This is a genomic window from Serratia sp. K1WW1 (assembly GCF_055790865.1).
The window spans coordinates 3917754-3975424 of sequence record NZ_CM147697.1 but is presented as its reverse complement, the minus strand read 5'-3'; the positions used below and the strand labels follow the sequence as shown (position 1 = coordinate 3975424).

Sequence of the window (57671 nt, the reverse complement as noted above, 5' to 3'; positions counted from 1 at the left end):
TATCCTGACCCAATCCTCGGTGCGTATTATCATTGCGCTGGGCGTGGCCGGGCTGATCGTTACGCAGGGGACAGACCTTTCCGCCGGGCGTCAGGTAGGGTTGGCAGCGGTAATTGCCGCGACCCTGCTGCAATCGATGGATAACGTCAACAAAGTGTTCCCGCATATGGAAACCTGGTCGATCCCGCTGGTGATCTTGCTGGTTTGCGCCGTTGGCGCGGTGATTGGCCTGGTCAACGGCTTGATTATTGCCTATCTCAACGTGACGCCGTTTATCACCACGTTGGGTACCATGATCATCGTTTATGGGATTAACTCCCTGTATTACGATTACGTGGGGGCTTCACCGGTGGCCGGTTTCGATCCGAAATTCTCCACCTTTGCCCAAGGGTTCTTGCGATTCGGTGACTTCAAGCTGTCATATATCACCTTCTACGCCATTATTGCGATCGCCTTTGTCTGGGTGCTGTGGAATAAAACCCGCTTCGGCAAGAATATCTTCGCCATCGGTGGTAACCCGGAAGCGGCGAAAGTCTCTGGCGTCAACGTCCCGCTGAACCTGATCATGATTTATGCGCTGTCCGGGGTGTTCTATGCCTTTGGCGGTTTACTGGAAGCGGGCCGTATCGGTAGCGCCACCAACAACCTCGGCTTTATGTATGAACTGGATGCTATCGCGGCCTGTGTGGTCGGTGGAGTGTCGTTCGCCGGTGGGGTAGGTACGGTGCTGGGCGTGGTGACTGGGGTGATCATCTTTACCGTCATCAACTACGGCCTGACCTATATAGGCGTGAACCCTTACTGGCAGTACATCATCAAGGGTAGCATTATCATCTTCGCGGTAGCGCTGGACTCCCTGAAGTACGCCAAGAAAAAATAAGTCTGTTTTGCGCTTTACGATAACGGCCAGCATCTGCTGGCCGTTTTGCTTTTGCTATGTAACACGGCAGATATGCCATCTTACTGTTATTCCATTCGTCGCTGTTCCCCCTCACCCCAACCCTCTCCCCAAAAAGGAGAGGGGGCAGAACGGAGCTGCGTTCAGGGACAGGAGTTTATTTGTGGCCATGACGCATTCGGTGTTGTGGTCAGACGCAGGAGTTAATCTGTGGCACGTACGGTCCCCTCTCCCTGTGGGAGAGGGCTAGGGTGAGGGGCAATCGCTTAAGCGTGAGGTGAAACTCAGCTCTTCTTCTGCTGCTGAGCCTTAACCTTTTCTGCCGCCAGCTTGTGCTCCAGCTCTACCAACTGCTCCGGCGACACCGCCGGATAACCCGGTGCATCTTCCGGCACCTTGTGCATCGCAGATATCGGGATTAATGGGCCAAGGAAGCGGGGCTCACGCTTGAGGATATACAGATCGGTCAAGGCTCCCAGGCGGGCAAAGATCTCGCGCACGCGCACCGTCATCATATTTTTTGGCGAAGGTACCGCATAGCATTGCGCCTGGATGCCCATATGCAGGGCGATAAACAGGGCGCGCTCGCAGTGGAATCGCTGGGTGATGATGATGAAGTCGTTGGTATCGAACACCTTGCGCGTACGGACAATGGAGTCGAGGGTACGGAAACCGGCATAGTCGAGCACGATATCGCTAGGCGCAACGCCAGCGGCCAGCAGATCGCGGCGCATGGTCATCGGTTCGTTGTAGCTTTGCTGGGCATTATCGCCGCTCAGCAGCAGGTACTTCACCTTGCCGCTGTTATAGACGTTGATCGCCCCTTGAATACGGTAGCGGTAATATTGGTTAAGCACTCCGGTACGGTAATATTTGGAGGTGCCAAGCACCACCCCCACCTGACGGTGTGGTAGCGTTTGCATTTCTTCGTAAATGTAAGGCGCGGTTTTCCAGCTTATCCAGCGATCGAGCGCGATAGCCGACAGCATCAGCACCGAAATGATGATGAACAGGCTGATTATCAGGCGTTTCCACATGTTGATGCCTTGCGCGAACGAGGGCTAAAGTAAGACTCAAGGCTACTTTACCTGCCCGGCAGACGCAAGCAATGAGCCGTTTACCGCAGTGGTTACGCTGTATTTTTCAGCATATTCCTGTCTTGGTATGAGAATCGGGCCTGACTAACAGGCCCGGTGAGGTACTTAGAACGAGGTACGCTTGTAGATACGATACTGCGGGCGCCAGAAGTTATGCTCGATGGCTTTAGACAACGCCTCTTCCGACGTCACCACTGCTACACCCTGCAACTGGGCGGCTTTGCCCACTTCCATCGCGATGCATTTGGATACGCCTTGAATATCATCGATATTCGGCAGCAGTGCGCCGTGGCCGTCGGTAGCCAGCGGAGAACAGTCGGCCAGGGCACGGCTGGCGGCCATCAGCATGGCATCGGTGACCCGTTTTGCCCCTGCAGCCAATACGCCAAGGCCAATCCCCGGGAAGATATAGGAGTTGTTGCACTGGGCAATCGGGAACAACTGGTCTTTATAGGTTACCGGTGAGAACGGGCTACCGGTGGCGACCAGTGCGGCACCGTCGGTCCAGTTGATGATATCTTCTGGCCGGGCTTCCACGCGGGAAGTTGGGTTGGACAGCGGCATCACGATCGGGCGTGGGCAATGCTTGTGCATCTCACGGATCAGCTCTTCGGTAAACAGCCCCGGCTGACCAGAGACGCCGATCAGCACGGTCGGCTTGGCGTTGCGCACCACTTCCAGCAGGGAGATCGCATCGCTTTCCACCTGCCATTGATCCAGATTGGCACTTTTCTGCACCAGCTTGCTCTGGAAATCGAGCAGGTTCGGCAGCTTATCCGTCAGCAGGCCAAAACGGTCAACCATAAACACGCGAGAGCGGGCTTCTTCTTCGCTCAGCCCTTCAGATTTCATCTGGGCGATGATCTGTTCGGCAATCCCACAGCCTGCGGAGCCTGCCCCCAGGAAGGCGACGGTTTGATCGCGCAGTTGGCTGCCAGCGGCACGGCTGGCGGCAATCAGGCTGCCCAGCGTCACGGCGGCGGTGCCTTGAATATCGTCGTTGAAGCAGCACAGCTCGTCACGATAGCGATTAAGCAACGGCGTGGCGTTGTTCTGGGCGAAATCTTCAAACTGCAGCAGCACGTTCGGCCAACGACGTTTCACCGCCTGGATGAACTCTTCCACAAAGGCGTGATATTCGTCGCCCGAAATACGTGGATGACGCCACCCCATATAGAGCGGATCGTTCAGGCGTTGTGGGTTGTTGGTGCCCACGTCCAGCACCACCGGCAAGGTATAGGCCGGGCTGATGCCGCCACAGGCGGTGTACAGGGAGAGCTTACCGATCGGTATGCCCATGCCCCCGATGCCCTGGTCGCCCAGGCCAAGGATGCGTTCCCCGTCGGTGACCACAATCACCTTAACGTTCTGCTTGGTGGCGTTTTGCAGCATATCGTCGATGCGATCGCGGTTCGGGTAGGAGATAAACAGCCCACGTGCGCGGCGATAGATGTCGGAGAAATGCTCACAGGCTTCGCCCACGGTTGGCGTATAGATGATGGGCATCATCTCGCTCAGGTGCGAATCCAGCAGGCGATAGAACAGCGTTTCGTTGGTGTCCTGGATATTGCGCAGGTAGATGTGCTTGTCGTTATCGTTCTTGAAATCCTGATACTGACGGTAAGCGCGTTCCACCTGTTCTTCGATGGTTTCTATCGCTTCCGGCAGCAGGCCGTGCAGGTTGAAGTTACTGCGCTCTTCTTCGGAAAAGGCGCTGCCTTTGTTCAGTAACGGGAACTCCAACAGAATGGGGCCAGCGTAGGGGATGTAGAGAGGGCGTTTGCTTTCGTATTCCAGTTCCATCAGTTTTACTCTTTGCCTAGGGTAAGCTTTATTACTGCCGATCCTAAGATATCGGCAAAATATGTACAGCATTTGTTAGTAAATAATGAGGAATTGTCGCTTGTTGCTGGTTTTTTAGCCGGATTGCGGCGGAGCACGGTGGCTCCGCCTGAGGGATCAGAAGGTCACGCGTTGGACGTCTTCGCAGCCCAAGGCCGCCAGGGTGGCGCGGGTGGCATCCCACTGCGTCAGGATTGCTCCTTCAGCTTCGGCCAATACGGCACGGCGTACTTTCTGGCAATCACCACCGGAGACATTCATCAGGATCAGTGCGGCCTGCAATGGCGGCAGGCTAGGGTTGAACGCGGCGTTTTCTGCATAGCGGCCAGCGTAAACCTTGCCGTCTTCGGCTTCCAGCGCTACGCCGCTATGGGCGGTGCTGTAAGGGGCATGGCTGCGGTTGGCGGCATCCAGGGCCGCTTTCGCCAGTTCATCATCCAGCGTCAGTTGGAAACCGTGATCGACCGGATCCATCAGCAACTCGCTGATTTGCAGATCTTTCGGGCCGAAGGAGTAAGGCAGGTAATCACCCAGCGTGGCGGTTGCCCGTGCAGGCAAGTGGATCTCCAACTCGGTACCGCTGTTAAGCTCATTCATAAATTGGCGGCAGTGGCCGCAAGGCGAGTAGTTGACGGTGACCGCAACCAGTTTGGCTTCGCCGCGCAGCCAGGCATGCGTGACAGCGCACTGTTCCGCGTGCACGGTTTGTTGCATAGGCGCACCACGGAATTCCATGTTGCCACCAAAATACCAGTTGCCGCTGACGCCACGCGCCACCGCCCCAACGTGGAAATGCGAAATCGGCGTTAACGAGCAGGCCGCCGCCAATGGCAGCAGAGCAAAGGCCAGAGCATCGTCATCCAACCCGCACTGTTGCTTGATCGCCGCAATCTGCTCGGCCTTGAACATGGCTGCGAAATCAGGTGCATCTAAATAGGGCAGCAGGGCGGATTGCAAGGCCGCAGGCAATTCGCTGTAGGCGGAGTGAAAGCGAGAATGCATAAGGAAGTCTCTCTACAAGTTAACGGGTTAACATTCTAGGCAACCGGCCCACAATAAAGTGTGACTAATATCTATTTTTTAATGAAACAACTGCAATGAAACTTATAAATGCGAGACGTGTCGCAGGTTTTTAGCCGTTAACCAAACAGCCGCAGTAGTATCGGGAACACGAACGGCGCGGTCAGCGAAGTGATAATCCCGCAGATAACCAGAGCCAACGAACTGAATGCGCCCTGTTGGTAATCCATTTCTACGCAGCGTGCTGTACCCAACGCATGCGAAGCGGTCCCCATCGCCAAACCGCGCGATGAATTGGTGTTGATCCGCAACAGACTAAGCAGAGAATGGCCGAAAACCGCCCCCAGAATACCGACAAAAATCACGCACACCGCGCTGATGGCCGGGATGCCGCCAATCGACTCGGCTACCGCCATGGCTATTGGGGTCGTCACCGACTTTGGCAAGATCGAGGCGGCAATTTCAGGTTTGGCCCCCATCAGCAGGGCAATGGCACCGCCGCTGATCATTGCGGTCATGCTGCCAATAAAGCAGACGGTGATGATGGATTTCCAACGCGCGCGGATCTGATGGATCTGCTCGTATAGCGGAAAAGCAAGGGCGACCACCGCCGGTTGCAGCAGATCGTTGAGGATTTTGCTGCCTTGAAAATAGCGTTCATAAGGAATGCCGGTCAGCAACAGCAGCGGGATAATCACCGCCATCGAGACCAATAATGGGTTCAGCAATGGCATGTGGAGCTTTTGTGCCAGCTTGCGTGCCGCGTAAAACACCACCAGGGTCAGCGGTAAAGACCACCAGATATTTTGCATCATTGCTCATCCTCCGCATTTTTTGCTTTACCGAGGATGGGACGCTCGCGATGGAAGTAATGTGAAGTATAGCCAACCACCACAAACACCAGCAGCGTACTGATCAGGCAAGACACGATCAGCGGAGCCAGATCGTCAACTATCTGGTCGTAATACTTCATGATGCCGACGCCGATTGGCACGAACAGCAGCACCATATAACGGATAAACAGATGGCAGCCAGGCTTGACCCATTTGGCCGGTAAAATTTGTGAGGAGAGCAGGGCAAACAGGATCAACATCCCGATAATACTGCCGGGGATGGCGATCGGCAGCAGCGCCGCAATGGCGTTACCGGCGAACAGGCTGAGGTAGATCAGCACGATCGCCCTGACATATTTCCAACACAGGTTAAATAGGTTGCCCATAGTGCATTCTCGTTGATGTTGACGTATTCATCATACAATTAAACTGTGAGCTACGCCACAAAACGCATCATGAATTCTCGCTATGCCTATCATGCCATTTTGGCAAGATTGTGGCCCGCCTTAAGTGTAGCGGGCCAGGCTATTCCGCGCTGCTTAGGCTGGCAAGCGGCTTTTGCTGTTCCGCCAACCGATGGCCGAGGAAGAAGAACAGTAGGCTGAACAACGCGGCGGCGATCAACACCAGGAACATTACTGGCGGTGGCGCATAGCTCAGCAGGAAACCGCACATCACCGGGTTGATGGCTCCCCCCAGATTGCTTAGGCTCTGCACGCCGTAATAGCTGCCTTTCAGGTGCTGTGGGGCGATAAAGTCGATAAACATATATTCAACCGGAATGACGATGATTTCCCCCAGGGTGAAAATCGCCATGGCCAGCACCCATAGCCATATCGAAAGGCCTGCCAGCATAAAGCCGATCAGCCCCAGGACGAAGAACAGCGTGCCCAGCATCAGCCAGCGCAGCATGTTGTCCTGGCGCATACCGCGGCTCAGCAGATACTGCAGGGCGATCACGATGCAGGCGTTGACGATCATCACCACGCCAATCACTTTGTAAGCAAATTCGGCATCGCTAACGATGATCAGATACTGCGACAGATAACCGGTAAATTGGCCAAATACCACCGCGCCTAATGTGCTGCCAAGGGTGAAATAAATCAGCCGCCGATCGCCGCGCAGCACATTCAACGTCTGGCGGAAGTTGAGAACCGACGGTGGAGTGTTGCCGGTGTCTTCTATCGGTGGCGATGGATAGCTGCGCAGGCGGAAGCTCAGGGTTATCACAGTCAGTAACGCCAACCCGCCGGACAGGTAGAACGGCAGCAGTGGGCTGTAACCGGCTACCATCACGCCCAATGATGAGCCGACGGCCCAGCCGACGTTCACTAGCGTATAGTTGATCGAGAAGGCCTTGATACGCTGATTTACCGGCAGCCAACTGGCAAAGCAGGCCTTGATGGCGATGCTGAGCACCGCATAAGCGGTATGTAGGATGGCCAGCACCAGGATAACGCCAGCGGGGTGCGAGACCCATGGGATAGCAAAAAAGCTCAGCGAAAATAGCAGGATGGCCAGCAGGATCAACGGATTTTTATTAAAGCGATCGACCAGATAGCCGCCATAAAAGCTGCTGATGATGCCGATAGTCAGGCTGACGCCCAAGATAATACCCACGCTTTTCGGCAGCAGGTGGAAGTGCTCGGTCAGGTAAATGGTGATAAAGGGCAGCGTGACACCACGGCCTATGGTCAGCACCAGCGAACTTGCCAGCAATATCTTAATCAGTGGGGGGAATCCCTTCATAACCAAACCTGTTGATGCATACAGTTATTACGTCAATGCAACTACAGTAGCTTATTTTGTGGTGCTGAGAAGGGGCGAACGGAAAAATTGTTTAAAAAAAAGAGGCTACGTCTGTAGCCCCTCGGTAAAACAGCATTATTTACCGGATTTGGCCTGCAGGGTGGCAAACCAGGGTTGGATGAAGTCTTCACTGCTGCCCCAGCCTGTAATAATTTTACCCAGCGAAGCTACGTTGATTGGACCGGTCTGGCTGACCAGCAATGCCTGCGGGATGGCGGCGGCCTTAAACTGATAGGTGGCAGGCGTTGGCTCGCCTGCTAGCTTGTTGGCAATCAGGCGCAGGTTGACGGCTCCGATCAGCTTGGTATCTACCGCGACGCTGACCTTCCACGGGCTACCGGCTTCGCGCATCAGTTGCAGATCCTGGTTGGAGATATCGATGCTGTAGAGCTTGATCTCGGTGCGGCCATTTTCTTGCAGCGCCTTATAGGCTCCCTGGCTGAAGGCATCCCAGGTGCCCCAGATGGCATCAATTTTACCTTTCGGGTATTTGGCCAGCACCGCCCCCACTTTATTGGCGGTATCGCCCTGAACGTCGGATGAAACTGCCCCTATTGATTCCAACTCATGAATGCCCGGGTTTTGCTTGAGCAATTGCTGGTAAGCGGCCTGGCGGCGCTCCATTGGCGGGAAGCCAGCAACCCACAGCTTGATAATGTTGGCCTTGCCGTCGAAGTCTTTAATCAGTTGGCCGAAGGATTCATTGGCCAGCGAGGCATCATCCTGTTGGGAAACGGTGACGCCGGGGATCTCGCCGCTAACGTCGGTATCAAAGGCCGACACCGCGATACCTGCCGCGGCGATGCGCTTAACCAGATCGGTGGAATAGGGCGCGCGGCCTTGAGAAAGAATGATGCCGTCATACTTCTGGCTGATGGCCTGGTTAACGAAGTCCTGAAAACGCGCGTCATCGCCGTTGCTCAGGAAGGTATCGACCTTGAAACCGAGCTTGCGCCCCTCCTGGATTGCTCCGGCCAAAAACTGGGTGGTGTTGTCATCGGAACCCAGGTTACGGATCACAGCCACGCGGATCTGCCCTTGATGCTGGGCAATAGCGTCAGGAACGGGGGCAAGCGTGGCTTCAGCAGCCAGCAGGGGCAGGCTGGTCAGCAGGCTGAGGGCGAGCAGTGAGGTCTTTATCGTTTTCATTATTGGCTCCGAAGCAGGTGAAGAGTTCCCGGTAAAATTGGATATGTAGATATCTTTACGTCTGGACGTCTATTTTATGCGATGCAGCATCATAACCAGATACCCGGCAATTGGGAATCCACCGGCTTATGAATTTTTCTCAGGTGATATAACGATTGGTTTGGATGGGGTACGCAGTTTTGGCAGGAACCGGGAGATCGACGGTGCTGGTGGCGCTAATCTTGGCTGATGAAGAGTGCAATCACGCTGATTAAGGCGCGCCGTTTAAGATCTGATATGACAGAGGCAGAACAAGCTTTGTGGCTGCAGCTGCGCGATCGCCGCTTGGCGGGGTTTAAGTTTCGACGGCAATTTCCGGTTGGGCCTTTCTTTGCTGATTTCGCGTGTTGGCAGGCGAAGCTGATTGTTGAGCTGGATGGTGGTCAGCATACGGCACAGGTGGCTTATGACCAGCAGCGCACAAGCTTTCTAGAACGCCAGGGATTTACCGTGATTCGTTTTTGGAACGATGAGGTTTTACTTAATTGGGAGGGCGTGAGACAGGTGATTTTATGGAATTTGCAGCGCAAGATATCCCCTCATTCTGGCCGTTGAGATTGCCCCTCACCCCAACCCTCTCCCACAGGGAGAGGGAGCTGCCCGGAGCAAATAGTTAGCCCGTGCTGCTTCGGAAAGAAATGAATAAGAAGAAAGGCTGGGTATGACTCAGAGAAATCAACGAACTCGATAGGTATTACTAGATCGGAAGGAAATGGATAAGAAGAAAGGCTGGGTATGACTTAGAGAAATCAACGAACTCGATAGGTATTACTAGATCGGAAAGAAATGAATAAGAAGAAAGGCTGGGTATGACTCAGAGAAATCAACGAACTCGATCAGTCCCCTCTCCCTGTGGGAGAGGGTTAGGGTGAGGGGACTTTTCTCGATATTATAGAAGCTTACTTAACCTGCATACCAGGCTGTGCGCCGCTGTCCGGGCTGAGCAGGAAGATCTCCTTGCCGCCAGGGCCAGCCGCCATCACCATCCCTTCGGAAACGCCAAAGCGCATTTTGCGCGGCGCCAGGTTGGCCACCATAATCGTCAAACGCCCTTCCAGCAGTGAAGGATCGGGGTAGGCAGAGCGAATACCGGAGAAGATCTGGCGTGATTCGCCACCCAGATCCAACTGCAGCTTCAGCAGCTTGTCGGAACCTTCAACAAACTCGGCGCTCTTGATCAGCGCGATGCGCATATCGACCTTGGCGAAGTCGTCAAAGCTGATGGTGTCCTGGATCGGATCGTCCGCCAGCGGTCCGCTGACAACCTTCTGGCTGGCGGCCAGATCTTCTTTTGATGCATTTACCATTTCATTCACTTTGTCGAGATCGATACGGTTGAACAACGCCTTGAAGGTGTTCACCTGATGGCCCAGCAGCGGCTGCTCAATGCCATCCCAGCTCAGTTCGCAGTTGAGGAACGCTTCGGCACGTTCGGTCAATGCTGGCAGTACCGGCTTCAGGTAGGTCATCAGCACGCGGAACAGGTTGATGCCCATCGAACAGATAGCTTGCAGATCGGCGTCTCGGCCTTCTTCTTTCGCGACTACCCAAGGAGCCTGCTCATCGACATAGCGGTTGGCCAGATCGGCCAGCGCCATGATTTCGCGGATCGCCCGGCTGGTTTCACGGCTGGCATAGGCCTGCGCAATGCTGGTGGCAGCATCAACAAAGGTCTGGTACAGCGCAGGGTCGGCCAGGTGATCGGCTAGCTGCCCGGCAAAACGCTTGTTGATAAAGCCAGCGTTACGGGAAGCCAGGTTGACCACTTTGTTCACGATATCCGCATTCACGCGCTGCACGAAGTCTTCCAGATTCAGGTCGATATCGTCGATGCGTGAAGAGAGCTTGGCGGCGTAGTAATAACGCAGGCAATCGGCATCCAGGTGCTTGAGGTAGGTACCAGCTTTAATGAAGGTGCCGCGCGACTTGGACATCTTGGCGCCGTTCACCGTCACATAGCCGTGCACAAACAGGCTGGTTGGCTTGCGGAAATCGCTGCCTTCCAACATTGCCGGCCAGAACAGGCTGTGGAAGTAGACGATATCCTTACCGATGAAGTGATACAGCTCGGTAGTGGAGTCTTTACGCCAGAACTCGTCGAAATCCAGATCGCCGCGCTTGTCGCACAGGTTCTTGAACGAGCCCATGTAACCGATTGGCGCATCCAGCCAGACGTAGAAATACTTGCCTGGGGCATCCGGAATTTCGAAGCCGAAATACGGCGCATCGCGGGAGATATCCCACTGTTGCAGGCCGGATTCGAACCATTCCTGCATCTTGTTTGCCACCTGCTCTTGCAGCGCGCCGGAGCGCGTCCAGGCCTGCAGCATGTCGCTGAAAGCGGGCAGGTCGAAGAAATAGTGCTCAGAATCACGCATTTCCGGGGTAGCGCCGGAAACCACGGATTTAGGGTCGATCAGCTCGGTTGGGCTGTAGGTTGCGCCACAAACTTCGCAGTTATCGCCATATTGATCCGGAGATTTACATTTCGGGCAGGTGCCCTTCACAAAACGATCCGGCAGGAACATGCCTTTCTCGGGATCGTAAAGCTGAGAAATGGTGCGTCGCTTGATATGACCGTTCTCTTTCAAGCGGCCATAGATCACACCTGACAGTTCACGGTTTTCTTCGCTATGGGTCGAATGATAATTCTCATAGCTGATGCCAAAACCGGCGAAATCCTGTTGGTGCTCGCGGCTCATTTCCGCGATCATCTCTTCTGGCGGGATACCCATCTGCTGTGCTTTGAGCATGATTGGCGTACCGTGCGCGTCATCCGCACAGATGAAATGAACTTCGTTGCCGCGCATTCGTTGGTAACGAACCCAGATATCTGCCTGGATGTGCTCGAGCATGTGGCCGAGATGGATGGAACCATTTGCGTACGGTAGCGCGCACGTCACCAATAATTTTTTCGCGACTTGAGCCATAATGAAAAGTTGCTTTCTTTAATGAGTGAAAAGGGTCTTTGATGTTACCCGATCGCGCTCTCTGCTGCTAGGGCGGTTTCTTTCGGGTTATACGAGCGAGTTACCCTGCAGTTCTGATATGCTTATCGGGTTGCTACCCATTCAAAATCAAGGAGCCGGGATGAACGCCAAATCCCCTGAGCAGACCAACCCTGAAGTTCTGCGCGCCCTGGTGACCGGAGTATTGGCCGCCTTCGAACACCCGACGTTAAAAAACAACCTGACCGCACTGAAAGCTATTCACCACTGCACGATGTTGGACAATGTCCTGCATATTGAATTGGTCATGCCGTTTGCCTGGCAAAGTGGATTTGAGGCGCTAAAAGAATCGGTAAGCGCCGAACTGCTACGCGTGACCGGCGTTCAGGCTATCGAATGGAAGCTGAAGCACGATATCACCACCTTGAAACGCGCCAACGACCAGGCCGGGGTGAAGGGGGTGCGTAACATTATTGCCGTCAGCTCAGGCAAAGGCGGGGTGGGGAAATCCAGCACCGCGGTCAACCTGGCGCTGGCACTGATCGCCGAAGGTGCCAAAGTGGGGATCCTGGATGCGGACATTTATGGCCCGTCGATCCCCAACATGCTGGGCACTGAACATGAACGCCCAACCTCGCCGGACGGCCAGCATATGGCTCCGATCGTGGCGCACGGTTTGGCGACCAACTCTATCGGCTACCTGGTGACCGACGACAACGCCATGGTCTGGCGCGGGCCGATGGCCAGCAAGGCGCTGCTGCAACTGTTGCAGGATACGCTGTGGCCGGATCTGGATTATCTGGTGCTGGATATGCCGCCGGGGACAGGGGATATCCAACTGACCCTGTCGCAGAATATCCCGGTGACCGGTGCGCTGGTGGTGACGACACCACAGGATATCGCCTTGCTTGATGCCGCTAAAGGCATTGTGATGTTCGAAAAGGTGCATGTGCCGGTATTGGGCATCGTTGAGAACATGAGCATGCATGTGTGCAGCAACTGTGGTCATCACGAGCCAATTTTCGGTACCGGTGGGGCAGATAAGCTGGTGCAGAAATACCATAGCCGCCTGTTAGGGCAGATGCCGTTGCATATCTCGTTGCGTGAAGATCTGGATCGCGGACAACCGACCGTGGTCAGCCGCCCGGACAGCGAGTTTGCCGAGATGTACCGTCAACTGGCGGGGCGCGTTGCGGCTCAGATGTACTGGCAGGGGGAAGCTATCCCTACCGAGATCTCCTTCCGCGCTCTGTGATTGCCCTGCATTAAATTGTTAGTTTAGTGCTCTCGTCTGCCCCTCACCCCAACCCTCTCCCACAGGGAGAGGGAGCTGTATGGAGTCGTGTGGGGAAAGGGATTATTCTTTCGACATTATTGTGTTTAGTTGCTGAATTAACGTTGTGGCACGTTCTATCCCCTCTCCCTGTGGGAGAGGGTTAGGGTGAGGGGTCATTAACGACTCTGAGGTGCTGAAACCTGTGGTTTTTTGTGCAAATCAGCCCGGACAAATGGTTTTTCTACCGGCGCAATAGTCACGGCAATCCTTTCCAGTAACCCCTGGGTCGGTGCCGCAGTACCTGAATTGATCAGGACAAGGGGCAGGGCCAGCGTAACCGCGATTTTGCGGTAGGACAGCCGTGGTGGCAGCGTGCCACGTTGCAGCATTAAGAAGGTGCTGCTGACGATAAAGCCGAGCGCCAGGCCGGTGATCACCTCAGAAGTAGAATGGGCATGGATCACCAAACGTGAATATCCTACCGCGGCGGCCAACAGATAGCCGACGATCACCGCGGTGCGCCTGACCGGCGACGAGAAACGCCCACAGAGCAACCATAGCAACACTGGCCAGATACTGGCAGACAGGGCCGAGTGGCCGCTGAACCCGGTAAAATCCCAGTGGCGGCTGCCGATACCCCAGCCCATAAACGCCAGCTTCGATACGCAAACTACGGCACCCACGCCGCCAAACAGCAGTATCCATTGCCAGGTCGGTTTTCTGCTGGTGGGGGACAGGAGTAAAATAATAAAGACGATGGCTGCGCAGGGCAGCAGCAGCATGCTGTCACCAAAGAATGTCAGGAAATGCCAGTTCATGTATGGTTTTACTCTAAGAAATAGGATCGAAGACGGTCTTGATGATGGCGTGAATTGTACCCTGAGTCGCCGATTTGCAGTAGCGTAAAAAATCTTAAATCCCCCGGCAAAAGATACTCGGCATGTCAATTACGCCGGTTTGTGGGGATTATCTCCCGCCTTACCGTCTAAACGCTGGCGCCAAAGGCACTAACTCCCTATAATTAGCGTGTTTTACACCCCTTTCCCCACATTGAAATCAGGTCTTTAATTTTATGACTGACAAGTCGCATCAGTGCGTCATTATTGGTATAGCTGGCGCATCAGCCTCCGGAAAAAGCCTTATTGCCAGTACGTTATACCGCGAACTCCGCGATCAGGTTGGCGATCAACATATCGGTGTGATCCCGGAAGACAGTTACTACAAAGACCAGACGCACCTGACCATGGAAGAGCGGGTCAAAACCAACTATGACCACCCCAGCGCCATGGATCACAACCTGCTGTTCCAGCATCTGCAAATGCTGAAATCCGGCCAGGCGATTGAGCTGCCGCTGTATAGCTACACCGAACATACGCGTAAGAAAGAGACTATTCATCTCGAGCCCAAGAAAGTCATCATCCTGGAAGGGATCCTGTTATTGACGGATATCCGCCTGCGTCAGGAAATGAACTTCTCGATCTTTGTCGATACCCCGCTGGATATTTGCCTGATGCGCCGTATGAAGCGCGACGTGAATGAGCGTGGCCGCTCCATGGATTCCGTGATGGCGCAGTACCAGAAAACCGTCCGCCCAATGTTCCTGCAGTTTATTGAGCCTTCAAAGCAATACGCCGATATTATCGTACCGCGCGGGGGTAAAAACCGTATCGCGATAGATATCCTGAAGGCAAAAATCAGCCAATTCTTTGAATAAGTCATTAACAGGGCAGCCTGTTTTTGCTGGTCTTTAACGAACTATTTGAGTCCCGACATAGACCTTGAGCCCGTTGTGTGGCAATTTTCGTATAAGTTTATGCGCCTTGATGGAATGGAGAAAATAATGAGACTGTGCGACCGCGATATCGAAGCCTGGCTGGATAACGGAAAACTGGTGATTTCACCGCGTCCTCCCATTGAGCGCATTAACGGGGCCACAGTGGATGTCCGTCTGGGCAATCAGTTCCGCGTGTTCCGTGGCCATACCGCTGCCTTTATCGATCTCAGTGGCCCAAAGGATGAAGTGAGTGCCGCCCTCGACCGCGTAATGAGCGATGAAATCGTGCTGCCGGAAGGCGAAGCTTTCTTCCTCCATCCGGGTGAACTGGCGCTGGCGGTGACGCTGGAGTCGGTCACCATCCCCAACGATCTGGTTGGCTGGCTCGATGGCCGCTCTTCGTTAGCCCGCCTGGGATTGATGGTGCACGTTACCGCACACCGTATCGATCCAGGCTGGCAAGGCTGTATTGTGCTGGAGTTCTATAATTCAGGTAAGCTGCCGTTGGCATTACGCCCTGGCATGTTGATCGGTGCGCTGAGTTTCGAACCGCTTTCCGGGCCTGCGTCACGGCCATACAATAGCCGCCAGGACGCGAAATACAGGGATCAGCAAGGGGCCGTGGCCAGTCGTATTGACAAGGATTAACAGCGAACCGGTATTACGCTGACACGAGGATGGCATGAGAAGACTACTGACGACTTTGGTGATTTTGCTGGTGGTGCTGGTGGCGGGGATGTCTGCCTTGGTGCTGTTGGTTAATCCGAATGATTTCCGCGGCTATATGATCAAGAAGGTTGAGCAGAGCAGTGGCTATCATCTGACGCTGGAAGGCGACCTTCGTTGGCACGTCTGGCCGCAGTTGAGCATTCTTGCCGGGCGAATGACGCTGACGGCGCCAGGGGCTGCGGCTCCGGCGGTCAGCGCAGATAATATGCGTCTGGATGTCAAACTGTTGCCGCTCCTCTCCCACCAGCTTTACGTTAAGCAGGTGATGCTGAAAAATGCCGTTATCCGCCTGACCCCCGACAGCGCAGAGCAAAGCCAGCCCGATGCCCCTATCGCCCCCGGTGGTAACCAGGCGGATGATAGCTCGGGCTCCCTGTGGAAATTTGATATCGACAACCTGCGGGTGGTGGACAGCCTGCTGATCTGGCAGCGAGCCAACAACGAGCAGATTAACGTTCGTGATATCAACTTAACCCTGCAGCAAAATGACCAGCACCAGGCGCAGATCGAGCTTTCCAGCCGGGTGAATCGCGACCAACGCGATCTGAGCTTCAACCTGGCTGCCAATCTCGATCTACAACAGTTTCCCCGCCAGATAGGTGCGCAGGTCACGCAGTTTAGCTACCAGCTTGAGGGCGCAGATATTCTTGCCGGTGCCATCAAGGGGGAAGGGAGCGTACAGGCGGTTTATCAGCAGGCCTCGCAGCAGATTGTCTTGAGCCAACTGATGCTCAGTGCCAATGATAGCCAGTTGATGGGGAGTGCTAGCGCGCAGTTCGGACCAGTGCCTGCTTACACCTTGGATCTCAGCGCCACACAACTCAATCTAGATGCGCTCTCGGGCTGGCAGACAAAAACTCCTGATGAGGCGAAGCTGCCGCAGCCGGTGACCGCATCCCCGGTAATCGCCAATCAGGCGGACGATCCACAACAGAATTTACAGGTGTTACGTGACTTCAACGCGCAGCTCAAGCTGAAGGCGGACCAGGTCACTTATCGCGGGATGTCGGTTAATCAACTGGCGGTGCAGGCAAGCAACCAACAGGGATTAATGACGGTGGCTACGCTGTCTGGCAAGTTGGCCGGCGGTGATTTCTCCCTGCCTGGTTCGATGGATGTGCGAACTGATAAGCCGCTGATTAAACTGCAGCCGCAGTTACGGCAAATTGAGCTGGGCGAGGTACTCAAGGCCTTCGACATGCCATTGGCGCTGACCGGCACGTTCAACATGCAGGGCGATTTGAGCGGCGACCGCCTCAATGCCAAGGCTTTCGAACATCGCTGGCAAGGAACGGCGGAGCTGTCCATGCAGAATGCGCAGCTTCATGGTCTGAATATTCAACAGCTTATCCAGAAAGCCGTGGCGCGTAATGACAGTAGCGTGCGTGGTGAGGATAACAACCAGCGCTACACCGCGGTGCAACAAATGAGCGCCAAGGCCAGCTTGAGCAAGGGGCAGATCACGCTCAGCGAGCTACAGGCAGAGTCGCCAGTGATGCACCTGACAGGCAGTGGTACGGTCAATATGCCTGGCAAACAGTGCGATTTAACCATGAACGTACTGGTCACGGGAGGTTGGCAGGGCAACAATGCGTTAATCGCACAACTGCGCGAAACGCCGATCCCACTGCGCGTCTATGGCCCTTGGGATCAGCTCAATTATCAGTTGCAGGTCGATCAACTACTGCGTAAAAAGCTGCAGGATCGTGCCAAAGACGCCTTGAACAAGTGGGCGGAGAAGAATAAAGGGTCCCAGGATGGCCAGGATCTGAAAAAGCTGCTCGATAAGCTGTAAACCTTATCAAACACTGCCCGCGCTCTCTTTAGGTTGGATGAGCGCGGGTTTGCCCCCCGAACGACAAAATCAATACCTTTGATATTCATCTGGCATACTGCTGATGGCTTCCCTACAATAAGGGATCTGTTAATGAATAAAGCAAGGATTGACGGTGTCAAAAGCGAATTCTAATGCCACCATTGTGGATATTGCCCGCCGAGCCAACGTGACCAATATCACTGTCTCCCGTGCTTTTAATAAACCCGAACTGGTAAAGTCTGAAACGCTCGAGAAAATTCATGCTATTGCCAAAGAGCTTAATTATGTTCCCAATGCTTTCGCTCAAGGATTAAAGAAAAGCAGCAGCCAAATTATTGGCATTGTTACCAGCAGCATGTATAACCCTTTCTACTCCAACCTGATCCAAACCGTATCGCGCATTGCCCGCATGCAGGGCTATCAGATTATGCTGTTTGATACCGACGGCAGCGAAGAGGCTGAAATGCAGGCGGTACAGGCGCTGTTCGGTTATAAGGCTCGGGGCATCTTGCTCTCTGCCGTACGCGACGATCGCCACTATCAACCCGCCTACCTTGATCAGGCCGAACGCTATCATACTCCGCTGATCCTGATCGATAGGGACATTTATAATCAACAGCTTAGTGGCGTGTTCCTCAACAACCAAGAGATTGGCAAACTGGCCGGGAAATATCTGGCCGAGCAGCCGGAAAGTAATATCCTGATCCTGGGTGGCCCGGCCGACTCGGAAATTACCTTGGCACGAACCCAGGGGATTCTTGATGCTCTGGAGGAGAAGGGGAGTAAAATCACCATTATCAATGGCGACTATGATTTTATTTCGCAGGCGGCACGGGTAAAAGAATATCTTGCCGATGAACGGCATCAGCCGGATTATATTGTTGGCCTCAACGGCATTATCACGCTGGGTGCTATTTCTTTATGCCATCAGCTGGGTATTTATCATCGGGTGAAATTCTTCTCGATCGATGAACCGCCCAAGGCGCGGGATTATGGGCAACATATTGCCGGGGTTTATCACGATACGCAGGTGCTAGGGGAAATCGCGGCGGAGTTATTATTTAATGCGATTAAAAATAATCACAGCGATCAACCATTAAGACGGGAATTCTTTACCGGGATGTTGCTTGTTGAGTGATGGCCCCTCACCCCAACCCTCTCCCACAGGGAGAGGGAGCTGTACGGTGCGCATACGTAGCCCGCGTAGCTTCGGAAAGTAGGGAGTAAAAACAAGAAAGGCAAGGTCTTACTCAGGGCAATCAACGAACTCGATCGGTCCCCTCTCCCTGTGGGAGAGGGTTAGGGTGAGGGGTAATTCGCTGAATTATCAGGCTAATTCCATCCCATTACTGCCCATAGTAAGCATTTTTACCGTGCTTGCGTAAAAAGTGCTTATCCAACAGCGCGGGTTGCATGGGTGGGATAGCCGGAGTCAATTGCCGCGTGGCCATCGCCATTGCCGCCACTTCCTCCATCACCACCGCGTTATGCACCGCATCCGCCGCCGTTTTTCCCCAGGCGAACGGCCCATGAGAATAGACCAGCACCCCCGGCACCTGTTGCGGATCGCGCTTCGCCTGTTGGAACGTCTCGATAATTACCTGGCCGGTTTCTCGCTCATAGTCGCCAGCAATCTCGTCCTCGCGCATGGGGCGGGTGCAGGGAATGTCACCATAAAAATAGTCGGCATGGGTGGTGCCCAGAGCCGGGATAGCCTGGCCAGCCTGTGCCCAGATGGTGGCATTACGGCTGTGGGTATGGACGATGCCGCCAATCTCGGGAAAGGCGCGATACAGCGCCAAATGGGTATCGGTATCCGAAGACGGTTTACGCTGCCCTTCCTGGATCACTCCGTCCAAATCCACCACCACCAAATCGTCTACCGTCATCAACTCATAGGCGATCCCCGAAGGCTTGATCACCACCAGCCCCTGCTGGCGATCGATCGCCGACACGTTACCCCAGGTAAAGGTCACCAAACCATAGCCCGGCAGGCTGAGATTTGCCGCCAATACCTGCTGTTTCAACTCGCTTAACATGTGATGCCTCCCTGTTTCATCTGCTGCTCGATCCAGCTCTTGGCCTGGGTGATATGCTGGATATCCTGGCCATCGTTGCGCGTCCACATTTCCAGCAGGAATGGGCCGCGATAGTTGAGCCGGTTTAACACGCCAAACGTATGGGCAAAGTCCACGCAGCCGCTGCCGAAAGGTACATCGCGGAATTGCCCTGTGGTGCCAGGCAGCACCGGTAAGGTGTCTTTTAAATGGATGGCGGTGATCTTGTCGATGCCTTGCTCCAGCTCAAAATCGACGTCATTGCCCCAGGCGCTGAGGTTGCCGATATCGGGATAGACGGTAAACCACGGGCTTTCAATCTGCCGGGCAAACTCGCGCCATTTGCTGATGCTGTTGATAAAGGTGGTATCCATGATCTCCACGGACAGCATCACCTGTGCCTTGGCCGCCAGCTCTACCGCCCATTGCATACCTTCGATAAAACGCTGGCGTGTATGGCGATCGGCAGTTTCGTAATAGACGTCATACCCCGCTAGCTGAATATTCCTGATCCCGACGTCGACGGCGAAATCCAACGCCTTTTCCATCAACGTGCGCGCCTGCTGGCGGATGGCGGCATCATGGCTGCCAAACGGATAACGACGGTGGGCGGATAAACACATGCTGGGCACTGTGATACCGCTGTCAAAACGCGCGTTGATCAGCGCCAGCCGCTGCTGACGATCCCAGTCCAGGCGCTGCTGACGCTCTGGCTGCTCATCAATGGAGATCTCCATAAACTGGAAACCCAACTCGCTGGCGATACCCAGGCGTTGTGCCCAATCAAGATCCGCTGGCAAGGCTTTTTCGTACAGCCCAAGTGAGACGGTATTAGTGGTTTGCATGCTGGTTGGCCTCATTTAATGCTTGGGCGATATTCAGGTAGCCCGCAAAGCGATCGCGTAAGCGTCGGTTAGCCGCCGCGTCGGGATAATAGGTGTGTACTTCAGGCTGAATGACCTGCACGGCTTCGGTAAAGCTGCTGTACTCCCCGGCACCAACGGCGGCACAGATCGCCGCAGCCCGGCAACCGCTTTGCTGGATATTCACCACCTCCAGCGGCAAATTACCGGCGTTGGCAAACATCTGCATCCAAACGTCGGACTGCGTGGGGCCGCCGGTCATGCGAATACGCTCTACGCGTGGATTTAGCGCCACCAGGCGATCCTGATGAACCAGATGAGAGAACACGATGCCCTGATAGATCGCATGCACGATATCGGCCATATCATGGTGCCCGCTCAGGCCAATCAGCCCGCCCGGCAGACTGCTACCGAGGTTGGAGCCGAACAGATAGGGCAGGAATGTGATGTCGCTCGGTTGCTTGCTACGTTCTTGTACCCAACGGTTGAACTGCGCATAGCGCTGATGATCGTTGTCGCAGAACTGCCGTAAGAACCAGGCCAGATTACTCGCCGAGGTTGGGCTGCCTTCGTGAACAAAGTAGCGGCCCTCCATGCAATAACGCCCCCAGGCAAAGGGATGGGAGGAGGGGAGGAGGTCCTCCGTCACACAGGTGGCGATCGACCAGGTACCCGCCACGGCACTCAGGGTGCGATCGTCGACCACTCCCGAGCATAAGGCCGCACCAACCACATCAAACAGGCCGCCATACACCGCCGTTCCTGCGGGTAATCCGCATTGGGCAGCGGCAGTAGCGGTCACTTGCCCGGCAAGCTCGGCGGAACCTAGCAGCGGCGCGGTTTTATCGGCCACTTCCTCAATGCCGAAAGCTGCCATCAATACTGGGTCGTAGGCGGCTGTTTGCTGGTTGAACAGGTTGCTGCCGGAGATGTTGGTGATCTCAGCCGTCGTAACACCGGTCAGGCGAAAGCGCAGGTAGTCATGAGCCATCAGCACCCGATCAATCGCCTCATATTGCGCGGGCTCATGCTGTTTCAACCAACGTAACAGCACAGCCGGATGGCTGTTCCAGATGGGTTGCAGGCTACGCGGGTAGGTGACGGCTTCGATACCCTGCTGTTGTAACTCAACCACCATCGCCCCGGCACGAGTATCCGAAGAAACGATACCGTTGCGGACTGGCTGGCCCTTTTTATCAATGGCATATAGCCCTTTACCGTGTGATGAGAAGCTTACGCCACGCACTCGCTCGCCGGTTATATCTGCGAGGCTGAGTACTTGGCGAATGGTTTGGCAAAGGTCACACCACAAAACCTCCATCTCACGCTCAGAAAAACCGGGCTGTGGGGAAATGGTTTCCCCATCACACTCTGCTACGGCAATTTCCTCACCGTTAGCCCGGTATAGACCCGCCTTGATCAGCGTGCCGCCAATATCAATGCCCAGAAAATATCCCATATCGGTTCTCCCTAGCTTATTTACGGCGGCTGGAACTGAGGTAGATAGCGGCGAGGATAATGCCACCCTTGACCACGTTCTGAATGTAAGGCGATACGCTCATCAGGTTGAGGCCGTTATTCAGTACGCCAAGCATCATGGCGCCGACCAGCGTGCCGATAATGGCGCCTCTGCCACCGGAGATGGCGGCCCCACCAAGCACTACGGCGGCGATGGCATCCAGTTCAAAACCTTCACCGGCGTTGGGCTGCCCGCTCATCAGGCGTGAAGTGAGTACCAACCCAGCCAGTGCGGCGGTCGTTCCGCTCACCACATACACCAGGACTTTGTAACGGGGTACGCGAATACCGCTCAGGCGCGCGGCCTCTTCGTTGCCGCCAATGGCGTAGACATAGCGGCCAAACGGCAGGTGGTTAAGCATCAGGTAGGCCAGAATATAAACGCCGACCATGATCAGCACCGGTACTTGAATACCCAATACGGAACCGCGGCCGAAGAAGGAGAACATGTCCGGCAGGCCAGAAATCGGGTAGCCGCCGGTGTACAGCAGTGCCAAACCACGGGCGATACCCATTGAGGCCAGGGTGACGATAATCGGTGGCATGCGCAGATAGGCAATGCAGGCACCGTTTGCCAGGCCAAATAGGGCGCCGATCGCTAAAGCGGCGACCATCGCCAGAGGAATAGGGATCCCTCCCAGCATCAAGCCAGCGGCAATGGAACCGGACAGTGCCATCACCGGCCCGACCGAGAGATCGATGCCCCCAGTCAGGATTGCGCAGGTCATGCCCACCGCAATAATGGCGTTGATCGACACCTGACGTGCCACGTTGGTCAGGTTGTTGACCGTCAGGAAGCTGTCATTAAGCCCGCTCATCAGCAGGAACAGAATGGCGAAGCCGATAAAAGGCAGCATCGCGGGGTGGTGCAGCAACTTCTCCCAGCGCTTGCCGAGGCTCTGCTTCTGGGCCGCGTGGGTAGGTGGGGATTGTTCAATTCCGATCATAATGCACTCCCGGTTGCATGAAGCATGATGTTATGAGACTCGATTTCATCCCCTGCCAATTCGGCAACAATGTGGCCGCCACGGAACACCAGCACGCGATCGCAAACGCCGATGATTTCCGGTAACTCGGATGAAATCATGATGATAGAAATGCCTTTCTGCGTGAGCTGTTGCATCAGCTGATAGATTTCGGATTTGGCGCCGACGTCAATGCCACGGGTAGGCTCATCAAAAATAAGGATGTTGCAGTCATTGTTCAGCCAGCGGGCAATGACCACTTTTTGCTGGTTGCCGCCGCTCAGGGTGCTGACGGCGGTATCCGCATCCGGGGTTTTCACGCCTACCGCACGGATCAGGCGCTGAACGATATCGTCGTCCTTGCGGGCGTTAACAAATATCTTGCCGAACCGCTCATGGCGGTTAAGGGTGATGTTCTGCGCCACGGAAAAAGGCAGCACCAGCCCCTCGGTTTTACGGCTTTCCGGCAGCAGGCCAATGCCTTGCTTCAATGCTAATGCCGGGTTACGCAGGGTGGTTGGTTGCCCGCCAAGGGTGACCTGCTTGCGATAGCAGGCGCTGGCACCGATCAGCGCGGAGACCGTCTCGGTACGGCCCGAGCCCACTAATCCGGCAAATCCCAGGATCTCGCCTTTGAACAGGTGGAAGCGATCTTCCTGCTGATGCTTGGTGCGCTGAATGCTGGCTTCCAGCAGGCGAACCGAGGTATCGACAGGGTGCGACTTCACCGGGAAGGCATTTTCGATTTTGCGCCCGACCATCAGCTTCACCAGTTCATCCACGTTGGTATCGGCCGTGGGCAGCGTTTGCACATAGGTGCCGTCGCGCAAGACGGTGATCTGGTCGCAGATAGTGAAGATTTCATCCAGGTGGTGCGAGATGAAAATCATGCCGACGCCCAGCAGTTTCAGATCGTTCATTACGCTGAACAGGTGATCGGCTTCACCTGGCGTCAAGGTGGCGGTAGGCTCATCCAGCACCAGTATGCGGGCGTCCAGCGACAGCGCCTTGGCAATCTCGACAAACTGCTGCTGCGCCACGCTCAACTGCGCCACCGGGCAATCCAGATCGATATTCACCGTCAGCCGCTTGAAAATAGCCTCGGCTTTTTTTCGCATGGCTTTGCGATCTAATAATCCCCAGCGGTTCTTGATTTCCCGGTTGAGGAAAATATTGTCCAGGGCGTTCATATAAGGAATAAGTGAGAATTCCTGAAATATGATCCCCACTCCGGCGTTAATGGCCTGCCGATAATTATCAAACTGGCGGCTGGTACCCTCCATGATTATTTCGCCCGAATCCGGTTGGTGAATACCACACAGAATTTTCACCAACGTCGATTTACCGGCTCCGTTTTCCCCTAGCAAGGCGTGTATTTGGCCGTGTTGAATGGTGAGGTCAATACCGTCCAACGCCTTCACGCCCGGAAAGGACTTCTTGATCTGTTTTAATTCTAATAACGCCGTCACGGTTAACTCCTCCGGGTCTTATACCCACCGTTGCGAAATGGGGCGGGTACAAACCTCAACCGGCTCGTTGTGTTGTAGGGGCGCCGTCTTCTGCGCCCGCTTTGATAATCAATGCGTTGGTTTGAGGCAAACTACACATTCAGCAGCATTGCCGCGTGGTCATCAAACTCGAGACCGGGCGTTTACCAGCTAAAACCTTTGGCGTTGCTGCTGTCGATCAGCTTCACTTTCACCGGAATGGTGCTCGGCACGTTGGCACCCCAGTAGCGGGCCAGGGCAATCCCCAAGGCAATGCGTGCCTGGTCGCGTGGGAACTGGGCGGAGGTGGCGATAAACGGTGAGTTCGGTTTCAGGATCTCCTTAATCGCTTCAGGCTGGCCATCGACGCTGACTAGCTTGACCTTGGCACCGTTACTCTCAATGGCTGCCAATGCGCCCAGGGCACCTACGTCGTTGACGCTAAAGATACCGGCCAGATCGGGAGTAGATTGCAGCATGTTTTCGGTCACGGTCAGTGCGGTATCACGCTCTTGCTTACCGTTCTGTTTAGTGACAATCTTCATTTCCGGGTGCTTTTTAATGGCATCTTCAAAACCGCGGACGCGTTCCAGGATCGGCACCACCGGGATACCGTCCAGGATCGCCACTTTGCCTTTGTTGCCCAGGGATTTGGCCAGGTATTCACCCGCCTGGAAACCGGCATCATAGTTTTCCGAACCGACAAAGGAGTCCAACGGGCCTTCGGCCTGGGCATCGATCGCCACGACCACCGCTCCGGCCTTGTGGGCCGAGATCACCGCCGACTGCACGCCAACCGAATCTGTCGGGTTAATCAGTAAAATATCGACTTTCTTTTGCAGCATATCTTCCACATCATTAATCTGCTTTGAGACGTCATGATGGGCATCCGCAATATACAGCTTGGCGCCAATATCACCGGCGGCCTGCTCTAATGCCTGTTTCATGGAGACAAAATAGTCGTTATTCATTTCCTGGAATGAAACGCCAATGGTGATCTGTTTGGCTAATGCCGATTGGCTGGCCAGCAGCATGCCGCCGGCGAGCATCACGGGTAAGGTTTTCTTGAATAATGAAAACATAGTTTATTCTCCTGTTGTAGGGGCGGTATTTTTCTTTCAGTGTTATTTATAATAATTAGGTCGTTATCGGCCAGAAGTCGGCCTCGCCATCAAAGGGCGTTATCATTGTTTGCTTAAAACTAATCACTCAATATTAAGGAACTAAAATAACCTTGATGGAATCCGTTGAATCGGCCAGGGCGAATGCCTGATCCCACTCTTTTAATGAATAACTGTGGGTTACTACGCCTTTGGAGGTCACCAGACCGCGTTCAAAAAGATCGATGGCAATTTCATAGCTGTAAGGTGCCAGGTGCGCACCGCGAATATCCAACTCTTTGCGATCGCCGATGATTGACCAGTCAACGGTGGTTTCCTTGCCAAACACGCTGAACTCGACAAAGCGGCCGAGCTTACGGATCATCTGCAATCCTTGGGTAACCCCAATCGGTGCGCCGGTTGCTTCGATGTAAACATCACAGCCGTAGCCGTCGGTTAACGCCTTGACGATTTTATCGGCATCTTCCTTGAGCGGGTTGATGACCACGTCGGCACCGAAGGCTTTTGCCAGTTCCAAGCGTTCGTCGATGGCGTCGATCACGATCAGCTTTTTCGGCGTCTTCAACTTGGCAACTTGCACCATACACAGACCCAACGGCCCGGCACCGGCCAGCACTACCACGTCGTCTAACTGGATATCCCCACGGGCAACGGTGTGGATGGCACAGGCCATCGGCTCGATCAGCACGGCATCTTCATGGCTGAGGCTTTCCGGGATCTTGTGCACGATGGCGTTGGCGGAAAAACGCATGTATTCCGACATTCCCCCCTCGGCCACATCCTTTTGGAAGCCGTAGATATTGTGCGTCTCACACATCCAATAGCTGCCGGACTTACAGTAACGGCACTCCCAGCAAGGCACGATCTGCTCGGCAATGACGCGTTCGCCGATCTTGTACTTCTGCTCTGTGCCTTCTCCCATGGCAACAATGCGGCCGTAAAATTCGTGGCCGGGCACGACCGGCGGTTTTACCCAAGGGTTTTCACCCCAAAACATCTGGGCACCGTTTTTACATTTACAATCGCCGGCACAGATCCCGCAGCCTTCAACCTTGATCACCAACTCCTTGGCTTTAGGTAGCGGGGTAGGGACTTGTTCAAACCGGTAATCCTGTGGGCCATGGCAAACCACCGCGCTCATCTTTTCGGGTAACTGACTCATTTTCCTCTCCATTATCATGCTAGATAGCGATACGAAACCAATGTTGACGTTGTCATTTTTAGGAAAATAAAAAGGTTAATATTTATTTAAGTTATATTTTTCATAAAGTTGTGAATAAATTTTAACATCCGACTAAAAATGACAACGTGAACATTGGCGATCATATAACCAAACTAGAGAAAACATTTGTTTGATCAAACTCACACATTGTTAACATCTGGCGTAAAGATTCTACAAATTCAGATCATGATCACAATGTTATGTCGGCTGTATGTAAGATAGGGGAACGCTGTGGTCATTTAAATTATTGAAATTAAATCAATTATTATTCGGCTGGATGGTCAGTTGGCTTGCTCTGGGCTGTCTGGCTGTTGCTTACGGTATCTACCCGCCCGGTGGAAGGCTATCGCCAAAGCGACCTGGCTTGGAATTTCACGATTTGTTGATAGTTTCCCCCCGCAACATTGATGAATGTCATAATATCCTGTACTGATTTTCGGCAGAGTGTGGCGTTATTCGGCTGCTATCGGGCGATGAGCTGAAATAAAATAATTAAATCGAGGAATAATAATGGAACTTCTGATTGGAGCCTTGGTGGCGGTGTTCGTTGGCCGTTACATCATCAAAGGCTATTCTGCCACCGGGGTGTTAATGGTTGGTGGCCTGGTGCTGCTGGCGGTGAGTGCATTTATGGGCAAAAATCTGCTGCCCGCCAGTGCGACTTCGACCGGCTGGCGCGTCACCGATATTTTCGAATATGTCAAAATCCTGCTGATGAGCCGCGGTGGCGATCTCGGCATGATGATCATGATGCTGTGTGGTTTTGCCGCCTATATGACGCACATTGGCGCCAATGACGTGGTGGTCAAGCTGGCCTCCCGCCCATTGCAGATGATCAACTCCCCGTATTTGCTGATGATTGCGGCTTACTTTGTTGCCTGCCTGATGTCACTGGCCGTCTCTTCAGCGACAGGGCTGGGTGTGCTACTGATGGCAACGCTGTTCCCGCTGATGGTTAACGTGGGGATCAGCCGCGGTGCAGCGGCAGCTATCTGTGCTTCTCCTGCAGCCATTATCCTTTCGCCTACTTCGGGTGATGTGGTGCTGGCCGCCAAGGCGGCCGAAATGCCGCTGGTGGATTTTGCCTTCAAAACCACGCTGCCGATCTCTATCGCCGCCATTATCTGTATGGCGATTGCCCACTTCTTCTGGCAGCGCTATCTCGACCGTAAAGCCAACGAACAGCACCACATCATGGACGTGAGTGAAATCACTACCAACGCGCCCGGTTTTTACGCCATCTTGCCGTTTACCCCGATCCTGGGGGTACTGGTCTTTGATGGTAAATGGGGGCCGGAGCTGCACATCATTACCGTATTGGTGATTTGTATGTTCTTGGCCGCGGTGATCGAGTTTATCCGCAGCTTCAACGCAAAAACGGTGTTCGCCGGTTTAGAAGTGGCTTACCGTGGCATGGCCGATGCGTTTGCCAGCGTGGTGATGCTGTTGGTCGCGGCTGGGGTGTTTGCCCAAGGTTTGAGCACCGTTGGCTTTATCAGCGGTTTGATCAGCCTGGCACAGTCGTTTGGCACCGGCGGTATCATCATGATGTTGGTGCTGGTGGTGATCACCATGCTGGCGGCGATGACGACCGGCTCTGGTAATGCGCCGTTCTACGCGTTTGTTGAACTGATCCCGAAACTGGCGGCACAAATGGGGGTAAACCCGGCTTATCTGGTGATCCCGATGCTGCAAGCTTCCAACCTGGGCCGTACGCTCTCGCCGGTTTCTGGCGTAGTGGTAGCGGTTTCCGGTATGGCAAAAATCTCACCGTTCGAAGTGGTGAAACGTACCTCGGTACCGGTGATTGTCGGGCTGGTGGTGGTGATTGTGGCGACGGAGTTGCTGGTGCCAGTGCACCTGTAAGCTATGTAGGCATGCTGTGCCGGTTTGATATCAATGCTGGGCACCTCAAGCGGGTGCCCAGCATTTATTTACTCTTCGTCCTCTTCGTTAGGGGTTACTAACGGCGTGATCTTCACCTTCACGATGCGGTGGCTACTGATTTCCAACGGTTCAAACAGATAGTCGCCAATCTTCAGCTGTTCCCCTTCGCGTGGAATGCGCTGGCAGTGCTCCATCAGCAACCCTGCCAAGGTATGATATTCCCGCTTTTCTTCTATCGGCAGTGGCACATACAGCACCAGATCTTCCAGCGGCATATGGCCATTGGCAATCCAGCAACCTTCGCTGGTTTGCTGGATATCATGGCGTGCATCAACCTCTTCATCGGCCTCTGGCAGATTACCGGCGATGGTTTCCATCACGTCGGTTAACGTCACCACCCCTTCGACCGAACCAAACTCATCCACCACAAACGCAAAGTGGGTTTTGGCCTGGCGGAACTGCTCCAACGCAGACAGCAGCGTTAACTGCTCCGGGAAGATCAGCGGCTGGCGCACCAAGGCCCGCAGATCCAGCGGTGATTGCTGCAACTGTTGTTTCAGCACGTCAATGGTGTGTATCACCCCTAATGGCTCATCGCTGGCGCTATTTTCGGTTACCACGATGCGCGTATGCTGGTTTTTCTCCAACAACTGCGTCAATTTATCCAGCGGGCCGTTAAGCCCAAGGTATTCCACATCGTGCCGCGAAGTCATGATACTGCTGACGGTACGCTGTGCCATGCCCAGCACCCGCTCGATCATATGGCGTTCCTGCTGGTTGAAGATTTCACCATTCTCGTTATAGCTGTCTGCCAGCAGATGTGCCGAATGGCTGTCGATCTCTGCCTCTTCGTGCTTGCCGCTTAACATGCGCAATACGGCTTCTGCGGTACGCTCACGCAAAGGCCGCACCTTGGAAAGGAAACGGCGGCGGTTAAACTGGGCAAACTGGTTCAGAGCTTCGATCATCACCGAGAAACCGATCGCTGCGTAGAGATAGCCCTTCGGAATGGCATAGCCAAAGCCTTCGGCCACCAGGCTGAAACCAATCATCAGCAAGAAGCTGAGGCATAGAATAACAATGGTTGGGTGGGCATTCACAAAGCGCGTAAGCGGTTTGCTGGCCAGCAACATCAAACCAATGGCGATACATACTGCGATCATCATCACGGCCAGATGATCGACCATCCCGACGGCGGTGATCACCGAATCCAGCGAGAAGACGGCATCCAGCACCACAATCTGCGCGACCACCGGCCAGAAACGCGCACCTTTGCGTGTCCCATGGTGTTCTTCGTCTTTACCCTCCAGCCGCTCGTTCAGCTCCATGGTGGCTTTAAACAGCAGGAAGATACCCCCGACCAGCATTATCAGGTCGCGGCCACTGAAAGCGTGCCCCATGGCCACAAAAAGCGGTTTGGTCAAGGTAGCGAGCCAGGATATCGAGGCAAGCAGCGCCAGGCGCATTACCAGCGCCAGCAAAAGACCGACAATGCGGGCTTTATCACGTTGTTTCTTGGGTAATTTCTCCGCCAAAATGGCGATAAAGATCAGGTTGTCAATGCCCAGTACGATTTCCAGTACAACCAGGGTGGCCAAGCCGGCCCAAATTGTTGGATCTGCGATCCATTCCATACGCCTAATTTCACCTTTTAGTTCGACGGCTTATGCCGCATTGAGAATGATGGACGCTGAGGGAGGGGATTTCAACATTAAATCCGCACTGGGTGCGGGTAATCTATGTTAGTAGAATAATTAGACAGTGTCAGGATCTGGTCATTGGGGGTAAGCACCAGAAAACATAGAACAAATAGCTGTTTATAAATTCCGCGCTTAGATAATAAGCATTATAATCAATTTGTTATAAAGTAGTTAAACGAGTAAAATCTTAAAAATCGAGTATCCTTAGTAGTCTTATTCTGAAAAGGTCTTAATGCAGCCACTAAGACTTGTTTCACCGGGTCATTAGTATAAGAATCTTAGCATCCTATAAATGATAGCAAGACTGACCACTTGGCCAGGAAGGCACTGCCTTTTCCTTACTCTGCGACTTGCCTCTCATTAAATTCTGAACAGAACCTCAGGTTCATCTACGAGCGTGGAGTCTGCTGCACGCTTGTCAGTTCAAACATTGTCTACAGTGCATTGGTAGCTGCAAGCCAAGGGCGGTAGCGTGCCTAAAACGTCACTTTAAGATTGTAATTTATTGATTTTTATATTTAAAAATTCATTGTGGCGTAAGGCTCTACCACTTTTCCTGGCTCTGTTACACTTACTTGTTATTTGTCGGTGGAAAAAATTCATGCAAAAAAGATTGAAGGCCGTTATCCCAGTAGCAGGTTTGGGCACTCGTATGCTGCCCGCAACCAAGGCGATCCCTAAAGAAATGCTGCCTGTGGTCGATAAGCCACTGATTCAGTACATCGTGAGCGAATGCGTTGCGGCGGGCATCAAGGATATCGTACTGGTTACGCACTCATCGAAAAACGCGATCGAAAACCACTTTGATACCTCCTTTGAGCTGGAAGCGACGTTGGAAGCTCGAGTAAAACGCCAGCTGCTTGCCGAAGTACAAAGTATCTGCCCGCCAGATGTAACGGTGATGCAAGTGCGCCAAGGGCAAGCCAAAGGGCTGGGTCACGCGGTGTTATGCGCTCAACCGATGATTGGGGATAACCCATTTGTGGTGCTGCTGCCGGACGTGTTATTGGATGACTCTACCGCCGATCTGCAGAAAGAAAACCTGGCCAAAATGATCCAGCGCTTCGAGCAAACCGGCTTTAGCCAGATTATGGTCGAGCCAGTACCGGAAGAGGATGTTTCCAAATACGGTGTGGTCGATTGTGGCGGCGTGGCGTTAGCCGCTGGTGCAAGTACGCCTATGACCGCGGTGGTAGAGAAACCTGCGCGGGAGGATGCGCCATCTAATCTGGCCGTAGTGGGGCGCTATGTCCTCTCTGCCGATATCTGGCCATTGCTGGAGAAAACGCCTCCGGGAGCTGGCGATGAAATCCAACTGACCGACGCCATTGCCATGCTGATGGAGCAGGAAACGGTAGAAGCTTTCCATATGAGCGGCAAATCCCACGACTGTGGTGACAAACTGGGCTATATGAAGGCGTTTGTACAGTATGCCCTGCGCCACCCTTCCGAAGGCGAAAACTTCACCCAGTGGATGAAACAGACCCTGAACAGCAAGTAATTGCCTGAGCCGGTTAGCACGACCACGAGATTTTAAGAGGAACACCATGTCGATGAAGTTGAAAGCCGTCATTCCTGTTGCTGGTCTGGGTATGCGCATGTTGCCTGCGACCAAAGCGATCCCGAAAGAGATGCTGCCGATCGTTGATAAGCCGTTGATCCAATATATCGTCAACGAATGCGTGGCTGCCGGGATCAAGGAAATCATTCTGGTTACCCACTCCTCCAAGAACGCGATCGAAAACCATTTCGACACGTCTTATGAGCTTGAGGCGATGCTGGAAGCGCGCGTGAAGCGTCAGTTGCTGGATGAAGTTAAATCCATCACGCCGAAGGGCGTAACCTTGATGCACATCCGCCAAGGGCAGCCGAAAGGGTTAGGGCATGCGGTACTGTGTGCCAAACCACTGGTAGGTGATTCACCTTTCGTGGTGGTGCTGCCGGACGTGCTGCTGGATGACGCCAAAGCGGATATGCACAAAGACAACCTGGCGCACATGATTGCCCGCTTCGAAGATAACGGGCTGAGCCAGGTACTGGTGCAGCCTGCGGATGAAAACGTGCTGTATGACTACTCGGTGGCGGAATGTGAGACTACTACCCTAAAACCAGGGGAAAGCTCGCGCATGACGTCGATTATTGAGAAGCCAAGCCGTGAAGTGAAACTGAAATCCAATTATTCTGCTGTTGGCCGTTATGTGCTCTCTGCCGACATCTGGCCGATTTTGGAAAAAACTCAGCCAGGCGCCTGGGGCCGAATTCAACTGACCGATGCGATTGCTGACCTGATGAAACAACAGACGGTAGAAGCGATGGAACTGGTAGGGGAATCGTTCAACTGCGGTGAAAAACTAGGCTATCTCCAGGCCTTTGTGACCTATGGCCTACGCCACCCAACGCAGGGCAAAGCCTTCCGTGAATGGGCCGAGCAGCTAAAATTGTAGTAATTTGTACTGAAAAAGAGCAGAAAAATCTTTATAGTTAGGGGCCTGCGGAAATCTCGGCGGGCCTTTTGACTTGTCCGAGACAGTTCGCACATGAAAACACTCCTGATGCATGCGCCACTCACTACGAGTCTGAGAGACATCTTAGCAAACCCAGACTCAACGTTTGCTCAATGAGTGCTTTCATGCGTGTATCGCAGGACTGCCGTACATAGCGCAAACAAAAAAATTTTGCTAAGCACCACCCCAGGCGGCCACGGTTGGCCAGGTGTTTAGCGTTGCAAGTTTACTTACTTTGAAAGTGATGAAAATTCGATGGCAAAGAAACAATGGAAGCTGATACCGCTACTGGTATCAATCAGTGTGATCAGCGGCTGTACCGTGGTCCCTGGCACCCACCTCTCTACCAGCGGTAAAAATGTTGTTAAGCAGGAAGACAGCGATTTTAATCTGAACGAACTGGTCAATATCTACCCGATGACGCCTAGCCTGGTTGATAAAATGCGACCAAAGCCGGTCTCTGCGCAAACCAACCCTGTCTTGGAACGTGAACTTCAGAGCTATGAATATCGCATTGGTGTGGGCGATGTATTGATGGTTACAGTTTGGGATCACCCAGAGCTAACCACCCCCGCAGGACAGTACCGTAGCGCCAGTGACACAGGCAACTGGGTAAATGCAGATGGTACCATCTTCTACCCATATATTGGCAAGGTGAAGGTTGCAGGGAAAACAGCTAGCCAAGTGCGAAACGAAATTGCCAGCCGGTTAGCGCAATATATCGAAAGCCCACAGGTCGATGTAACTATTGCAGCTTTTCGCTCACAGAAGGCCTATGTGACAGGCGAGGTGGCAAAATCGGGCCAACAGCCGATTACCAACGTGCCGCTAACCGTTATGGATGCAATCAACGCAGCAGGTGGGCTTGCCGAGAATGCTGACTGGCGTAACGTGGTGTTAACACACAATGGCAAAGAGCAGCGTATATCGCTTCAGGCACTAATGCAGAAGGGCGACCTGATGCAGAACCATTTGCTTTATCCTGGTGATATTCTTTACGTACCACGCAATGACGATCTAAAAGTCTTTGTGATGGGTGAAGTGAAACAGCAGACGACCCTGAAGATGGATCGCAGTGGCATGACACTGACTGAAGCGCTGGGCAATGCTCAGGGGATGGATCAAGCAATCTCGGATGCTACTGGTATCTTTGTTATTCGCCCATTACATGGGACTGAAGGAAGTAAACTTGCCAGTATTTATCAGTTAAACGCGTCTGATGCGACCGCATTAGTGATGGGGACTGAGTTCCATTTGCAACCGTATGATATTGTTTATGTCACGACTGCGCCAATTGCGCGTTGGAACCGTGTAGTTAGTCAGCTAGTACCAACAATCAATGGATTCAACAATCTCAGCGAAGGCGCATTACGTATTCGCAATTGGCCATAGTCGACAAATAGGTAGACTGAGTAGCAATTATGTTTAGTTCAATTCTGGTCGTATGTGTCGGTAACATTTGTCGCTCCCCTACCGGGGAGCGGCTGTTAAGAGAAGCGTTACCTAATAAAAAAGTAGATTCGGCGGGCATAGGTGCACTAGTAGGTAAACCAGCTGATGCAATGGCAACCGAAGTGGCTAGTCTGCATGGTGTGTCTCTTGATGGACATCTGGCTAGACAACTGACAGGCACTATGTGTCGTGAGTATGATCTAATCTTGGTTATGGAAAAAGGTCATATAGATGCGGTTTGCCGTTTTGCTCCAGAGGTGAGAGGGAAAACAATGCTTTTTGGTCATTGGAATGAACAAAAGGAAATTCCGGACCCTTATCGTAAAAGTGCTGAGGCATTTGAATTTGTATATACTTTGCTTGCTGACTCCGCTCAGAAGTGGACACAAGTATTAAATCGCTAAACAGAGATGACGATGACTGAAAAAAATAGGGCTGTCTCTACTGCCAGCAAGGAAAACGACGATATTGATCTAGGGCGTTTGATTGGTACATTGATTGACCACCGCTGGTTAATTATTGGAATTACTACTCTGTTCGCCGTGATTGGTATAATTTATAGTCTATTTGCAACACCAATTTATCAGGCCGATGCAACAATACAGGTTGAACAAAATGTAGGTAATTCGCTTGTCAGCAACTTTTCACAAATGTTACCGAGTTCACCTCCTGCATCCTCAACAGAAATTGAAATAATTACATCAAGAATGGTAGTTGGGAAGACGATAGAAGATCTTAATCTTGATACTGTTGTAGAGCAAAAGTACTTCCCTATTTTTGGTCGTGGTTGGGCAAGGTTAATGGGGAAAAATGCAGGGGAAATTGCTGTATCTCGAGTTACTATTCCGCAAAGTATGGTTGAGCAATCGCTAGAGCTTACTATTATTGATAAAGACAGTTATTTAGTTAGTTATGATGGTCAAGAAATAATAAAAGGAAAAGTTGGGACGTTTGCTTCGGGTGGGGAAGTGTCTCTTCTTGTAAGTGAAATATCTGCCGATGCTGGAACTGTATTTGAGATTAACAAACTATCAAAGCTAGCCGCTACGTTGCAACTTTTAGATACTTTGACTGTTGAAGATAAGGGAAAGGATACAGGTATTCTTTCGATTACTTTAATGGGGGACAATCCTGAAAAAATAAAGAAGACGATCGACAGTATAAGTAGTAACTATCTTATGCAGAATGTTGAGCGTAAATCGGAAGAAGCTGAAAGGAGTTTAGCTTTCTTAAAGGAACAGCTTCCGATGATCAGAGAGTCGTTAAATACTGCCGAGGACAAACTTAATCGTTTCCGTAAGGAAAATGATTCTGTTGATCTTTCTCTTGAAGCTAAGTCAGTGCTAGATACAATAGTTGGCGTTGAAGCTCAGCTTAATGAACTAACATTCAAAGAGGCAGAGATCTCTAAATTGTATACTAAGGAGCATCCGGCTTATCGTTCTTTGCTTGAGAAAAGAGTTACATTGCAACAAGAGAAAAATAAACTAGATAAGCGAGTTGGGAAAATGCCAGCAACGCAACAGGAAATTTTGCGTTTAACTCGCGATGTTGATGCAGGTAAAGAAATTTACATGCAGCTGTTAAATAAGCAACAAGAGCTATCTATTACTAAGGCAAGTACAGTTGGTAATGTGAGGATTATCGATCCAGCAGTTGTTCAGCCAAAACCAGTTAAACCGAACAAAAGCTTGATAGTACTAATTGCAACTGTAGTCGGCGGTGTTGTCTCAGTAATGGCTGTTCTAGTAAAGAATATGCTTCATCGAGGGATTGAAAGCCCAGACCAATTAGAAGAGAAGGGTATAAACGTATATGCAAGTATACCTTTATCAGAATGGCAACAGAAGAAAGACAGTGAGTTGATTCTTCGTAGCAATAAAAAGAGTAATACTCGCTCAAAAACACTTCTCGCTGTTGGAAATCCAACCGACTTGGCTATCGAAGCCATCAGGAGCCTTCGTACTAGCCTGCACTTTGCAATGTTGGAGTCTAAAAATAACGTCCTGATGATTTGCGGTGCTAGCCCAAATATTGGTAAGACATTTGTTACAATTAACTTGGCTGCGGTCATTGCGCAAACAGGATTACGAGTCTTAACCATCGATGCTGATATGAGAAAAGGCTATTCTCATACTCTTCTGAATATGCCATGGAAAGATGGACTTTCAGATATCTTGTCTCAGCAAGTCTCAATAGAATCTGCTATTAAAAAAACAGAAGTTAAAAATTTAGACTTCATTTCACGTGGGACAATACCTCCAAATCCGTCTGAATTATTGATGGGGGCACGGTTCAATGAACTCATTGAATGGGCCGAAAAGAATTATGATATTGTTATGATTGATACTCCTCCAATTCTCGCGGTTACTGATGCTGCCGTTATTGGACGTTTGGTCGGCACAAGTTTATTGATTGCCAGATTTGCTGTTAATACAGTGAAGGAAATGGAAGTAAGTATACAACGCTTCAACCAGAATGGAATAGACATTAAAGGCGTTATACTTAACGCAGCAGAGAAGCGCGCTAGTAGTAGCTATGGATATGGGTACTATCAATATGAGTACCAATCAAAAGAGTAAGTAAAATCGTTCGAGTGAAAAAGCGATACCGAATATTCGGTGTCGCTTTGTAAAGGATTATGTTGAATTTTGTACTGTACTAGCTATATTTGTTAGTTTGAATCAAAAGAAACGTTATATATCGCCTTGGTTAAATACTATGCCTTTTTTTTGATAATGGTTGCTAGTAAATAAATATGTAGTAATATTCGTATATTTTTCGCATAACCTTTAAACTATGCCTCCTATTTTTAAGTGGATGTCTTCTTTATAAGGTGATCGATTGCAGCATGAAAATTATTATTGTAAATACACTTTACCATCCGTTCAAAATTGGTGGCGCAGAGGTTTCAGTTCAATTACTAGCTGAAGAGTTGGTGCAAAAAGGTCACCATGTAAGAGTTATATGTTTACATAACCTTAAAGAAAGGCACAATGAAAAAATCAATGGGGTTGAAGTAGTATATCTTCCGCTTAAAAATATTTATTGGCCATTTGATGATAATAAAAAGGGCAAGTTAAAAAGACTGTTATGGCATATTATAGACTTGTATAATATTCTCATGGCCAAGGCAGTGTCTAAAGAAATTGAATATTTCAAACCAGATGTGGTTCATACAAATAATATTGCTGGTTTTTCTGTTGCCGTATGGGCTGCGATAAAAAAAAGTGGTATAAATATAAAACTGGTTCATACATCTCGTGATTATTATTTATTTCATCCAAACTCTACAATGTTTCATAAGGGTAGGAATATTAAGCCTGATGAAAATATTGTGCATTTTTGGTCGTTTATAAAAAGAGCTGCCAGCAAGAATGTAGACAACTATATTGGTATCAGTAATTTCATCAAAAACTTCCATGTAGAGAATGATTTTTTCCCTAATGCCACTTCCACTTTTATATATAATGCAGTAGAGAAACCATCGTTCAATGCTACTGAGTCAAAATCACTACGATTTGGGTTCGTTGGTCGACTAACAAAAGATAAAGGTTTTGATGTATTTTGCCAATTGACTGACCATTTTAAAAAAGATTATCCAGATGCCAGTTTTAGTGCGGCAGGCCGATTTTCAAATAATGATGGTTCAGAAGAATTGCAGATTTTGGCTCATAAGACAGGTGTAAATTTATTAGGGTTCGTGCCTATAAACAAATTCTTTGAGCAAGTTGATGTAGTTGTCTTACCTATAAAGTGGCGTGAACCATTTGGCCGAGTTGTAGTAGAGTCTGCGTTAGCAAATAAAATTGTTTTGACCAATTCAGTTGGTGGAATTTCTGAGTTAAAGTGTTTTTTTTCAAAAATAAAATTTATTGAGGATTTAGGAAAAATAGAATTAAACGTAAAAAGTGACTCAATAAATAAAGACAAGATATTTACGCGCAGTGAAATTGCTAACAAGTATATTGATGTTTATATAGAGTGATTTTTCTGTAGGGTGGCGATTAATCTATAGCAAGTTGTGTTGGTCGTGTATAGTGAAAACTATAGAATAGTAAGCAATTATTTTAAACAACTGAACAATGATTCCTGTTTGTGACGTTTACTTGTCATTATCAAAAGATAGACAGTGTAGCACGGATATTACTTGTTTTTTATAGTGTATATCGATAAGAGCATAGATAATGAAAAAAATACTAATAGATAATCGATGGAATGGAACTGGCGGGATAGGAACTTTTGCTCATGAGGTCAATAAGATAAATGCTTATGACGATGCAGGATTCTCGGGGGCACCGTACAGTCCTCTGGATTTTATTAAAACAAGCATTAGGCTCTTAAAAAAAAGAGGGCGTATTATATTTTTTCCAGGTTATATACCGCCAATTTTTTCTCAAGATGATTTCGTTTTCACGATTCATGATCTTAATCATTTGGATAGAAAAGAAAATGCCAGCCTCTTTAAAAAATTATTTTATCATTTAGTAATACTCCGAGGGTGTAAAAAAGCAAAATATATTTTCACAGTATCTAATTTTTCTAAAAATAGAATAGCTGAATGGTCTGGAATAGATATTAATAAAATTATTAATGTAGGCAATGGAGTATCGGAAGAGTTCAAACCATATGGTGAGACTTTTAATTATGGGTTTGAGTATATTCTGTGTGTTAGTAATAGAAAGGCGCATAAGAATGAATTAAGAACACTTCTGGCATTCAAAAATGCTAATTTATCTCAAGAAATAAAACTTTTATTTACTGGTAAATCATCAGAAGAAATCAACAAATACATAAAAGAACTAAACTTAACGGATAGAGTTTGCTTTTCAGGTTATTTAAAACAAGAAGAACTACCAAAATTATATCGAGGGGCAAAAGCGCTAATATTTGTTTCTTTATATGAAGGCTTTGGTTTACCGGTAGTTGAGGCCATGGCCAGTGGTATTCCAGTTATCACCTCTACAACGACGTCTCTTCCAGAGGTAGCTGGTGAGGCTGCACTACTTGTTGACCCAACTAATACTCAGGCGATTTCAGGAGCAATAGAAGAAATTTATTACAATGAAAAAATAAGGACTAGACTTATTGAACGTGGACTAAATCAATCCAAAAAATACTCATGGGATATAACAGCAAGAAAAATCAGCGAAGTACTATCAAAAATATAATGGAGCTATGACATGAAAAAAAATTTCAATATTGGTATCGTAGCTGATTGGTTAGTTACATACGCTGGCGCTGAAAAAGTTTTAGCTGAACTTTTTAATATATATCCTGAAGCGACATTGTATTCGGTAATTGATTTTCTATCTGATAAAGATCGTGAGAAAATTGGGGGGGCAAAAGCAAAAACTACTTTTATTCAGAAATTACCATACGCAAAAACCAAGTATCAAAAATATCTGCCAATATTACCTTTTGCTATTGAACAGTTAGATGTCTCTTGTCATGATGTCATTATTTCTAGCTCACATGCTGTAGCAAAAGGAGTATTAACTGGCCCTGATCAATTACATATTAGTTATGTTCATTCTCCTATTCGCTATGCATGGGATCTTCAGCATCAATATCTAAAAAATGCTGGATTGAATAGTGGTTTAAAAGGTATTATGGCCAAATACTTTCTTAGCAAAATGAGAATATGGGATTACCGTACCGCTAATGGTGTAGACCACTTTATTGCTAATTCTCATTTCATAGCCCGAAGAGTAAAGAAAGTTTATGGCCGAAGTGCAGATGTTATATATCCACCAGTTAATGTGGATAGGTTTATTATGAACGAAAAGAAAGATGAATACTATCTTACTGCCTCCAGGATGGTTCCATACAAGAGAATTGATTTAATTGTAGAGGCTTTTAGTCATATGCCGGATAAAAAATTGGTCGTTATTGGTGATGGCAGTGAGATGAAAAAAGTTAAAAGCTTAGCGGGAAGGAATGTTGAAATTCTGGGGTATCAAGATGATGACACTTTGATTAATTATATGAAAAATGCAAAAGCATTTGTGTTTTGTGCTGAAGAGGACTTTGGTATTACCCCAGTTGAAGCCCAAGCATGTGGTACCCCTGTTATAGCATTTGGAAAAGGGGGAAGTCTTGAGACTATAATACCAATCGGGAATCGTAATTCAACTGGCGTTTTTTTTGAAATTCAGAATTTGAAATCTATTATAAATGCTGTTGAATTATTTGAAAATAATCAACACGAGTTTAGTCCACTAAGTTGCAGAAAAAATTCAGAGAGATTCTCTGAACAAAGGTTCAGAATTGAAATGAATGAGTATGTATCCAATAAATGGAATGAGTTTGAAATCGCGAAAAAAATACATTATTAATTTAGTTCAAAGTGATTAACTCAAATTAAAAATTGAAGATTGTTATTTTCCATTACTAACGATGCGTATTTTGAATAGAAATGGTTAGTAGTAAGCTTTTTAAGGCAGCTTGTATGCAAAGAGATTAATATGATAGATTATTTAACCTTATCAAAAAACTCGCTTGTTAAAATATCGTTGGCGGTTATAGATCTGATATCTTTCAATTTATCTATGATCATTTCAATTTTGTTGATTTATGTATTTCTTGATGTTGACCACATTTTTTCTGATCATTCTGATTTTATTTCTTTCTGCTATGCTTATGCAATTCTATCTATAGTATGCGTTGCTTGGTTTTGGATCAGGTTACGACATTATTCATATAGAAAACCTTTTTGGTTTGAACTAAAAGAGATGTTAAGGACTTTACTTATTTTCTCCGTGTTCAGTCTGGCTATAATTGGATTTTCTAAGTGGGAAGTGTCGCGTTACTTCTTGGTGCTTACTTGGACAACAACTTTCATACTATTACCTATTCTCCGTATATCAGTCAAGCATTTACTAAATAGATTAGGTCTGTGGAAAAAACAAACCATCATTATTGGAAGTAAAAAAAATGCACTTGAAGCATATATGGCACTTCAGAGTGAGGAAGTTTTAGGTTTTGATGTTGTGGCTTTTTATTCTGTTTCTGAAACAGATAAAAGCAATATTTCAGGGATTGATATCATCACAGATGAAGAAAAATTATGGGCGATGGTAAGTCCTAATGAAACCCAATTTATTGTTGCTCTAGAATTTGATGAGCATCTTATACGTGATTATTGGTTAAGAAAACTTGCGAAGCATGATTGTCGTTCAGTATCAGTAATACCAACATTAAGAGGTGTCCCTCTTTATGGTACTGATTTGTCGTTTATATTCAGTCATGAAGTAATGATTCTAAGAGTTAGTAATAGCTTAGCTAAGCGTACTTCACGATTTATCAAACGTGCGTTCGATATTGTTTGCGCAATCTTAATTATTATTATATTGTCTCCGATTCTTATGTTTATAGCATTTGCAGTCTCACGAGATGGGGGCAATGCTATATATGGACATGAGAGGGTTGGACGTAACGGCAAGAAATTTAAATGTCTTAAGTTCCGTTCTATGATCGTCAACTCTCAAGAAGTATTAGATAACTTACTGAAAAGTGATTTGGAAGCTCGAAACGAATGGGAAAAAGATTTTAAACTCAAAAATGACCCTAGAATTACAAGAGTTGGAAATTTTTTACGTAGAACTAGTCTAGATGAACTCCCTCAACTTTTTAATGTACTACTAGGTGATATGAGCTTGGTTGGACCCCGCCCTATCGTTGAGAAGGAACTTGAAAGATATGCTGGTGAAGTCGATTATTATCTAATGGCAAAACCAGGTATGACCGGACTTTGGCAGGTTAGTGGCAGAAATGATGTTGATTATGAAACAAGAGTTTATTTTGATGCATGGTATGTTAAAAATTGGTCTTTATGGAATGATATAGCTATTCTTTTTAAAACTATTAACGTAGTTTTGAAAAGAGATGGTGCATATTAACTTAGTGCAATAACTATTTATTTAAAAATTTTAGTTGATTACTTATTTTTCAAACTGAAGTTATTTATTATTCGTTTGTCAAATCCGTGCGCGTTTTAGCATGGTCGCAGTATTCGGTGTTGATAAATATAAAATGTCTATTAATCAATGTATATTTAAATAATAAATATTTTATTATTGGAGATGGTATATGAAGAATCTTGCAATAATTCCAGCAAGAGGTGGTTCAAAAGGTATTCCAAAGAAAAACATTAAGGAAATAGCAGGAAAACCATTAATAGCCTGGAGTATAGAACAAGCATTAAATTCTAAAGAAATAGATCGTGTGATCGTTAGCACTGATTGTGAGAGTATTGCGGAAGTTGCGAGAAAATATGGAGCAGAAGTTCCATTTATGCGTCCTGCCCATTTGGCTGTGGATACAGCAGCAACTGAACCATCGTTGGTGCACTGCTTAGAGTGGTTAGCAGTGCATGAAAATTACCATCCCGAACATACTGTGCTACTGCAGGCAACATCTCCAGTTCGTAAGGATGATGCGATTGATCTCGCAGTACGTAAATTAATCGATAAGAAGGCTGATTCATTACTTAGTGTTTGTGAGTTCTGGCATTTTCTATGGGAAAATGAAGATAATCCAAAAGCATTTTATGATTATTTAAATCGTCCAAGGCGACAAGATATTAAGCCTGAAAATATTAAGTTAAAAGAAAATGGCTCTATATATGTGACTAAGAGTGAGGTTTTGCTCTCGACAGGGAACCGCCTTGGTGGAAAAGTAGTTGCGCATAAAATGTTAGAAGAAGAAAGTTTTGAAATTGATACCTTGTTAGATTGGGCTGTGGTAGAAGCTATTTTGAAAAATTGGAGTGGGAAATAAGACATGTTGATTCAAAAAAAGATTTCGGACTTTTTGGTCTTTGAAACAGAGTCTATCATTAAAGCGTTAGAAAAAATAAATGCTAATAAAAAGCGTATTATCTTTGTAGTTACGGAAGATGGTAAACTTTGCGGATCATTTTCCGATGGAGACTTCAGACGTTGGATCACAAATGGTGATTTTGATCTGAGTCGTGAAATATCCGAAGTAATGAATCAAAATGTACGATATAAAAAAGTTGATGCAATACGCGCGGAGATAGATGCACTTTTCACTAACGGCGTTGACGTTGTACCATTGGTTGACGACTATCGTCGATTGGTTGCGGTCGCGCTTGCAAGTGAGAAAGGTCTAACTATTGGCAAGCACACTATTACTGAAACATCACCAGTCTATATTATAGCTGAAATTGGTAATAACCATAATGGTGACATCAATCTAGCTAAAGAATTGGTAGACCTTGCTGTTGGTGCAGGTGCTGATTGTGTAAAGTTTCAAATGCGCGACCTGAACACTTTATATAAAGGTGGGGATGATAAAGATAAATCAGCAGATCTTGGCGCTCAGTATACAATAGATCTGTTACGTAAATTCCAGCTTCCTAATGAACAATTACTTGAGGTTTTTGATTACTGTAAAACCAAAGGATTAACTCCACTATGTACACCTTGGGATTTAAAAAGTTTAGAATTACTTGAAGCGTATGGTATGGAAGCATATAAAGTAGCTTCTGCGGATTTCACGAACCATGAAATGTTAGGAGCCCTTGCCTCAACAGGAAAACCGCTCATCTGTTCAACAGGTATGTGCAGTGAAGCTGAAATCAAAAGTTCGGTAGATTTCCTTAAGGCTCGTGGTGCTGAATTCGTTATTTTGCATTGCAATTCAACTTATCCAACACCTTTCAAAGATGTAAATTTAGCCTATATCAAGCGACTACAGCAGGTCACTGGGAGTTTGGTTGGTTACTCTGGTCATGAGCGTGGGATTTCTGTTCCTATTGCAGTAACGGCTCTAGGTGCTCGTGTTATTGAAAAACATTTCACAATTGATAAAACAATGGAAGGTAACGATCATAAGGTTTCGTTGTTGCCTCCAGAGTTCAAGGAAATGGTTATTCGTATCCGTGAAGTTGAAGAGTCATTGGGACAAAGCGGTGAACGTACTATAACTCAAGGTGAAATGATTAACCGTGAAACACTTGCTAAAAGCTTAATTATTAATCGAGCTTTGAAAAAAGGTGAGGTAATCACTCGCGATATGGTCGAAGTAAAAAGTCCAGGTCAAGGGCTACAACCACTATATTTAGAGCAGTTAGTTGGTAAAAAAGCTAATCGCGACCATGAAAAAGGCGGGTATTTTTACGAGTCTGATTTAAATGAAATCGCGATAGAAGCTAAAGATTATGCTTTCAAACGACCATTTGGAATTCCAGTTCGTTATCATGATTATGGGAAATTGAAAAGCAAATCTAATTTAGATTTTGTAGAGTTTCACTTAAGCTATCAGGATGTTGAACTAGATTTAACTGAGTTTTTCTCAGAACCTGAAAACATTGGCTTTGCAGTGCATAGTCCAGAACTATTTGCCAACGACCATATTCTGAACTTGGCAACTGAAGATGACGTCTATCGGGCGCATTCAATTCAACAAATGCAAAAGGTATGTAACGTAACGCGTGCATTGAAGAAATATTTTCCTAAGACTGAATGCCCTGTTATCGTCCTCAATGCCGGTGGTTTTAATACAACAGGTTTTATTCCTAAAGAATCACGCCAAGTAATGTATGATCGTATTGCTGCATCGTTACAGGAAATAGATCAGGAAGGTGTGGAAATTATCATTCAAACAATGCCTCCTTTCCCTTGGCACTTTGGTGGGCAGAGCTATCATAACCTGTTCGTTGATCCTGATGAGATTCAGGCATTCTGTAAACAACACGGTTATCGTATTTGTTATGATACATCTCATTCGATGATGGCATGTAATTATTACCACTGGGATTTGCATGATTTCACAAGTAAAGTAGGGCCTTTTACAGCACATATGCACATTGTAGATGCATTGGGTGTTGATGGTGAAGGAGTGCAGATCGGTAAAGGTGATGTCAATTTTGATGAGTTGGCGAGTGATTTAGACCTCTATGCACCTGGGGCGCAATTCATTCCCGAAGTCTGGCAAGGGCATAAAAACCAGGGTGAAGGGTTCTGGCATGCTTTAAACTTTTTGGAAAAGTATCTTTAAATGAGCAGAACCGTTCTTGGAGCACTAACTTTATCAATAGGGGACATCCTCGGTAAAGTTATAGGCTTCGTTATACTGCCTTATTTAACATCACATCTAGGTGCGTCGGGTTACGGCGCACTTACCCTTTATCTTTCTGTAATTCAGATCCTGATAATATTTATTTCTTTCAGCGGTCAGGGATTGTTGCCAGTCAAATACATGCAAGAGGGGGAGGGTAGTTCTTTAGTTTTTCGACGCGATAATATAAGTCTTGCTTTTGTAGTAAGTATAATTCTGGTGATGATATTTTATGTATTGACATCGTTCACGCATCTTTCAGTTAGTTTTTCTGATGGATTTTTGGTTATACTTGCATCATTAGCTCAAGCTCTTAATTTTATAAACCTCTCTCATTTGCGAATAAGTCAAACGTATAAAATTGCAGCGATAGGACAGTTCTTGTTATCTGCTTTTAATGTGCTATTTACATTAATTTTATTCGGATTTATAGCTGCAACACCAGGTCAGAGACTGATTGCTATTGCGGCCTCATTTTTCAGTATCCAAATTGCTTATGAAATTATAGTTTATCGAAAAACTAGTAGAAACTTAAAAGCTACAACATCTTTATTCACTCGTTACAAAGAGATAATACAATATGGTATTTCCTTGCTACCACATCATGGTAGTTACTGGATAAAGTCTTCAATTGATCGGTTTTTCATTGCGCATTATATGAATACAGCTATTGTCGGTATTTATGGACTTGCGTTCCAGTTGACATCTATCATCATGTTGTTTTTTAGTGTGATTAATCAAGCGCTACAACCATTTATTTATCGTAAATTAAAGTCAGGTGATTTTAAAGGAGTGGAAAAGATTCAATATGGTTACACTGGCTTAGTAATAATTGCCTGCTTGATATACTACTTTATCATGCCATTTGTCTTTCCATATTTATTCAAATCAGAGTTCAATCAGGCGATATACTATTTTAATATTTTATTGCCTGGTGTGGCTTTTATGTCTATATATTATATTTACACGCACTCTCTTTTCTATTATCGAAAAAATAAGCTTATATCTCTTATTACCACTGGTTCGATGGTTACACATTTATTGGGTATTGTAGTCATTACTATGACCTCGATAAAAGTTGAGTATTTTTGTTTTGTTTATGCTGTTTCTAGTCTTTTTTCTTGTGTTGTGACATATGCTTTTGGAAAAAGACAAATTCACATAGAGAGGGCTAGATGTTAGTGATTCTTAAACGTTGGTTTGCAAAATTCCGCAAGTCACTATTTACGAGAAAAGTTATTAAGACGGCTTTAAGATGTGGCCTTTCACCCAAAGTTAATTATTTGACAGTTGTCAATAATAAAACGACGCTAGGCAACAACTTCAACTCTAATGGATTGAAGATTATCGGTAAGGGAAGCGTCAGAATTGGTGATAACTTTCATTGCGGTTTTGGTTGCGTACTTATAACTGAGAACCATAATCATAATGGAAATGCGATACCTTACGATAGTACTTATATAGTAAAAGATATTAAAATAGATGATAATGTTTGGCTAGGTATCAATGTTATTGTTTTACCCGGTGTAAACATTGGAGAGGGTGCCATTATTCAAGCTGGTAGTGTAGTGATTAAAGATATTGAAGCCTATGCTATTGCAGGTGGTCACCCAGCCATAGTTTTTGCGAAACGTGATGTTGAGCATTATTTACGCTTGAAGTCTGAGTGTAAATTTCACTGACTCATATGAGTATTTAAGGTATTGGGAAGATGGCTAAATATATTGCATACATAGAGTCTCCACTTCAGGCATTTAATTTAATAGAATATCTTGATGTAAATAATCTAGTGCTAGATTTATTAATTATTAATAAACGGACAAAAAATTCGCCATTTAATCATAGTCAAATTGCCTACCTTGTAAATATGGTGAAGCATCATTCGATAATGACAATTGATGTTGAAGGCCAGTTAGATAAGGTGATCGATATTCGTCGACAGCTAATAGGTGTTAACCGCTTAGCTAGTCGAGATGAGGTGGTAACATTAATTGCGGGTGAGTATCGTGCGCGAGTTTTTTGGATGCTTGCGAATAAATTTCCACGCCGTGATGTAGTATTACTAGATGATGGTACCGCTACGCTTAGAATTCAACGTAGTGATAATTTATCCATGCGTAGCATGCTAAAAAGTGCCATGCTAAAATTATTAGGAATGGTGAATAATGAGAGGGAAAAAATAACTTTCTTCACTGTTTATGATATCGAAAATAAGGTAAGTAAAAACGATTGCGTAATTCGTCATAATTATCAAAACTATAAAGCTAAACTGCAAGACTTACCACAAGGAGAAAATAAAGTATTCATTATTGGGTCTCCACTATATGAAGCTGGCGTGACGATTGTAGATGACGTCGAACTTACAATGAAAATGATTCGTAGCCTTAAGTGTAATAACGAAAAGACTAAGTTTATATATATTCCACATCGCCGAGAGCGAGATGAAAAGCTTAGTGCTCTTGAAGGTGAAGTTGAAGTATGTCGTCTGGGTTATCCTTTTGAGGTTTATCCCCTTGTCACGGGTGAAAATATACTTTCTATTGCGGGATTTTATTCGTCACTGTATGATAATCTGGTTAAAATTTATGATGATAGAATCAAGGTAACGTCCTTTGTTCTAGATCATGACGTTTTATCCCCTGAGTGGATAGATTTCGTAGCCTCTGTTTATAAAAACTATGAGGGCTATAAAGATGCGGATATAACTTTTGTTAAAGAGTTTTAGAATAAATAAATTTCGTTGGTGATGAATGTATTTTCCTGATGTGATATTCTAAGTATCTGAGGAGTATAGGGTTGTACATACTTATGTGATGTACTTATCCAAAGGGGTAAGATTCTCAGAAAATCGATGATCAGATTTATATCTAGATAATATTTAATCTCATACACACTCAATTATTTTTATGGATTAGCATCTGTGACGAAAACTTACCAAATTAATTTTATTTGCAATAAGCAGAAAATCAACTTGAGGTTGCGTTTTATTCCATTCTAATCGCATAATCGAAAAAAAAGTTGATAGGAGTTTTTCATGAGCGTAGCAACGATCAGATACTCATCATTTATAATGTTTATCTGTGCAATTGGGAGTCAGTTAACTGATGTTAGCATAGGCCCATTGAAACTTTGGGAGTTTTTGGCAATAACCATTCTTGCTTTTTCTATTAGGACAATAGATAAGAAATATAGCCCTTTTATTCTTTTCTTTGCTTTGTTGTTGTTTTTTTCATTTATTGCCACTTATTTCTCGGATGTTAAATATTACAGTTACGGCGGATTAAAGGAAAAGTATATTATATCAATTGTAAGATTTACTGAGTTAATGCTATGTGTTTTGACTGCAATGACAGTATCCAATGCAGCACGGAAATATAATGCAGACCCTATGAATCTAATTTCTAAGTTCATAAGTTATAATTTTTATCTTACAGTGATTGTTTTACTTTTATTTTGTGGAGATCTTTTTCTTAATACTAAAATTGTAAGCTATGGTATAAAGGGGAGACTTAGTGGTTTCTATGTCGAGGGGGGGCCATACGGACTATTTATAAGCACCCTCATTTTTTTAGAATTAATTACAAGTAAAAGAAAATCTCACTTAATTGTTTTCATAATTGCTCTTTTTTTAACTCAATCAAAAGCCGCAATGATATCTCTTCTTATCTTCGTAATGATAGGTTTTATGTTTAAGAATAGATTCTTAGCTAGTTTCGTCCTGCCACGTAACTTTTTTAGATTTTCATTTTTCTTGATAACAGCGGTAGTTATTACTTCTTTTGCTGCATATAAAGTAGCATATAATTATATCGAAGATATCCAGAACTCTAGCTACTTACTTGATAGCAGAAGTAATGATACAAGTTTTGTAATGGGTAGAATAGCAGCCTATCATATTGGTCCTAATATAATTATGGATAAGCCTGTTATCGGTGTTGGCCTTGGTGCGTATTCACTGGTTAGGAATAATCAAAAGTATAGCAAGGATTTTCCACAAGTAGATCGCTGGGACTTGACTGGTTTGGGAGGGTTATTTAATCTTCTAGTAGAGAACGGAGTTTTTGGACTTTTAGGTTTCATTTTTATCGTATTCAGGTTTTTTAAACTTGACACTTTAGGCTTGGGTTTTTTAATGCTTTTTATTGTTCCTTTCGCTTTGGGGGCTCAATTATACATGATTTATCCATGGGTTTACCTTGGATTATATGCATCAATTGTTTATTACAATAAAAAAATTGGCCTAGGGGATTAGAATTACGATGAATTTATAAGCTAAATAAATATTTACATTCTTCGTTAGGGCAAGTCTGTAAGCAAGAATAAATTTGCACACGTAACTTGGATTTTTAAAAGAGTATAATTTTAGCTATGAATTGCAAAAGGTGCGCTGAGGGAGAGTGTTGTGGACTATAGGAAAGACATTGATGGCTTGAGGGCTTTGGCTGTTTTGATGGTTGTCTTTTATCATTTGGGATTTGACTGGATACCTGGTGGGTTTGTAGGAGTTGATGTTTTCTTCGTAATATCCGGATTTTTGATAACGGGCATCATTTACAAAGGTATTAGTACGAATGAGTTTAGTATAATTGAATTCTATATAAGACGAGCAAGGCGGATACTTCCGGCACTCTACACGATGCTTATTATAGTTTTGATTTTTGGCGCTATTTTCTTTCTTCCGCGTGACTATTTCAATCTTGCTAAAACGACCATTTCAGCTGCGCTATTTTACTCGAATATATTATTCTGGAATATGTTTGGAGAGTATTTTGCTCTTAACTCACAAGAGCAACCATTGTTACATACATGGTCACTATCCGTTGAATGGCAATTCTACTTCTTGTGGCCGTTTTTTCTATTATCTATATTAAGGTTTTTAAAAGTAAACTTTATCAAACCAATGATGTTTAGCTTGGTTATTATTTGCGTTGTTATTTCTCAATATGGTGCTCTTAAATACCCTTCGGCTGCCTATTTTCTTCTGCCGACTAGAGCTGGAGAACTGATAATAGGTGGTTTGGGATATTTCTTAATGCCTAGTGCATCAAGAATGAAACCATTAATATGTAATGTATTTTCAATAATTGGTGTGCTACTGATTATTGTATCTTCGCTAGTATTGACAAAACATTCTGCTTTCCCTGGATTTAACGCTTTATTACCGTGCCTTGGTGCACTTCTAATCATTTTGTCAACTGAGAATGGTGTTGTAAATAAGCTAATTTCTATTAAGCCAATTGTTTTTATCGGTTTAATATCTTACTCATTGTATCTGTGGCATTGGCCTATTATTGCGGTATTTAATTACTATGATGTTGAGATAAGTAATGTTATAGCTGTAATGATTTTTTCTGCGTCTTTACTTTTAGCTGTTTTGAGCTGGAGATTTGTTGAAAGGCCTACTAGTCGAATAAAGGTTAATAATAATTTTTCACGTGCCGTTCTATATTTTATTGGGCCTGCCACGTTTACTATTTTATTATGCTCAATTGTTCTATTAACTAATGGATTCGGTTTCAGATATGATAATAATAAAAATTATATAAAGTCTCTTACTTCAAGAGACTTCCCGACATTGGCAAATGGTTGGTGTTATGGTATTGCTCCAGCTGCGGATGCTGAATTAGTTACTGATAAAAACATGGATTGTCATAAAACGAATAAAAATGGCACAATCAAAGTTCTTCTATGGGGGGATTCTCACGCAGGTTACTACGAACCTTTTTTCTATGATCTACTTTCAAATGATGACGTAAAAATTAGTCCGGTAAGTGTTGCTGGATGTTTTCCATCTATAAATATCTCTGGTGACGGTAATAATCCTAAAGTTTGTATGAAATCTAGAGAGGTAGTAAAAAAACGGCTTATTCATGGCGATTATGATATTGTTATTATTTCTGGTCGATGGGATGATAATATTTCTAAGCTAAAAGATATTGAAGATGCGATAGAATTCGCTTCTTATCATGCAAAGAAGGTCATTGTTATGGCCCAAGTTCCATTATGGAATGGAAATGCAGCAGATAAATATATCAAAAAAGAGTCATTGCCTCTTTATCATTATGTAAGTTCAACTCCAATTGATATCTCCCCAAAATATAAGCGTGCAAATTACGAGATACAATCTATAACTAAAAAATATCGTAACGCTTTCTACTTTAATTTAGAGGATCTCTTTGTTTTAAATCAAAAGATTAGCCCATATGATGCTGATGGTTTCCCTATTTATAAAGATGAGGATCATCTTAACTTATATGGTTCAAGGTATCTTTCTGAAAAATATAAAGGAACAGCAGCGGGACTCAATTTGATTAAGATCGTAAATGGTTTTTGATACTATTTTACTGCTTATAAGTGTGAATGTGAGGTTGCATCTGGTTTTCCAAGGTGCAGCACTTATTCACAATTTCGTTTAATTTTATGAAATTCGACAAGAAAACGTTGTCGATAAAGACCAAGTGTAAAAATACTTAAATTTTTCTTTGACAAAAGGACCAATCCTAATGCATTCCTTTTTTTGATAGCATTATATTTTACTGGGCTTTCAGTTTGATTTAATCAAATACACACACTGGCATATTGCATGATTCTATGTTTTTTTGCATATATCCTTACTGTCTTTGAAAGGAAAAGCCAACAAAAAAGCAAGAAAGTTAACTATAGATAATTTATTTCTCTTTCTATCTATCTTTTACTTGTCTGTATTGTTATACGCTCTATAGCAGAGGGTACTATAAAAGGATTACTTAATGTCAACTATAATTCCTGTCGTTATGGCTGGAGGTACAGGGAGTCGTCTCTGGCCACTTTCCCGTGAATCATTTCCAAAACAATTTCTGTCTATTGATGACAGTGGTTTTAGCCTGCTTCAGCAGACCCTGCAGCGACTCTCAGGGCTTGTTGGTGCTGAGATTGGTGCACCGTTGGTTATTTGCAACGAGAATCATCGTTTCCTTGTCGCAGAACAGTTGCGTGAGATCAACCAACTGGCAACAAATATTATTCTAGAGCCAGTGGGTCGCAATACGGCTCCGGCCGTAGCTCTTGCTGCACACCTTGCGGCAGAAGGGGATCCTGATAGCATTCTGTTAGTCTTAGCTGCTGATCACCTGATTAAAAAAGTGGATAACTTCCACATAGCTATCCAAACCGCGCTGCAATTTGCTTCTAAAAATCACCTAGTCACGTTTGGAATTATCCCTGAACATCCAGAAACGGGCTATGGCTATATCAAGCGCGGTAGTATCTTGTCCGACGGTTGTTTCAAAGTAGATTCTTTTTTTGAAAAACCTTGCCTTGAAAAAGCAGAAGAGTATCTCGCTTCTGGCGAATACAGCTGGAACAGTGGCATGTTTATGTTCAAGACGGCCAAATTCCTGCAAGAACTGGAGCTGTTCTGCCCAGAAATTTTTTCTAATACCCAGAAGTCAGTCGCCGAAAGTAAGCGGGATATGAACTTTATACGGGTGGCACACGAAACGTTCGGGCATTGCCCTAGCGACTCTATCGACTATGCAGTAATGGAGAAAACCAGCGATGCGGTGGTGATCCCAATCAATGCAGGTTGGAGCGATGTTGGCTCTTGGTCATCATTATGGGAAGTGTCTGAAAAAGACACACAGGGCAATGTGAACATTGGCCAAATTATCTCCATAAATTCCAATAATAACTATATCTCGTCTGAATCTGCATTGGTTGCTACCATTGGTCTGGACAATCTGGTAGTCATCAATACCAGTGATGCATTGCTGATCTCCACTAAAGATCAGGTACAGGACGTCAAGAAAGTCGTTGATGAGTTGAAGAAGCGTAACCTTCATCATTATCGGCAGCACTCTTCCTCCTACCGTCCATGGGGCACCATCTGCGATATCGATAATAGTGAACATTTCCAAGTCAAAAAACTGATTGTTCACCCAGGACAAGGCCTATCTTTACAGCGTCATCTCCACCGTGCAGAGCATTGGGTTGTTCTGAGTGGCACGGCAAAAGTAAATCTTGAAGATAAAGAATTTTTGCTTTCAGAAAACCAGTCCACCTTTATTCCTGCCGGGTGCGTTCATACGTTGGAAAACCCAGGGAAGATCGATCTTGAAATCATAGAGGTGCGTTCTGGTTTCTATCTGGGAGAGGACGATATTGAACGCTTACATGACCGGTATGGTAGAGTTTGACTGAAGGATTTGAAATGAAAAAATTAACGTGTTTTAAGGCTTATGACGTTCGCGGTAAATTAGGCGAAGAACTGAACGAGGATATCGCTTACCGCATTGGGCGTGCTTATGGAGAGTTCTTAAAACCCCAGACGATTGTGTTAGGTAGCGATGTGCGCCTTACCAGCGAAAGTTTGAAGCTGGCCTTGGCGAAAGGATTGCAAGATGCCGGTACTGATGTCATCGATATTGGCATGACTGGCACGGAAGAGGTTTACTTTGCTACTTCGTACCTTAAAGCTGATGGTGGTATTGAAGTAACTGCGAGCCATAACCCGATCGATTACAATGGCATGAAGCTGGTGCGTGAAGGTTCTCGGCCTATCAGCGGTGATACTGGCTTGCGCGCTATCCAAGAGTTGGCAGAAGCAAACCAATTTCCGCCGCCTTTGGTAGCTCGCGGTCACTATGTTCAACAGGATGTATTGGCTGATTACGTCCAGCATGTGCTTTCTTACGTCAACACAGCAAACTTCAAGCCGTTAAAGTTAGTTATTAACTCCGGTAACGGAGCCGCTGGTCATGTGATTGATGCAATTGAAGCACAGTTGAAAGCGCACAATGTCCCGCTTGAGTTCATCAAAGTTCATCATCAACCCGATGGTACTTTCCCGAACGGTATTCCTAATCCATTGTTACCTGAGTGTCGGGCGGATACAGCCAACGCAGTGCGAGAATACGGTGCCGATATGGGTATCGCATTTGACGGGGACTTTGATCGCTGCTTCCTGTTTGACGAAAAAGGTGAGTTTATAGAGGGATATTATATTGTTGGTTTGCTGGCGGAAGCTTTCTTGCAAAAACAACCTGGTGCTAAGATTATTCACGATCCGCGCTTGAGCTGGAATACCGTCGATGTAGTGACGCAGGCGGGTGGCGAACCGATTATGTCAAAGACTGGCCACGCTTTCATTAAAGAACGTATGCGTGCAGAAGATGCCATTTATGGTGGTGAAATGAGTGCTCACCACTATTTCCGTGATTTTGCCTACTGCGATAGCGGAATGATCCCATGGTTATTGGTTGCCGAACTGGTCTGCGTGAAAGGACAAACCATTGGGCAGTTGGTTAAAGATCGCATTGCGGCTTACCCATCCTCAGGTGAGATTAACGTTAAACTGGCTGAGCCAGCGAGCTCAATCGATAAGGTTAAACAGCATTACCTCAATCTAGCCGGAGAGGTAGATTATACCGATGGGATTAGCATTGAATTCCCTGATTGGCGTTTTAATTTGCGTTCATCTAACACTGAGCCTGTTGTTCGTCTTAATGTTGAGTCACGTTCAGATGTCACTCTAATGCAGGAGAAAACTGCAGAAATTTTGGCACTGCTTGCATAGTGTAACTATAAAAACAACTTCTAAAAGACAGTCTTAGTGCGCAATGCTGCTCAGTTAAAGTTCGGTTGGCCGAACTTTATTCTGAGCCACCATAACGGCTTCCTTGATAGGGAGCCGTTTTCTTATACCATTTCTTGATAGCCTACTATATTTTTACGACCATTTTTTTGCTTCCTTCTGTCTGTATTTTGGCCAACACCTAGTCAGTTGTGGACTCAGGGTTACCCTCACTTTCTACTCATGCTACTATCAGTCACCGCCTGGTCCTCATGCGAAACACAGTAGTACTATCATACTGGCAATATGGTCAATTTAGACCTTCGAGATGCGCTCGCCGTTCTTTACCTCACCAGCTAAATTAGTCTGGCCCACGATATGAAAAGCATAGTCGTATAATTTCTTAATCCTGTTTGATCAACAGTTTCACAGTCTAGACCTTTTGCTGAGCCTTGTCACATAGGGTGAAAACCACCATTGATTGCTGTTGAAGTAAGTCTGTCCGCAACCCCAGAATAAATCCCCCCATAACTGGAGTGGAGTATGAGCGGTTCGCGAGTTATAAACTTGCTTGGGTGCAAAAAATGTGGTCACGTCATTACCGTCTGACTGTTACCCGCAAAGATGGTAGCGGAATTAATCACTATCTTTGGTTGGGGGGCAGGAATATCAAATTTAACCTATTGAATGATTCCTTTGTGTTGAATGGTACTTCTGTATCAGGAGGTATGTGGGGTGTTGCTGACTTACAGCCTGATCAAACGGGAAGCTACCATGGCTGCAAAGCAGCAAAAAAGAGTGCTATCAGAAATGAGATTCAAATTTGCTATTGAGAGCCAGGAATTGTTCACATTATAAAATATGGTTCCACCGATACAATACCAAAAAATGGTTGATGCATCGGAGAGGAAGCTTAGGGCGATGTTGATAAAAATATACCTGCTCAAGGTCAGTAGGGAATAGGGGCTGTTAAGGTTTAAAAATCCGTTATCTGTTCAACTATTGTGCCTCATCTCTTAAGTGTACGCAATTTTAGCTTAAAGCTGTTTGTCAGTATTGCTAATGCCATTTTAAATATATCTTTAAGGCTGTCTTCTAAGTCTACATAACGGTGTGGTGCCTATATTTACAGGTAAGTTGTTATTAGGTTGTTCTGAACACGAGCAGCGGTAACTTTGATATGCTATTTTTATATTTTTTGAAAGTTATGTTCAGTATTGAGCTTTAGTTGTATTTTATTTAATTAATGAGTTATTGGTTATCTAATAAACATTTTTTAGGTGGCGTATGGATCGTAGAAATTGGCTCAAAGGTATCTTATCTATATTAGGATTTGGGGCTATTACATCTGTTACTTGGAGAAAAAATGAGGTTGCTGCTGCTAACTATCCAGTAGATGATCACACTGTATTGATGCCTATGGATTTTCTTTCGTTGACGAAAGTCTTCAAAACTGCCGTTAATGGGAGTTTTTATGTGGGCAGAGTTAATACTGATCCAAAAATCATCGACAATCAACTTCAAGTATATATCCAGAAGAAAGGTGATGGTCTATTACCTATTCCTCAGCCGATAGACATTAATATCGATGGCAAGCCAGTTTATCGTGGTCAAATTTCTGTTCTTGTTACTGCGAAAAGTTATTCAATAGCAGCCTATAATGAAAATAACGTTCAGGTATTTTATATTGGCAATATATCTAAGTATGACGGATTGGAGGCTCTTGGTGGGTTAGCCTTTATAGACCGCTGTCCCAATATTGAAGTTCTTAGAACGACAGAGCCGACGAAAAAAATAAAAATTGTTGACGTCGCTGCATACAACCCCGGAGGAGGAGTCGGAGGCGGACATTTTATTTATGATGTAGAGGATACAAGTAGCACCGACGATGGTGGCAGTGTGATCGTTACAACTGGCGGAGCACGATGGAAGCGGCGAACAGAGCAGCTTCTGCCAGTGCATTTTGGGGCTGAACCGGGCAATAAGGTTGATTCAACCGAACCATTACGCAGATATATTGCTGCATCAAAAAATAAGACAGTAGATTTCCGTGGAAGTTTTTGGAGGATTTCGGGGACTTTAGATCTGAGTGAAGTTGCAAGCATTATTGCAGATAACTCTTGCATTTTTAAAGTTAATCCAATTGGCTTTAGAGGTGATTGGGTTATTACAATTGGAAATCCATATACATCTGCTTTAAATGGTCGAGCAAGCCGTACTGTATTAATGGGAACTCTTGTAGTAGATGGTTTAAATCGAAGTGCACCTCTCAATGGAGTGTATTTAAAGGGGCACTGGTTAAATATTGGACATATTCGCGTTAGTAATTTTAATGGGACAGGAATTCGGCAAGAAGCTGTTTGGGACTCGACTATTGATAGACTTTCTGTTGAACTATGCGGTAATTCAGTTGATTTTGCATATGCACAATTCGGAGCTGGTGATACACATAACACAACGCATATTAAATCAATACAGGTTGAACAGTCTTATAATAGAGCAATTACAATGTCAGGAATTCGTAATGTAATTGATAATATTCATTGCGAGCGGACATATATTACTTCATTAGATGATGGAACGGAAACTACCCCCTCTGGCCTTAATTATATTACCTGTATTTTTAATCTTGGTAACTCGATCATAAATCAAGGTGTCATAGATGCTTATTCTGGTTCGATGACCCCGGATGGTATGCTGTGTGTGTCGACTAATCCATCAGTTATTTTATCGATGGATTACTCAACGATGAATAATATTGCAGCAGGAGGGGCCGTATTCTCTTGTGCGTTCGGTCGTCAAGCGGAATACAATGGTTTTGTTGCTAAGGACTTTTATGTGCTTGATCCTGCGCAGAAGATAGTTCTCCGTTCACCTCGTATCCAGGGCACTCTTTTTTTATGCTCTGAAATCATAGTCGAAAACGCTGAAATTAATAAGATGACTCCTTGTTATAATGCTTATAATATAATGGTAAGTGGTGGGGTCGTTAAAACATTAGATTATAAAAATAAGATCAAAGGATTGATT

General features: G+C 46.8%; 45 protein-coding genes (2 of these 45 cut by a window edge). 28 read left to right on the top strand and 17 right to left on the bottom strand.

Features of this window, described 5'->3' with window-relative positions:
- On the top strand, window positions 1-880 hold the 3' portion of the coding sequence (mglC, locus tag ACX9GU_RS17935) for a galactose/methyl galactoside ABC transporter permease MglC (protein WP_021805061.1). The gene continues 131 nt to the left of window position 1, outside the view; only the last 880 of its 1011 coding nucleotides appear in the window; its start codon lies beyond the left edge, outside the window; its stop codon occupies window positions 878-880.
- Between the two features lie 302 nt (window positions 881-1182).
- Here mglC and sanA read toward each other — a convergent pair whose 3' ends face one another.
- The 7 genes from sanA to ACX9GU_RS17900 all read right to left on the bottom strand — a co-directional run bounded on the left by sanA (window position 1183) and on the right by ACX9GU_RS17900 (window position 8648).
- Window positions 1183-1935 (bottom strand): outer membrane permeability protein SanA, encoded by a 753-nt coding sequence (gene sanA / locus ACX9GU_RS17930; protein WP_473192410.1) that lies wholly within the window; start codon window positions 1933-1935, stop codon window positions 1183-1185.
- 165 nt (window positions 1936-2100) lie between these two features.
- Window positions 2101-3798: an NAD-dependent malic enzyme gene (locus tag ACX9GU_RS17925; RefSeq protein WP_021805059.1), complete on the bottom strand. Its 1698-nt coding sequence runs from the start codon at window positions 3796-3798 to the stop codon at window positions 2101-2103.
- A 156-nt stretch (window positions 3799-3954) separates the two neighbouring features.
- Entirely contained in the window at window positions 3955-4839 is an 885-nt protein-coding gene (cdd, locus tag ACX9GU_RS17920) for a cytidine deaminase (RefSeq protein ID WP_202670744.1), read from the bottom strand.
- A gap of 137 nt (window positions 4840-4976) precedes the next feature.
- On the bottom strand, window positions 4977-5672 hold the full coding sequence (locus ACX9GU_RS17915) for a CidB/LrgB family autolysis modulator (protein ID WP_021180583.1): 696 nt from the start codon (window positions 5670-5672) through the stop codon (window positions 4977-4979).
- Window positions 5669-6076, bottom strand: a complete 408-nt coding sequence (locus ACX9GU_RS17910) for a CidA/LrgA family protein (RefSeq protein WP_059200306.1) — start codon at window positions 6074-6076, stop codon at window positions 5669-5671. The genes ACX9GU_RS17915 and ACX9GU_RS17910 overlap by 4 nt, the downstream gene beginning before the upstream one ends.
- 139 nt (window positions 6077-6215) lie before the next feature.
- On the bottom strand, window positions 6216-7439 hold the full coding sequence (locus tag ACX9GU_RS17905) for an MFS transporter (protein ID WP_473192409.1): 1224 nt from the start codon (window positions 7437-7439) through the stop codon (window positions 6216-6218).
- A gap of 135 nt (window positions 7440-7574) precedes the next feature.
- A complete protein-coding gene (locus ACX9GU_RS17900) occupies window positions 7575-8648 on the bottom strand; it encodes a sugar ABC transporter substrate-binding protein (protein WP_473192408.1) in 1074 nt (357 codons plus the stop codon).
- A 228-nt stretch (window positions 8649-8876) separates the two neighbouring features.
- Here ACX9GU_RS17900 and ACX9GU_RS17895 point away from each other — a divergent pair, with 228 nt between their 5' ends.
- Window positions 8877-9242: an endonuclease domain-containing protein gene (locus tag ACX9GU_RS17895; RefSeq protein WP_473192407.1), complete on the top strand. Its 366-nt coding sequence runs from the start codon at window positions 8877-8879 to the stop codon at window positions 9240-9242.
- A gap of 344 nt (window positions 9243-9586) precedes the next feature.
- On the opposite strand, the gene metG is transcribed toward ACX9GU_RS17895, so the two are convergent.
- Window positions 9587-11617, bottom strand: coding sequence for a methionine--tRNA ligase (gene metG, locus ACX9GU_RS17890; RefSeq protein ID WP_473192406.1), 2031 nt, complete (start codon window positions 11615-11617; stop codon window positions 9587-9589).
- A gap of 160 nt (window positions 11618-11777) precedes the next feature.
- Here metG and apbC point away from each other — a divergent pair, with 160 nt between their 5' ends.
- Window positions 11778-12890 carry an iron-sulfur cluster carrier protein ApbC gene (gene apbC / locus ACX9GU_RS17885; protein WP_473192405.1) on the top strand — a complete coding sequence of 371 codons (1113 nt, stop codon included), beginning with the start codon at window positions 11778-11780 and terminating at the stop codon, window positions 12888-12890.
- A gap of 197 nt (window positions 12891-13087) precedes the next feature.
- Here apbC and ACX9GU_RS17880 read toward each other — a convergent pair whose 3' ends face one another.
- Window positions 13088-13729 carry a phosphatase PAP2 family protein gene (locus ACX9GU_RS17880; protein WP_473192404.1) on the bottom strand — a complete coding sequence of 214 codons (642 nt, stop codon included), beginning with the start codon at window positions 13727-13729 and terminating at the stop codon, window positions 13088-13090.
- A 254-nt stretch (window positions 13730-13983) separates the two neighbouring features.
- On the opposite strand from ACX9GU_RS17880, the gene udk reads away from it, so the two are divergent.
- The 4 genes from udk (at window position 13984) to ACX9GU_RS17860 (ending at window position 18368) form a co-directional block, all read left to right on the top strand.
- On the top strand, window positions 13984-14625 hold the full coding sequence (gene udk / locus ACX9GU_RS17875; RefSeq protein WP_021180590.1) for a uridine kinase: 642 nt from the start codon (window positions 13984-13986) through the stop codon (window positions 14623-14625).
- Window positions 14626-14751: 126 nt separating this feature from the next.
- On the top strand, window positions 14752-15333 hold the full coding sequence (gene dcd / locus ACX9GU_RS17870; protein ID WP_021805049.1) for a dCTP deaminase: 582 nt from the start codon (window positions 14752-14754) through the stop codon (window positions 15331-15333).
- A gap of 34 nt (window positions 15334-15367) precedes the next feature.
- Window positions 15368-17209 carry an outer membrane assembly protein AsmA gene (gene asmA / locus ACX9GU_RS17865; protein WP_473192403.1) on the top strand — a complete coding sequence of 614 codons (1842 nt, stop codon included), beginning with the start codon at window positions 15368-15370 and terminating at the stop codon, window positions 17207-17209.
- 154 nt (window positions 17210-17363) lie between these two features.
- On the top strand, window positions 17364-18368 hold the full coding sequence (locus ACX9GU_RS17860) for a LacI family DNA-binding transcriptional regulator (RefSeq protein WP_473192402.1): 1005 nt from the start codon (window positions 17364-17366) through the stop codon (window positions 18366-18368).
- Window positions 18369-18576: 208 nt separating this feature from the next.
- Here the strand turns inward: ACX9GU_RS17860 and araD are convergent, their stop codons facing one another.
- From araD to ACX9GU_RS17825, 7 genes are all read right to left on the bottom strand, one after another.
- Window positions 18577-19269: an L-ribulose-5-phosphate 4-epimerase gene (gene araD / locus ACX9GU_RS17855; protein ID WP_473192401.1), complete on the bottom strand. Its 693-nt coding sequence runs from the start codon at window positions 19267-19269 to the stop codon at window positions 18577-18579.
- Window positions 19263-20132, bottom strand: a complete 870-nt coding sequence (locus ACX9GU_RS17850; protein ID WP_473192400.1) for an L-ribulose-5-phosphate 3-epimerase — start codon at window positions 20130-20132, stop codon at window positions 19263-19265. Before ACX9GU_RS17850 ends, araD begins: the two co-directional genes overlap by 7 nt.
- On the bottom strand, window positions 20119-21609 hold the full coding sequence (locus ACX9GU_RS17845; protein ID WP_473192399.1) for an FGGY-family carbohydrate kinase: 1491 nt from the start codon (window positions 21607-21609) through the stop codon (window positions 20119-20121). Before ACX9GU_RS17845 ends, ACX9GU_RS17850 begins: the two co-directional genes overlap by 14 nt.
- A gap of 16 nt (window positions 21610-21625) precedes the next feature.
- On the bottom strand, window positions 21626-22615 hold the full coding sequence (locus ACX9GU_RS17840; protein WP_021805043.1) for an ABC transporter permease: 990 nt from the start codon (window positions 22613-22615) through the stop codon (window positions 21626-21628).
- The gene (locus ACX9GU_RS17835; RefSeq protein WP_261143185.1) at window positions 22612-24102 is read right to left on the bottom strand and encodes a sugar ABC transporter ATP-binding protein; all 1491 of its coding nucleotides are present in this window, start codon (window positions 24100-24102) and stop codon (window positions 22612-22614) included. Before ACX9GU_RS17835 ends, ACX9GU_RS17840 begins: the two co-directional genes overlap by 4 nt.
- A 182-nt stretch (window positions 24103-24284) precedes the next feature.
- Window positions 24285-25202: an ABC transporter substrate-binding protein gene (locus ACX9GU_RS17830; protein ID WP_021180599.1), complete on the bottom strand. Its 918-nt coding sequence runs from the start codon at window positions 25200-25202 to the stop codon at window positions 24285-24287.
- A gap of 133 nt (window positions 25203-25335) precedes the next feature.
- Entirely contained in the window at window positions 25336-26403 is a 1068-nt protein-coding gene (locus ACX9GU_RS17825) for a zinc-binding dehydrogenase (protein ID WP_024484881.1), read from the bottom strand.
- A 567-nt stretch (window positions 26404-26970) separates the two neighbouring features.
- Here ACX9GU_RS17825 and dcuC point away from each other — a divergent pair.
- Window positions 26971-28329 (top strand): anaerobic C4-dicarboxylate transporter DcuC, encoded by a 1359-nt coding sequence (gene dcuC, locus ACX9GU_RS17820; RefSeq protein WP_473195211.1) that lies wholly within the window; start codon window positions 26971-26973, stop codon window positions 28327-28329.
- Window positions 28330-28397: 68 nt separating this feature from the next.
- Here the strand turns inward: dcuC and ACX9GU_RS17815 are convergent, their stop codons facing one another.
- Window positions 28398-29984, bottom strand: coding sequence for a TerC family protein (locus tag ACX9GU_RS17815; RefSeq protein ID WP_166734592.1), 1587 nt, complete (start codon window positions 29982-29984; stop codon window positions 28398-28400).
- A gap of 667 nt (window positions 29985-30651) precedes the next feature.
- Here ACX9GU_RS17815 and galU point away from each other — a divergent pair.
- From galU to ACX9GU_RS17715, 20 genes are all read left to right on the top strand, one after another.
- The gene (galU, locus tag ACX9GU_RS17810) at window positions 30652-31551 is read left to right on the top strand and encodes a UTP--glucose-1-phosphate uridylyltransferase GalU (RefSeq protein ID WP_021180603.1); all 900 of its coding nucleotides are present in this window, start codon (window positions 30652-30654) and stop codon (window positions 31549-31551) included.
- Between the two features lie 46 nt (window positions 31552-31597).
- A complete protein-coding gene (locus tag ACX9GU_RS17805) occupies window positions 31598-32494 on the top strand; it encodes a sugar phosphate nucleotidyltransferase (RefSeq protein WP_473192398.1) in 897 nt (298 codons plus the stop codon).
- Window positions 32495-32809: 315 nt separating this feature from the next.
- Window positions 32810-33946 (top strand): polysaccharide export protein, encoded by a 1137-nt coding sequence (locus ACX9GU_RS17800; RefSeq protein WP_473192397.1) that lies wholly within the window; start codon window positions 32810-32812, stop codon window positions 33944-33946.
- A 29-nt stretch (window positions 33947-33975) separates the two neighbouring features.
- Entirely contained in the window at window positions 33976-34410 is a 435-nt protein-coding gene (locus ACX9GU_RS17795) for an arsenate reductase/protein-tyrosine-phosphatase family protein (protein WP_174333431.1), read from the top strand.
- Window positions 34411-34422: 12 nt separating this feature from the next.
- Complete coding sequence (gene wzc / locus ACX9GU_RS17790) at window positions 34423-36588, top strand: tyrosine-protein kinase Wzc (protein WP_473192396.1); 2166 nt, start codon at window positions 34423-34425, stop codon at window positions 36586-36588.
- Window positions 36589-36857: 269 nt separating this feature from the next.
- Complete coding sequence (locus ACX9GU_RS17785) at window positions 36858-37994, top strand: glycosyltransferase family 4 protein (protein ID WP_473192395.1); 1137 nt, start codon at window positions 36858-36860, stop codon at window positions 37992-37994.
- A gap of 199 nt (window positions 37995-38193) precedes the next feature.
- Window positions 38194-39177 (top strand): glycosyltransferase family 4 protein, encoded by a 984-nt coding sequence (locus ACX9GU_RS17780; RefSeq protein ID WP_473192394.1) that lies wholly within the window; start codon window positions 38194-38196, stop codon window positions 39175-39177.
- Window positions 39178-39189: 12 nt separating this feature from the next.
- Window positions 39190-40344, top strand: coding sequence for a glycosyltransferase family 4 protein (locus ACX9GU_RS17775; protein WP_473192393.1), 1155 nt, complete (start codon window positions 39190-39192; stop codon window positions 40342-40344).
- Window positions 40345-40473: 129 nt separating this feature from the next.
- Window positions 40474-41907: an undecaprenyl-phosphate galactose phosphotransferase WbaP gene (gene wbaP, locus ACX9GU_RS17770; protein ID WP_473192392.1), complete on the top strand. Its 1434-nt coding sequence runs from the start codon at window positions 40474-40476 to the stop codon at window positions 41905-41907.
- A 190-nt stretch (window positions 41908-42097) separates the two neighbouring features.
- Complete coding sequence (locus ACX9GU_RS17765; RefSeq protein WP_473192391.1) at window positions 42098-42787, top strand: acylneuraminate cytidylyltransferase family protein; 690 nt, start codon at window positions 42098-42100, stop codon at window positions 42785-42787.
- Between the two features lie 3 nt (window positions 42788-42790).
- The gene (locus ACX9GU_RS17760; protein WP_473192390.1) at window positions 42791-45031 is read left to right on the top strand and encodes an N-acetylneuraminate synthase family protein; all 2241 of its coding nucleotides are present in this window, start codon (window positions 42791-42793) and stop codon (window positions 45029-45031) included.
- Window positions 45032-46273 (top strand): oligosaccharide flippase family protein, encoded by a 1242-nt coding sequence (locus ACX9GU_RS17755; protein ID WP_473192389.1) that lies wholly within the window; start codon window positions 45032-45034, stop codon window positions 46271-46273.
- Window positions 46267-46773 (top strand): acyltransferase, encoded by a 507-nt coding sequence (locus ACX9GU_RS17750; RefSeq protein ID WP_473192388.1) that lies wholly within the window; start codon window positions 46267-46269, stop codon window positions 46771-46773. Before ACX9GU_RS17755 ends, ACX9GU_RS17750 begins: the two co-directional genes overlap by 7 nt.
- A gap of 29 nt (window positions 46774-46802) precedes the next feature.
- Complete coding sequence (locus ACX9GU_RS17745; protein ID WP_473192387.1) at window positions 46803-47816, top strand: hypothetical protein; 1014 nt, start codon at window positions 46803-46805, stop codon at window positions 47814-47816.
- A 309-nt stretch (window positions 47817-48125) separates the two neighbouring features.
- On the top strand, window positions 48126-49343 hold the full coding sequence (locus ACX9GU_RS17740) for an O-antigen ligase family protein (RefSeq protein WP_473192386.1): 1218 nt from the start codon (window positions 48126-48128) through the stop codon (window positions 49341-49343).
- A gap of 150 nt (window positions 49344-49493) precedes the next feature.
- Window positions 49494-51425, top strand: coding sequence for an acyltransferase family protein (locus tag ACX9GU_RS17735; RefSeq protein WP_473192385.1), 1932 nt, complete (start codon window positions 49494-49496; stop codon window positions 51423-51425).
- 415 nt (window positions 51426-51840) lie between these two features.
- On the top strand, window positions 51841-53265 hold the full coding sequence (locus ACX9GU_RS17730) for a mannose-1-phosphate guanylyltransferase/mannose-6-phosphate isomerase (RefSeq protein WP_473192384.1): 1425 nt from the start codon (window positions 51841-51843) through the stop codon (window positions 53263-53265).
- A gap of 14 nt (window positions 53266-53279) precedes the next feature.
- Window positions 53280-54644, top strand: coding sequence for a phosphomannomutase CpsG (cpsG, locus tag ACX9GU_RS17725; RefSeq protein WP_473192383.1), 1365 nt, complete (start codon window positions 53280-53282; stop codon window positions 54642-54644).
- A 581-nt stretch (window positions 54645-55225) separates the two neighbouring features.
- The gene (locus ACX9GU_RS17720) at window positions 55226-55474 is read left to right on the top strand and encodes a hypothetical protein (protein ID WP_473192382.1); all 249 of its coding nucleotides are present in this window, start codon (window positions 55226-55228) and stop codon (window positions 55472-55474) included.
- A gap of 454 nt (window positions 55475-55928) precedes the next feature.
- Window positions 55929-57671 carry the 5' portion of a phage tailspike protein gene (locus ACX9GU_RS17715; protein ID WP_473192381.1) on the top strand. 438 nt of this gene lie beyond the right edge of the window, so 1743 of the gene's 2181 nt are visible here — the first part of the coding sequence; it begins with the start codon at window positions 55929-55931; the stop codon falls past the right edge of the window.

What these genes read in the sequence shown, in the direction of transcription:
- ACX9GU_RS17765 (WP_473192391.1), top strand. Translation starts at nt 42,098, where the DNA reads ATGAAGAATCTTGCAATAATTCCAGCAAGAGGTGGTTCAAAAGGTATT.
- ACX9GU_RS17785 (WP_473192395.1), top strand. Translation starts at nt 36,858, where the DNA reads ATGAAAATTATTATTGTAAATACACTTTACCATCCGTTCAAAATTGGT.
- ACX9GU_RS17720 (WP_473192382.1), top strand. Translation starts at nt 55,226, where the DNA reads ATGTGGTCACGTCATTACCGTCTGACTGTTACCCGCAAAGATGGTAGC.
- ACX9GU_RS17830 (WP_021180599.1), bottom strand. Translation starts at nt 25,202, where the DNA reads ATGTTTTCATTATTCAAGAAAACCTTACCCGTGATGCTCGCCGGCGGC.
- ACX9GU_RS17760 (WP_473192390.1), top strand. Translation starts at nt 42,791, where the DNA reads ATGTTGATTCAAAAAAAGATTTCGGACTTTTTGGTCTTTGAAACAGAG.
- ACX9GU_RS17750 (WP_473192388.1), top strand. Translation starts at nt 46,267, where the DNA reads ATGTTAGTGATTCTTAAACGTTGGTTTGCAAAATTCCGCAAGTCACTA.
- ACX9GU_RS17845 (WP_473192399.1), bottom strand. Translation starts at nt 21,609, where the DNA reads ATGGGATATTTTCTGGGCATTGATATTGGCGGCACGCTGATCAAGGCG.
- ACX9GU_RS17805 (WP_473192398.1), top strand. Translation starts at nt 31,598, where the DNA reads ATGTCGATGAAGTTGAAAGCCGTCATTCCTGTTGCTGGTCTGGGTATG.
- ACX9GU_RS17895 (WP_473192407.1), top strand. Translation starts at nt 8,877, where the DNA reads ATGAAGAGTGCAATCACGCTGATTAAGGCGCGCCGTTTAAGATCTGAT.
- ACX9GU_RS17925 (WP_021805059.1), bottom strand. Translation starts at nt 3,798, where the DNA reads ATGGAACTGGAATACGAAAGCAAACGCCCTCTCTACATCCCCTACGCT.
- ACX9GU_RS17880 (WP_473192404.1), bottom strand. Translation starts at nt 13,729, where the DNA reads ATGAACTGGCATTTCCTGACATTCTTTGGTGACAGCATGCTGCTGCTG.
- asmA (WP_473192403.1), top strand. Translation starts at nt 15,368, where the DNA reads ATGAGAAGACTACTGACGACTTTGGTGATTTTGCTGGTGGTGCTGGTG.
- ACX9GU_RS17775 (WP_473192393.1), top strand. Translation starts at nt 39,190, where the DNA reads ATGAAAAAAAATTTCAATATTGGTATCGTAGCTGATTGGTTAGTTACA.
- ACX9GU_RS17900 (WP_473192408.1), bottom strand. Translation starts at nt 8,648, where the DNA reads ATGAAAACGATAAAGACCTCACTGCTCGCCCTCAGCCTGCTGACCAGC.
- ACX9GU_RS17825 (WP_024484881.1), bottom strand. Translation starts at nt 26,403, where the DNA reads ATGAGTCAGTTACCCGAAAAGATGAGCGCGGTGGTTTGCCATGGCCCA.
- dcd (WP_021805049.1), top strand. Translation starts at nt 14,752, where the DNA reads ATGAGACTGTGCGACCGCGATATCGAAGCCTGGCTGGATAACGGAAAA.
- ACX9GU_RS17745 (WP_473192387.1), top strand. Translation starts at nt 46,803, where the DNA reads ATGGCTAAATATATTGCATACATAGAGTCTCCACTTCAGGCATTTAAT.
- galU (WP_021180603.1), top strand. Translation starts at nt 30,652, where the DNA reads ATGCAAAAAAGATTGAAGGCCGTTATCCCAGTAGCAGGTTTGGGCACT.
- ACX9GU_RS17800 (WP_473192397.1), top strand. Translation starts at nt 32,810, where the DNA reads ATGGCAAAGAAACAATGGAAGCTGATACCGCTACTGGTATCAATCAGT.
- ACX9GU_RS17910 (WP_059200306.1), bottom strand. Translation starts at nt 6,076, where the DNA reads ATGGGCAACCTATTTAACCTGTGTTGGAAATATGTCAGGGCGATCGTG.
- wbaP (WP_473192392.1), top strand. Translation starts at nt 40,474, where the DNA reads ATGATAGATTATTTAACCTTATCAAAAAACTCGCTTGTTAAAATATCG.
- sanA (WP_473192410.1), bottom strand. Translation starts at nt 1,935, where the DNA reads ATGTGGAAACGCCTGATAATCAGCCTGTTCATCATCATTTCGGTGCTG.
- ACX9GU_RS17840 (WP_021805043.1), bottom strand. Translation starts at nt 22,615, where the DNA reads ATGATCGGAATTGAACAATCCCCACCTACCCACGCGGCCCAGAAGCAG.
- ACX9GU_RS17815 (WP_166734592.1), bottom strand. Translation starts at nt 29,984, where the DNA reads ATGGAATGGATCGCAGATCCAACAATTTGGGCCGGCTTGGCCACCCTG.
- ACX9GU_RS17795 (WP_174333431.1), top strand. Translation starts at nt 33,976, where the DNA reads ATGTTTAGTTCAATTCTGGTCGTATGTGTCGGTAACATTTGTCGCTCC.
- ACX9GU_RS17905 (WP_473192409.1), bottom strand. Translation starts at nt 7,439, where the DNA reads ATGAAGGGATTCCCCCCACTGATTAAGATATTGCTGGCAAGTTCGCTG.
- ACX9GU_RS17850 (WP_473192400.1), bottom strand. Translation starts at nt 20,132, where the DNA reads ATGCAAACCACTAATACCGTCTCACTTGGGCTGTACGAAAAAGCCTTG.
- ACX9GU_RS17740 (WP_473192386.1), top strand. Translation starts at nt 48,126, where the DNA reads ATGAGCGTAGCAACGATCAGATACTCATCATTTATAATGTTTATCTGT.
- cpsG (WP_473192383.1), top strand. Translation starts at nt 53,280, where the DNA reads ATGAAAAAATTAACGTGTTTTAAGGCTTATGACGTTCGCGGTAAATTA.
- ACX9GU_RS17730 (WP_473192384.1), top strand. Translation starts at nt 51,841, where the DNA reads ATGTCAACTATAATTCCTGTCGTTATGGCTGGAGGTACAGGGAGTCGT.
- cdd (WP_202670744.1), bottom strand. Translation starts at nt 4,839, where the DNA reads ATGCATTCTCGCTTTCACTCCGCCTACAGCGAATTGCCTGCGGCCTTG.
- ACX9GU_RS17915 (WP_021180583.1), bottom strand. Translation starts at nt 5,672, where the DNA reads ATGATGCAAAATATCTGGTGGTCTTTACCGCTGACCCTGGTGGTGTTT.
- apbC (WP_473192405.1), top strand. Translation starts at nt 11,778, where the DNA reads ATGAACGCCAAATCCCCTGAGCAGACCAACCCTGAAGTTCTGCGCGCC.
- araD (WP_473192401.1), bottom strand. Translation starts at nt 19,269, where the DNA reads ATGTTAAGCGAGTTGAAACAGCAGGTATTGGCGGCAAATCTCAGCCTG.
- wzc (WP_473192396.1), top strand. Translation starts at nt 34,423, where the DNA reads ATGACTGAAAAAAATAGGGCTGTCTCTACTGCCAGCAAGGAAAACGAC.
- udk (WP_021180590.1), top strand. Translation starts at nt 13,984, where the DNA reads ATGACTGACAAGTCGCATCAGTGCGTCATTATTGGTATAGCTGGCGCA.
- ACX9GU_RS17755 (WP_473192389.1), top strand. Translation starts at nt 45,032, where the DNA reads ATGAGCAGAACCGTTCTTGGAGCACTAACTTTATCAATAGGGGACATC.
- metG (WP_473192406.1), bottom strand. Translation starts at nt 11,617, where the DNA reads ATGGCTCAAGTCGCGAAAAAATTATTGGTGACGTGCGCGCTACCGTAC.
- ACX9GU_RS17780 (WP_473192394.1), top strand. Translation starts at nt 38,194, where the DNA reads ATGAAAAAAATACTAATAGATAATCGATGGAATGGAACTGGCGGGATA.